Below are 52,729 nucleotides of genomic sequence, written 5' to 3'. Positions count from 1 at the left end.
CTAGCCGCTAGAGCTGGACAATGCTTCCTCTAAATTTCAAGGTAGGAGTATTACTGCCCGTTAATGCGGGGTAGTATTATGCACCAGCTATTGCAGTAGCTGGTGTTTTATATATATAAATACAAATTGAAAAACTGGCATAAAATCATTCTTTTTAGGTGGGAAGAGAGCGTCCGGCTATGGATAGAAGCGGTCAGTGCCTTTTTTGGCCCCATGCCTAACGAGAACAAAAGGAGAAAGTGAGTGGAGATCTTCTTTTGTTTTGATAGCCGCGACTTAGGTGCTTGAAAATCGATATGGATATATAGAGAAAATCAAGTTGATATACACGATAAAAGTTTTGAATTTTCAATCTTTTATGATATACTTATAAGCAAATCTATTTGGAAGAAAGGACGTCTACTACGTATGCCAACATTTACTTTGTAATGGATCAGCAATTGAATAGCATTGCTCTCAAAAAAGCTGCGTGCTTTTTCAAGGGAGTAGTCTGTTCATTTCCCATTACAAAGGAACGTAACACATCTGTAGTATGATGTTGTACGGAGGTTCCTCTTAAGGGAACCTCTTTTTATTTTTGTCTATTTCTCATTTATTCATACTGCAAGACATCCAAATAGCTGTATTACGTTCCTTTACCAAACATATACGAGGTGAAGGAAAATGCAGAAAGTACAACTTTCTTGGAATTTATATGAAAATGAATTTGAAGTGCCAGTTGAAAAACATTGTAAAAATTGTGGTCATATCACCCCTTTTATTGATACAAATATTCGCAGGCATAACGCAAATGGAAAGAACATTTACCGCTTTGCAATTTATAAATGCCCGAAAGGTCATACATGGAATAAAAAACTCCAAATTTATAAATCGTTTTCTGATCATGTAGAAACACTTGATATGATTCAGAATGAACAAGATGAAACAACAACTACTATTTCCATTATGCAATATAAAGAAATTGGCACCACTGAGCTATACATTATATTAGAAACCGTCTTAGGCTCTCACCGTATGGATAAAGCACTAGCTGCATATATTTCAGATTGGAGCCGTACTGCAATTGTAGAACGAATCAAAATCGGACACATTCAACTGAACGGAAAACAGATGAAACCAAATACAACACTTTCAGAAGGCGATCTTATTTCAATTTGCTTGTAAAGGAGACTAGATTATATTTGCCGAGGGGCCATTTACTTTGCAAGGAAAGAGCCTCTCACAATTGGTATAACTGCTACGAAAAAATATTGAAGTAAAAAAATTCCTCTTACATCTGCGTAAGAGGAATTTCTTTTTACTTCTTCACTTTTCGCAATACAAAGTGTGCACAACCAAAGTTGCAGTACTCATATAAGTACTCCGATAATGTGCTAATTTTCGTATCATATGTCGCACGTTGGTTACTATCAGCAAAAAAACCGCGTAATCTAAGTTGATCGTATCCCCAGTCACCAACGATATAATCATATTTATTTAAAATTTCTGCATAGCGCTCTTTAAATGCTTCTTCACGAAAACCGTTACGATAGTCTTTAATTACCTCGTACTGAACATTATTAATGCTCACTGTAGCATGAATCTCCTGCTTTTGCTCCATCACTAACTTCCTTTCTAAGCATTCTTCTTTTTATCGTATCACAAAGCCTAACAACCAACAATTTCAAATACAAAAAATTGAAAAGTAGTAAATGCTATGGAGAAGGAGGTGATACATCGTGAAAAAACAAATGATACTCTCTCTTCTCACCCTTTTTGTGTTTGCAGGTTGTCAAACAGCAAATAAAGCAGAAATGGAACGCGAGGAAGGCAGCCGCGTTCTTGTTTCCAATAAAAACGACATGTACCATACAGAAAATACAAATACAAAGCTTACAAAAGTTGGGTACTCATCTAAACAAAAAGATGAAGTATCTAACAAACAAGTAGGCGCCATTAACCGTGAGAAGGTAGCTGAAATGATTACAAGTATGATCGTCCAGCTCCCTGATGTCACAAATGCCGCTACACTCGTAACTGATGATGAAGTATTTGTTGTATACCGAGCAACAACAAATGATCCAAATCTTGTAACAGAGCAAGTATATAAAACGGCTTTGTCCATCGTTCCTCGCTATTATAAAGCATATGTATCTACAGACCAAAAATTGATTACCCAAATTCAAGGGCTGCAATCTGGTACATTAAATAATAAAGAATATGAACAAACTCTTGATATGCTAAAACACGAAATGGGTAAAAATCCACATTTAAATAATAGCCAAAATGCTACGCTAAATGACATGATTAAAAAATAGAAGATGGAGCTGTCTACTTGAGACAGCCCCATCTTTTTATTTTTTATGGTTATCTGCGTACACTGCCATTGCATCACACATAAATCTAGCCAATCCTTCTCCAAACTGATCAATATTTTTTGTAAAGCGTTCATCATCGACATACATTTGTCCTAATCCTTTAAATGCCTCTAATGAATATTGACCAAAGTTTTGCAAGTACTCATACCATACTTGGATCGCGTATTGCGCCTCTTTAGAATGAGGTTCACTGTGCCGAAGCGTAGCAAGCTTTCTATAAATATTATTAAACTCTTCTTGCTTTTCCTTAGTCATACCAGCTGCTGCCTTATTCGCTTTATCAACAGCTTCATCTCCCCATCGCGTACGCGCCTCTTCTTCATATGGGTTATGACTAAAATCAAATCCTTCAAACTTTTCTTTATTCGTCATTTCAATCTCTCCTTTTGTATGCTGAATTGTCTTATCAATTGTCGCAATCACTTTATCTAGTCGAGCGCGCTTCTCAAGCAGCATTTTCCGGTGCAGCGTAAGCGCCTCGTCTCGGTCAAACGAAGGACTCATGATAATTTCTTTAATCTTCTTTAAAGGGAAGCCAAGCTCTTTAAAAAATAAAATTTGCTGCAGCGTCTCTAAGTTTTCATTGGAATACAGACGATAACCAGACTCCGTCATCTCGTCTGGAGTTAAAAGTCCAATTTCATCATAATGATGCAGTGTGCGCACACTAATACCAACTAAATCGGCTACTTCTTTTACCCTCATTGTCATTATTTCGCCTCCCTCAATACATACATTAAAGTATCACGCAACGTAAGGGTCAACAGAAAAAATTCTTTTTTTAACCTATATTTTAGTTAAGGTAAACGATTCCTGTAATTCCCTGTATAATAGATAAAGTGAAACTTTAATCAGCTCTCATCGATTGGGCTGTTATGGGAAGTTGATGCAGGGTAAATCCACGGCATCTAAGTCGGTTATGAAGAAAAAGTTTCTGACGCTAACTGCTTCTATGCCCAAATGGACTCTCCCTTCCCTTTAAATATTGGGAGCTTCCATCGTTTTAAGCTTTAAATTTACATAATGGTACATACATTAGAAAGTGGTGAAAAATATGATTTCAAATGCTGTCATTACTAGTATGATTTTGCAACTGGCAATCTCGGTTCTCTTTCCCATTATCGTGCTTATTTATTTTCGAAAAAAATATAAGATAAACTGGAAAGTTGTCGGTATCGGTGTTCTTATCTTTATCGGATTTGCGCAAATTCTTGAAACACCTTTTCACGTATTTATGCTTGGGAACGAGGCGACATCTGAATTATTAAAAAATCCATTCCTTTATGCCCTATATGGTGCACTCACTGCCGCTATCTTTGAAGAAGCAGGACGATTCATTGCTTTCTTCTATTTACTGAAGAAATTTCGGGAATATAAAGACGGTTTAGCATATGGAATTGGACACGGAGGAATTGAATCTATTTCAATTGGAGCTCTAGCTAGTCTGCAAACCCTATACTTTGCTATTTCAATTAACAATGGAAGTTTTGCACAACTTATTGAAAAGGCCCCTCAACTCAGTCAAGTGCAAGATTTATTACTTAGTACTTCTCCCTCTCTCTACCTACTTGGTGGCGTAGAAAGAATCTTAGCTCTTGTTTTACAAATCGCCTTTTCAATGCTTGTGTTATATGGCGTCAAGCATAAGAAATATATTTTTGTTATATATGCCGGCTTATTCCATGCATTTATAGACTTCTTTGCAGCTCTTTATCAAAAACAAGTTATCAATATATTTGTTGCAGAAGGAATTACTTTTATTTGTGCAGTTGGCGCCTTCATTCTCATTCGTAAAATGAAAGACAAACTGACGATTAAACCAGAAAAAAACTAAGCTCGCTTGAGCTTAGTTTTTTTGTATAGAGGATTTTTTTTCCTTTTTGTCGAAGTATGTATCGTCAACTTGAACAAATGAGGGATGAATTTTGAAAAAGCTTATTGTTGTACGACACTGTTCAGCTACTGGACAAGAGCGAAACGCACCGCTAACAAGGACAGGCGAAAAACAGGCACACTTTCTTGCTGATGTTCTTATGGAGAAGAACTTGCAAATAGAGTCCATTATTTCAAGTCCTTTTACCCGAGCGCTTCAATCCATTACACCATTTGCATTGCGCGCGAATTTACCAATTAAAGAAGACGAGAGATTAACAGAGCGCATATTAAGCAATGCACCATTAGAAGATTGGTTACCAAAACTAGAATATACGTTTACAAATATAGATATTGCCTTTTCAGGCGGAGAGTCAACAAAGCAGGCGATGAACCGCGCAACATCGCTTATTCAAGCTATTTTACAACAAGAACAACAAGTAACATTACTTGTTACACATGGAAACTTATTAACACTTATTTTAAAGTACTTTGATGATCAGATTGGTTTTAAGGAATGGCAGAACTTAAGCAACCCTGATGTTTACGAAATTACAATTGATGAACAAACGACAATCCACAGATTGTGGGGAGAAACTGTTGAAAATCGTTACACGAGATAATATTGAACAGGAACATATTTGCTGTGCAATATCAGACAAAAAAGTGAAACGTGGTGTCGAGCTAAAAAAAGAATGGTTAAAAGAGCGATTTGAAGAAGGACTTGTATTTAAAAAGCTAGATGTGAAAGGAAAAGTGTTCATTGAGTATCTTCCAGCTGAATATGCATGGGTACCTATCTCTGCACCAAGATACACATATATCAATTGCTTTTGGGTATCAGGACGCTTTAAAGGACAAGGATACGGAGCAGAGCTCTTAGAAGAATGTATTCAAGATTCTAAAGCAAAGGGGAAGCATGGTATCGTTGTTATTTCAAGTAAGAAGAAACGCCCATATTTATCAGATGGCATCTACTTAAAGAAAAAAGGATTTCAAGTATGTGATACAGCACCGCCTTATTTTGAATTACTTGTATACAAGTTCGATTCAAATGCTCTTTCACCACATTTTACAGCAAGCGCCAAGGATATGCAGATTCCAAATCAAAACGGCTTAGTTGTCTATTATACAAATCAGTGTCCTTATACTGATTATTACATTCATCAAGAATTAGCTAATATCACGCAGCAATATCACATCCCTTTTGAATGTATTCAATTGACATCGCGAGAAGATGCCAAGCGGGCTCCTTGTGCCTTCACAACATACGGGGCTTTTTATAACGGGAAATTTTTAACACACGAAATTTTAAGTGCAAAAAAATTTGAAAAAACAATGCTGAATATGCAGCAAATATAGAAAGGGGTATTATTAAAATATGTACGAAGAAGTAATCTCTTTATTACATAAAACAAATGCTTCCTATGAAAAATTCGAACACGAACCAGTTCTTGATTATGAAACAGATCAAGTCGTTCGAGAACGTCTCGGCTTACACGGTGTTCCTAGTAAAAGTTTATTTTTAAAATCAAAATCTGGCTCCTATTACGTTTTCTTCACAGTAGAGGGAACTCGTCTCGAGAGGAACGAAATGAGGGAAATCACTGGTGAGCACTTATCAATTTGCTCACCTAATGAACTAAGAGAACAAACAGGTTGTATTCCTGGATGCGTGGCGCCTTTCGGTTATTCACAGGATGTAACAATTATTGTGGATCGTGCCATCTACACCTATGATAAAATTTTAATTACACCAGGTGTTCCAGAATTTACAATTGAATTATCCACAGAAGAATTAAAAAAGATTTTATCCACATGTCAAAATACTGTTTTAGAATATAGAAAAATAAATTGAAAAATCCAGGTAAAACATTTCTTTTAGGTGGGAGAGAGCGTCCTGCCATGGATAGATGCGGTCAGGACCTTTTTTCGCCCCATGCCATGTGAAAACAAAAGGAATTAACAAGTGGAGATTCCTCTTTTATTTTCATAGCCACCGCTTGTGTGTCAGCAAATCCATATGAATTTATATCGAAAAGAGAGCTAATTTAGCTCTCTTTTTAGTGAGAACCAGATCCCGACATATTCAGTACGATAACCCCACCTATAATAAGAGCAATTCCAAGAGCAGTTTGCCACGTGAAGACATCTTTCCAAATAAGTACACCAATCAGTGCCGTTAACGCCGTCCCTACTCCTGACCAAATGGCATAAGCCGTACTCAGTTGGATGTGTTGCAGCGATTTTGACAGAAAGAAAAATGCTGAGGCAAAACCTAATACTACTCCTACGCTTGGAAGCACTTTTGTAAAACCATTTGATACCTTTAACATCGTTGTTCCAAATACTTCACTTACAATCGCGATCGCTAAAAATAAAAAAGCCTTCATAAGATTCCCCCTAAAAAAAATCCTTCTTAGCATTCTTACTAAGAAGGATTTTTTACAATTATTTTGCTGCTGCTGTATTTTCTTTCGCAGAACGTACTTGCTCATCTGCATGATAAGAAGAACGAACAAGCGGACCAGCTTCACAGTGGCTAAACCCTTTGCTAAGTGCAATTTCTTTTAGCTCTGCAAATTCTGCTGGTGTGTAGTATTTAATAACTGGTAAATGCTTTTTAGATGGTTGTAAGTATTGTCCAAGCGTCAAAATATCCACATTGTTCGCACGTAAGTCGTCCATTGCTTCAATTAAATCTTCTCTTGTTTCACCTAGACCCACCATAATGCTAGATTTAGTTGGAATATCTGGTTGCATTTCTTTTGCACGACGTAAAAATTCTAATGAACGAGGGTATTTTGCTCTAGCGCGAACTCGGTCAGATAATCGACTTACTGTTTCAATGTTATGGTTCAAAATATCTGGTTTTGCATCCATTAACATTTTTAAGTTTTCTTCTACCCCGCCCATATCAGATGGTAACACTTCAATCGACGTGAATGGATTTTTACGACGAACAGCGCGTACTGTTTCAGCAAAAACAGCTGCTCCACCATCTTTTAAATCATCACGTGCAACCGCTGTTATAACAACGTGTTTTAAGCCCATGTGTACTACAGAATCTGCTACGCGTTCTGGCTCTTGTAAATCAAGCTCTGTTGGTAAGCCTGTTTTAACCGCACAAAAACGACAAGCACGTGTACAAACCGCACCTAAAATCATAAATGTTGCTGTTTTTCTTACTGCCCAACATTCGTGAATGTTCGGGCATTTTGCCTCTTCACAAACGGTATGAAGCTGCTTAGAACGCATCATTTTCTTTAAGCCTGTATAGTTTTCATTTGTATTTAACTTAATTTTCAACCATTCGGGCTTGCGCTTATATTCTGTTTGTTTTGTCATGTTATCAACTCCGCACAATATGAAATAGTTTACCGTGTTCGCTTCTTTCAATGTAACATATCTATTCTAACGTATGAAAGCGATTTGCTCAAATGAAGATTCCAAGAATTTTTACCAATGATTTACTATAATGAAATATCTCGTATATCCCACACTAAAAAGAGTGATGTTGTGAAAGGAGTTTATTTTCATGCTTCGAAAGATTGCCCTATTTCTTTCTATTTACATGTTTCTTGGGCAAGGTATTGCCTATGGTGAACTAGACCAAAATCAAATATACGAAAAGCGCATGGCACTCTACAAAGAAACTGAAAAAGATACTAATATTCCATGGTATTATGTAGCCGCAATTGATCAATATGAACGCAATATTCGGAGCGTAAGAAGAGATATTCCGAAAAAGCCCAATGCCATCGTATCCATTTACTTTAAACCAGAAATGTGGGCTGGACCTGCCAATTCCGTGTACAACGACACATTACCCCACACAATTTCTCTCTTTGGCGGGATTGGTTTAGATGGCGATAAAGACGGACTGGCAGATGCAAATAACGACCGAGATCTTTTGCACACAATGGCAACTATTCTGAAACAACAAGGGACTTCAGAAGATCGTATTAAAATTATGCTGTGGGAATATTATAGACGTGCGAAAACAGTTGAATTAATTACCGAATACGCTCGTATCTATAAGCACTATGGCCGCATTAACTTAGAAGGGTATGCTTTTCCTCTACCTGTCCATAGCGATAATAGCTACCGTAGTACCTTTGGTGCTGGACGGAGCTTTGGCGGAAGACGTATTCATGAAGGAACCGATATTTTTGCAGGATATGGCGTACCAGTAAGATCTACCTGCTACGGCATTATTGAAACAAAGGGCTGGAATCGCCTTGGCGGCTGGCGCATTGGTATTCGCGATTTATATAACAATTATCATTATTACGCACATTTAGGTGGTTTTTCGAAAGAAATACAACTCGGACAAATTGTTGAACCAGGAAAAGTCATCGGCTTTGTTGGTAGCACAGGCTACGGTCCTCCTGGTACAGCAGGTAAATTCCCGCCACACTTGCACTTTGGATTATATAAAGACAACGGCTATACAGAATGGGCCTTTGATCCGTATATGCATTTAAGTTTATGGGAGCGAAAAGAACGTGCAAATTTAAAAAACAACCGTAGCTAATTGCTATGGTTGTTTCCTTTTAGATTCTATCACGTCTTTTCAAACTTAATCATCCTCTTTCTTCTCTTTACTATCCGGAACAACAACGCCACCGTTTCCATAATATGACGGCACCTCACCTTGCACAATTCGCGTCGCAATTGGGATGTTTTGTTTTACTGTAATTTCTTTTGTACGAAACGGAATAATTACCTGCAGCGTTACATCGACTTCCATCACAACTTCAATCGCTGTATTGTTAATACCATGAGGTTTTACATTTTGCTTAATGTCCGTATTCACATGACCGATCGTTGTAAAATCAATTGGAATATCCGGTCCTAAATTACCAAGGAGTGCATTATCCGTTATGCGTCCAAGAGGAACAGACATCGATACTCCAGTCTCTTCTGGAAGGCCGAGCGCCTCCATATCCCCTTTCTCAACTTGATGCAAATACTTCTCTATGTATGCAGTAGTCGATGTTAAAATCTCATTTACTTGCTTTGTATTTAAATCGATTGTGGATACTTTTCCATTCTTATCGTTTTGTACTTTCATTAATGAATCCACATCAAATCCTTCCTTAAGTCGATCCTTTACTGCTTTCGTCATAACAACCGTTGCCATTTTATGTGTCTGCACTTCCCCATACTTGATTAATGTCGGTTGAATGCTTTTATTCACAATCCAAAATCCTTGCAAAGTTAACAATAAAAAAATGATAAACGAAATAAGTAGTACATGCCGAAAAGGAAGCGGTCCTTTTCGAAACCGCGAAGCTTTTGGACGAAATGTACGCATAAGAAAACCCTCCTTCTATTATCATTTCTATGCAAGAAAGAGGGACGATATATGCTTATATCATTTTTAATAACGCATCTTTTCCAAGTGTGCCTGCCAAAATACCTAAAGATTCGGCACCGGTCGTTACCGATTCAAGTGGTGCTTCAAGAAGCTGCTCAATCGTTCTCACGCCAACTGCACGGCCTGCAATAATTCCTCTGTCTCCCAATTTCTCATTTAAGAGACCAACATCTAAAGCACCACACATAATATATCCTTTATCGCTCATAACAGCCAGCAAGTTTGTTTTTGGGAGCTTTACGCTAACAGCTATAAACGTATAGTTATCAATAATAATTGGCTCAACATTTACCATCATTCACACACTCCTCTCTTTCTTATCTTTATGAAAAGAGAAAAATGGGTGTTACAAGTTAACTAGCCTATAATTTAATTGAAGATGTGTAAGTTATCAACATCTTCGCTAACACATCTCTTAATAACTCTGGCATAAAATACTGCTTGTCAGAAAGTGTGGATAGTTCTGGGTATAAGTATCCAAATGTAAACATGTCGATTGTTCCGACAGTATATATACGCTCTAATTCTAAAGACTCCCCATTAATCAGCACGTCTTGAAGTAAAATTTTATTTCCAGGAATCGTATCTGGAATTACTTCTATACCATCATAAATCATTTTCCCCATCACTTTCCCGCGAAAACCAAGCCCTTTTACTTCAAGACTTTCCATATTAGGACGACGTGCTTTCAAAATAATTTCTCGCAATGTTTTTCCTTTTACTTTTAATGCACATGGATTAATAGGATGTGGACAAATACGGTGGATATCTCTTCGCGTAACAATCCCTTCGTTTAATCCTTCTAGCAACACACCCGCATTCACCATACCAATCTCAGCATTACACCATTCTTTTAATGCTCTAGCTAACATACTTGAAAAAGGGGTTTCTTTAAACCAATCAATTGGCAGGGGTTCCTTAAGCTCAATAACGGGTTCTCCCATAATGCATGTACTTTCTTCCTCGAGGACCTCAATAGTCGGTAACGGTTCACTAGAAACTTTCAGTTCTTTTGTACAAAGCGCTCTTCCGTCTTTTTTAACAACTTGCTTCGTCTCTTTATTTACTGTTAACTGAACGTGCCCAACATAGCGTCCCCACTTTTCCGCACAACAAAGAAGAGTCTTATTTACAAGAACGCCATGCTCAAACAAATGATGCGTATGCGCTCCTAAAATAACATCAATATCATAATGCTCTGCCATATACTCATCTTCATTCTTTCCAAGATGGGAAAGAACAACAGTAACATCCGCTTTTTCTTTCACTTCTTCTAAAATCAATTTCAAATGTGCAATCGGATCTTCAATATGCCAATCCAGCATTTCATAAAAATCTGGATAAGCTACCGTTAAACCAATAAAAGCGATCGTAATCCCATCTGTAGTTGTATGCAGTTTGTACGGTTTTCCCCAAGTAGGACGCGTTCCATCTCTTTCAAATAAATTAGCTACAAGCACCTCAAAATTTGCTTCATCATATAAATGCTCAAGATGTTCCTTCGCTAATGTAATTCCTTCGTTATTTCCAATTGTTACATAATCATATAACGCTTCGTTTAATAATTTCGTATTCCCCTGCCCATTCGTCGCTTCTGTTATGTGATGAAAACGATCTACGTGATCGCCAATATCTAAAGTGAAAACAGACTCTCCTGCCTTCTGTCTACGCTTTTTCTCTTCTTGCACAAATCGAGAAATCTGCGGCCAGTTTTCAAAATGACTATGTATATCGTTTGTATGATAAAGGTGAATAATTGTTTCTTTATTTATATCCAGAGAAAAAACCTCCTCTCAGTTCCTTACTGCCTTTTACGCTACGCGCGTGCAATAATCCTGTAAATACTTTTCGTCTTTTCTTGCTATTTTACATTGTACTCTCATTAGATGAAAAAGCAAAAAATTCTCCCTTTCATACTGAACTTCCCCTCTTTAAATATCTAACTTATTTTTAGGAAAGAAATACAATTTTCTTTCCTAAAAATATAATTCTCACCACTGATTATTATCCTTCACCAATTGAGCCTTTACGGATAATTAATCCGCTACCCATCTTCTGAGCTTTGAGATGGAAATCTTACTGGTCGTGAATGCGGGAGCAATTTGAATATACTCACATGAATTTTTTATATAAAAATTCTGAAAATATGTTGCATTTTCTACACAAAATATATATATTGTATATAAAGTATATATACAATATAAAGACTAAGAGGGATTTGCATGCAAATAATTATTTCAAATAGTTCTAAGGAGCCAATTTACGAACAAATTACAAATCAAATAAAATCACTAATTTTAACCGGTGATTTACAAGAGGGCTCTCCACTTCCATCAATGCGCCAGCTCGCAAAGGACTTACAGATTAGTGTTATTACAACAAAGCGCGCGTATGAGGAGTTAGAAAAAGCAGGCTTTATTTATTCAATTGTAGGCAGGGGCTCTTTTGTTGCTGAGCAAAATTTAGATGTAGTACGTGAGAAGAAATTAAAAGTGATTGAAGAACAGTTATTATCTGTCATTGCTAATAGTAAAGAAATTGGATTACCCTTAACGGAATTGCGAGAATTATTAACTATTTTATACGAGGAGTAAACTGTATGGAAAATATAGTAGAGCTACACAACGTCAGTAAAGCTTTTCAAGGTTTTTCAATAGAGCAATTAAATTTACAAATCAAAAAAGGATTTGTAACAGGCTTCATTGGCGCAAATGGTGCTGGGAAGTCGACAACCATTAAACTGATGATGAACTTATTAAAGCCAGATGCAGGTGAGATTAAAATTTTTGATCTAGACTACGCATCGCACGAAAAGGAAATTAAAGAGCGTATCGGTTTTGTTTTTGATAGTAACGTATTTTATGAGGGCTTAAATCTAAAGGATATTAAACGGATGGTCGCACCCGCTTACAAAAATTGGGACGAGGCGATATTTAAGCAGTATGTAGAGCAATTTGAACTGCCGATGAATAAAGCGATTAAAACTTTTTCAAAAGGGATGCAGATGAAGGCTTCATTAGCGCTTGCGCTATCACATCATGCTGAGTTGATTATTATGGATGAGCCAACGGCAGGCTTAGACCCAATATTTAGACGTGAGTTACTCAACTTACTGCATGAATTAATGCTCGATGGTAATCGCACAATTTTCTTCTCTACACATATTACGACGGATTTAGATCGCATCGCTGATTTTATTGCCTTTTTAAAAAAGGGAAATTTAATCTTTAATCAGTCGATTCATGAGGTGGAAGAAAACTATGCCTTAGTAAAAGGCAGTACAGATTTATTAGATCGCGATACAGAAAAAGCCTTTATGCATATTCATCGTGCACCAACTGGCTTTGAAGCATTAACGAATAATGTAGCTGAGGTTAAACAAATTTTTGGCAATGAAGTTATGATTGAACGCGCCTCATTAGAAGACATTATGTATTATTCGAAAGGAGTAGGGCATCATGCTTAACTTAATCAAGCGCGACTTAATTTTACAGAAGAAGCAATTGCTCGTTTATTTAGGCTGTATTATCTTTTTTATTGTGATGAACAAACACCCTATTTTAATATTTACGGTTGCAAGTATTTTTATTCCTTTTAATACGCGTAGCTATGACGAAAAAGCAGAAACAAATGTTTTATTAAATTCTTTACCATATACACGTAAGGAAATTGTTTCTTCACGTTATATTGGAACAATTTTTTACATGCTGTTAGCGATTGCTGTAACAAGCGCAATGCTAATCATCTTCCAAAAGTCATTTACTGTAGAGCATATTATCATGGGAAATGCATTATTTTTGCTATTTGCAGCCATTTCATTTCCACTATTTTATCAATTTAAGCAAAATCATATGTCTTTAATTGTTTTAGTTTCATTTTTAGTATTAACCGCTTTTGGTCCAGGAGCGGTACAATCTCTTGCAACAAAGTTTAGTACCGTTACCGATGCTATTTTCAGTCTATCTATACCAACACTGTACGCTATAGCTACGATTATTATCTTATGCGCTTATCTCGTTTCATGGGGCGTATCATTATTCATTTATCAACGTAAAGCATTTTAATTTAAAATGTTACTTATTATAAAATACACTCTCCTTTTTAAAAGAGAAAAATCCGATGAGATTTCATCGGATTTTCTTTATTTCTGGAAAGTGATTTCAAATATCTTTTCAACCTTATTTTTTGTATAACATATTATCATAAATGATTTGTTAAATCCAAATGAATATATGACTGAAATTCAAATGCGGTTATAAAAAAATATATACTGTCTAAACACCACTTGTCTTTTATTGTAGAGTAATTCATATATTTGCTTACACAATACACCTTGTAACACGACATATGTCGTGTTACAATCTATCCACAAGGTGGTGACCATAAAATGGATAAAGAGATATTAAAAGGAAGTATTGATATTTTACTCCTTTCTATCATTCGACAACATGACACATATGGCTATGAAATCATTCAAAAGTTAAAAGAAAACAGCAATGATTTATACAATATGAGCCAAGGTACACTCTACCCAGCCCTAAAACGCTTGGAGCAAAAAGAACTGATTAGCTCCTATTGGGGAGAGTCTGAAACTGGTATGAAACGAAAGTTTTACAGCATTACTGCAAATGGAAAAAAGGTGTTAGAAGAAAAACTCACAGCATGGGACTCTGTAACAGCTCTAATTAAAGTTTGTGGGAAGGGGGCTTTAAACTGATGACGCTTGAGGAATACATAAAGCGGATTGTTCAAAAAGCAAATGTGTCACAGCAAGATAAGGAAGACCTCTACTTTGAGATTCATGACCATCTAACAAGTTTGAAGCAAGAATTTATAGAACAAGGAAAGTCTGAACAAGCAGCTACTCAATTAGCCATTCAAAATTTTGGAGAAGCTTCTACTTTAGGAATTGAAATTGATAAGGCTATGCAGCCTCCTTCTCAGAAGTATGTACGGTGGTTAGGCTGGGCGTTATTTGTACCGTATTCATTTGTTTTATTTTTTAAATTATTGTTGGGGAGATATCCGTATTATTTTGACAGTATTACATTATTTTTGGAAACGGGTAACTGGCGTGACTTAAATGGTCTATTCAATCTTACTCCCTTCACAACCTTACTCATGTATATGACAGACTTTGATCACTACAATTTAGATATTATACTTACGAATACAATAGGAAACATTGTTATCTTCATTCCCCTTGGATTCCTTATTCCTCTACTATTTAGACGAATAAATAACGTAAAATTAGCATGTAAAGTTTTTATTAAATGCATTTTCTTAATTGAATTACTACAGCTGCTTACATTCACCGGTGTATTTGATATTGATGACATCATACTAAATACACTCGGCGCCCTAATTGGTTACAGTACATATGCTGGCATGAAGCATATATGGTACCGAATTAAATCGGTGGATAAGATAGATACAATTTAGTCTAGGGGTATTTGCAGTCACCCTCCATGTCTCAATTTGTCGATAAGTCGATATATCATGTCGAATCGCCGATATATTTGAAAAATCGCTGATATATTTAATTAAATACCCATCAGGATATATCTGCCACCGCGCGAGTTACACATACAACATAAAGAAGCGCCCTGCTTAGCAGGGCGCTTCAAATGTATACATCATCTTTAATTATAACTAATATTAGAGGTTGGATATAATGTCGTTCCACCAATCCAGATGTTTATTTCATTTGTTAATGGAACATTTTGTTCATTAATAACTGTTCTCCACCATTCCCATGCAAGACCTGTACATTCTCTCGCTACGACTTTTATATTTTTTGAATTCGGTGGAAGTGGTATGACTGTAGAGAAATGAGCTGTTTTGTCTCTGCCGCTTCCTTCCCAAATTTTATGTGTTAGTACTTCTTTTCCATTTTGATCATATGAGAATTCATCCCAAGATACATCAAATTGAGCAACATATGCGCCGTAATGATCAAGTGTCATTTTAGCACTAGAATATTCTGTAGTTGTAGTCTCAATATAATCTGTATTGTTATGAACAGCAGCAGTTGCGTTATCTTTTAAGAAAGTGCTTGTATATGAAATTGGGTATGCTGGATTTTTAGGACTTAATTCTGCATTATCTTTAATGATATTTCGTATTTCATTAAAATCTTTTGTAACAACCTTGTTATGCTCTTTCGCATCTCCGCCTAATACTACAGCGGTAAAAGTACTGTCTTCAAAAATATCTTTGTACTGTCCACTCGTTTCGACGCTATTATTCTTAAGTAAGGCTTTAAAGGCAGCTTGTACATCTTTGCTCTTAGATGTTGTTTCTAATTTCACATAAATTGTTCTACCGTAAGCTACATTTGACACCATAACAGGCGGAGCCGTATTACTTACCCCTTTACGAGTTAACTCTGCAAAAGTAACACTATTATCAAAAAGATCTGATGGATTGTTAGGTAACTCTGCACTTACGGTATAAAAAATTTGCTTATATGCCGCAACCATCACTTTTTTCTCTCCATTTGCAATCGCATTAAAGTCAATGTTCAGCCCATTATCAAGATATTTAGCATTAACATTAAGAGCACTTGCTATTTGAGATTTACTATAAACCATAGATTCTGTATACTGCATTCTTGCAGGTAAGGTATGTGTTGTTGAATACTTTTCATTCCAAGTAGATACTAAATCATCTACTGCTCCAGACACATTACTATATGTTGGATTTTGGACAGTTACTGTATTTTCTTTTCTCATGCCAGGTAAGTCTATACTAATATTCAAAGGTTTTCTCTTAGCCACTAATAAACTAGGTTGATTATCTGCAAAAGCTTTATTTGCAAGTTGTACTGCTCCTGGATAAGTACGATTAGCCACAGAATCAATAATTGAAATATCAACTGGTGAAGTTGTAAGTGATTTTTTCTCACGTTCAACTACTACAAATTTACCATTTGAATTTATGCTTTCTTTCGGAACAAAACTCTCTACTTTATCACCATTTACTGCTAAAACCTCTTGATTATTATACTTTAGATTTGCTATGCCAGTATCAATGTCACTAGCATTTTTTGTTGCATCAGCTGAATTACCTGTTTTTGTTTCAGCGAAGGAAATAAATGAATAATTAATAGTGCAAAAACTAATTAGTAAACATGCTAGGAATTTTATTCCTCTATTATTTTTTATAATTTTCAAAAAAATCAACTCCTTTTTTAGAATAATTTTGTTATACCAGCTAAATTACTTGTTTATGTTTCAGCGAAGGAAATAAACGAATAATTAATAGTGCATAAACTAACTAATAAACATACTAGAAATCTTATTCCTTCAACATAGTTTAGAACTTTCGAAATACTCACCTCCTTTTCCGAAAAATTATATCATATAATTTCGATTTTTGTATATTGATAAAATTTTTATTATTTATTTAAAATAGACAGTTTACAGTGGCTTACACATTTATTTTTTAATATATTCAAACCTATTTCGTATCAAAACGCCGTTATTTCACAAATAACGGCGATATATCGGGGGAAACGGTTGATATATTTGCTTCCAATTAAAAAAGCGCCCTGTAAACAAGGCGCTTCTACTTTTCTTTCATTATCCAGTTCCGGTGGCTAGAACATTCGGTCGTTTCGCTTCTTCCTGCGAGGCAGAAGCTCCAACGTCCTGCTGTTCTAAACAGTCGGCTCCGCATTTCTATTATCCAGTTCCAGCGGCTAGAATATTCGGTGGCTTCGCTTCTTCCTGCGAGGCAAAGAACGCCTCTACGTCAGAAGCTCCATCCCCCTCATATTCTAAACGAGCCGCTTCCACTTTAAATATTAACCAATAGAACCTTCCATTTCAAACTTGATTAGGCGGTTCATTTCTACTGCGTATTCCATTGGAAGTTCGCGAGTAAATGGCTCGATGAAGCCCATTACGATCATTTCTGTAGCTTCTTGCTCAGAAATACCGCGGCTCATTAGGTAGAATAATTGTTCTTCTGATACTTTAGATACTTTCGCTTCGTGCTCAAGTGAAACGTAATCGTTTTTGATTTCGTTGTAAGGAATTGTATCAGATGTAGATTGGTTATCCATGATTAACGTGTCACACTCGATGTTAGAGCGAGAGTTTTTCGCTTTTGGTCCGAAGTGTACGATACCACGGTAAGTTACTTTACCACCATGTTTTGCAATCGATTTAGAAACGATTGTTGAAGATGTGTTTGGTGCTAAGTGAATCATTTTCGCACCAGCATCTTGGTGTTGGCCTTTACCAGCAATCGCGATAGATAATGTTAAACCACGAGCGCCTTCGCCTTTTAAGATAACTGCTGGGTATTTCATCGTTAATTTAGATCCGATGTTACCGTCAATCCATTCCATCGTTGCGTTTTCTTCACAAACCGCACGTTTTGTAACTAGGTTGTATACGTTGTTCGCCCAGTTTTGGATTGTAGTGTAACGGCAATATGCATCTTTCTTAATGATGATTTCTACTACCGCACTGTGAAGTGAGTTAGTCGTGTAAACTGGTGCTGTACAACCTTCTACGTAGTGTACGTGTGCGCCTTCGTCTACGATAATAAGCGTACGCTCGAATTGTCCCATATTTTCAGAGTTAATACGGAAATACGCTTGAAGTGGTGTATCAACTTTAACACCTTTTGGAACGTAGATGAATGATCCACCAGACCAAACTGCAGAGTTTAATGCAGAGAATTTGTTGTCTGTTGGTGGGATTACTTTTCCGAAATGCTCACGGAAAATGTCTTCGTTCTCTTTTAATGCGCTATCTGTATCTTTAAATACGATTCCTAGAGCTTCTAGGTCTTCTTTCATGTTGTGGTATACAACTTCAGATTCGTACTGTGCAGATACACCAGCTAAATATTTTTGCTCAGCTTCTGGAATACCTAATTTATCAAATGTAGCTTTAATTTCATCAGGTACTTCATCCCAAGACTTCTCAGATTTCTCAGATGGTTTTACGTAGTACGTAATTTCATCGAAATCTAAGTCATTTAAGTCGCCGCCCCATTGTGGCATTGGCATTTCATAGAACTTATCCAGTGATTTTAAACGGAAGTCTAACATCCACTGTGGTTCTTCTTTCATACGTGAAATCTCTTCAACGATTTCTTTTGTTAAGCCGCGTCCAGCACGGAAAATCGAAACGTCTTTGTCCTTGAAACCATATTTGTAATCGCCGATATCTGGCAGTTGCTTCGCCATGTTGGTGTGTCCCTCCTTAGATAACCTTGTTTTTAGGAACCTGTAACATTACTTATCTTCGTTTAAGCCCTTTTCTAACGCTTTCCACGCTAATGTTGCACATTTAATACGTGCTGGGAACTTGCATACGCCTTGTAATGCTTCAATATCTCCTAAATCAACGCTGTCATCATACTCTTTTCCTAGCATCATGTCAGAGAAAATTTTAGAAAGCTGAAGTGCTTCTTCAATTTTCTTTCCTTTTACTGCTTGTGTCATCATTGAAGCTGAAGACATTGAGATTGAACATCCTTCGCCTTCAAACTTCGCCTCTTTTACAATACCCTCTTCTACTTTCATCGTAAGTTGAATACGATCGCCGCAAGTTGGATTGTTCAAGTTAACAGTAACACTATCTTCTAACACGCCATGGTTACGAGGATTTTTGTAATGATCCATAATAACTTGACGATATAACGTATCTAAATTATTAAATGACATTTGTGAAATACTCCTTTGTCTTGATTAGCGATTCAACAAATGTATCAATTTCTTCTTTTGTATTATATAAATAGAAGCTCGCACGTGCTGTTGAAGAAGCTTTTAGCCACTTCATAAGCGGTTGTGCACAGTGATGTCCTGCGCGAACCGCAATACCTTCTACATCTAATACCGTTGCTACATCGTGAGGATGTACGTCTTCGATATTAAATGTAACAAGACCAGCGCGATGCTTTGGACCATAAATTGTAACGCCATCTACTTCTGATAGTCTTTCTAAAGCGTATTGCGCTAATTCATGCTCATGCTTTTCAATATTATCAAGACCGATTTCTTCTAGGAAATCAATTGCCGCACCAAGTCCGATTGCATTACCGATAATCGGTGTACCTGCTTCAAACTTCCACGGAAGCTCTTTCCAAGTAGATTCTTGTAAATCTACGAAATCAATCATTTCACCACCAAATTCAATTGGCTCCATATTGTTCAGCAATTCTTTCTTACCATATAATACGCCGACACCTGTAGGTCCACACATCTTATGAGCAGATAATGCGTAGAAATCACAGTTTAAATCTTGTACATCTACTTTCATATGAGGTGTACTTTGCGCACCATCAACGACCATGATTGCACCGTTTTGGTGTGCGATTGCTCCGATTTCTTTTACAGGGTTAATCGTTCCAAGTACGTTAGACACATACATGATAGAAACGATTTTTGTATTCGGTGTAATTGTTTGACGAGCATCTTCTATTGAAATTGTCCCATCTGGTTGAAGTGGAAGATATTTTAAAGTTGCGCCAGTTTTCTTTGCAACTTGCTGCCACGGAATGATGTTACTATGGTGCTCCATGTAAGAAATAACGATTTCATCGCCTTCTTTTACATTTTCAAGACCATAGCTAGCCGCTACTGTATTTAATGCAGTTGTCGTTCCGCGCGTGAAAATAATCTCTTCCATTGATTTCGCATTGATAAACTTGCGAACTTTCTCACGTGCACCTTCATACGCGTCGGTAGCTTTCGTACCGAGCGTATGAACACCGCGATGCACGTTAGAATTATATTCTTTATAGTAACGTTCTAACGTTTCAATGACTTGAATTGGTTTTTGAGAAGTTGCTGCACTATCGAAATAAACAAGTTGTTTGCCGTTCACTTTTTGATCAAGAATTGGAAACTGTTTGCGTATTTCATGAATATTCATTAGCGAACTTTCCTTTCAATTACCTCAACAAGCTGTGCTTTTACTCCTTCAATTGGAAGCTCATTTACTACAGGTGCTAAGAATCCATGGATGACTAAACGTTCTGCTTCGCGTTTTGGAATACCACGGCTCATCAAGTAGTATAGTTGTACTGGATCTACGCGACCTACTGAAGCTGCGTGACCTGCCATTACATCATCTTCATCGATTAAAAGAATTGGGTTCGCATCACCGCGAGCTTTCTCATCTAACATAAGAACGCGAGAAGATTGTTGTGCATTTGATTTAGATGCACCATGTTCAATCTTACCAATTCCGTTAAAGATAGATGTTGCACTATCTTTTTGTACACCGTGTTTTAAGATCCAACCTTCAGAATGTTTACCGAAGTGAACAACTTTCGTTGTAAAGTTTTGTGTTTGGTTACCACGGCCAATTGTTACTGTTTTCGTATCAGCATATGAACCGTCGCCCATTAAGTTCGTAACGTTCTCTGAAATTGTGTTTCCGTCATTCATAAGGCCTAGAGCCCAATCAATGCGGCCGTCGCGTCCTACGATGCCGCGGCGGTTAACGTAAGTTGTTACGTCTTTTGCTAATAGATCAACCGCACCGAATTTCACTTGTGCACCTTGTTCCACGATTACTTCTGCTACGATATTTGCAATACCTTTAGCATTTTCATTTGCAACATAGTTTTCTACATAAGTCGCAGTACTGTTCGCATCAGCTACGAATAATACGTGGTTATATACGTTAGCTTCTTCGCCGTCTACTAAGAATACAGCTTGAAGTGGAGTTTCAAGAACAACGTTTTTCGGAACATATACAAATGCACCGCCGTTGATTAATGCAGCATGAAGTGCAGTTAAACGATGTTCGTCTACTTTCACGCCGTCTTTCATTAAGTACTTTTGTAATAGTTCAGCATGCTCAGTTGCAGCTGTTACGATGTCTGTAAAGATAACACCTTTTTCTTTTGCTTCGTCTGCTAAAGAAACGAATGCAGTAGTACCAGTGCGTTGTACTAATACGCTGTTATTTTCATCGATTAAGTTTTTCACTGCTTCTGGAAGCTCTGTTAAAGAACTTACAGGCTCTTGCTTAGCAGCGTCGCCTTTTCCGATAAAGTCCCATTTTTCAATTTTCGTTTTATCAGGCGTTGGCATTGGAAGTTCAGTTGCTTGTGCAAGAGCTTGTAAGCGGAACTCAGTCAACCAAGCAGCTTCGTTTACTTCGCTTGCGCGTTGACGGATTGTTTCTTGATCGAAAGGTAATGTACCGATTGTCATGTTTATGCTCCTCTCTTACGCTTCTTGCTCTGTTGTTTCGTCTTCAATACCTAATTCTTTTTTAATCCAGTCGTAACCTTCAGCTTCTAGACGTTGTGCAAGCTCAGGGCCACCAGATTTAACGATACGACCGTTCATCATAACGTGAACGAAGTCTGGAGTGATGTAGTTTAATAAACGTTGGTAATGCGTAATCATTAGGCAACCGAACTCTTCGCCGCGCATTTCGTTAATACCTTTAGATACAACTTTTAATGCATCGATATCAAGACCAGAATCGATTTCGTCTAAGATTGCGATTTTTGGCTCGATCATCATTAATTGAAGAATCTCATTACGTTTTTTCTCACCGCCAGAGAAACCTTCGTTTAAGTAACGTTGTGCCATTTCTGGATCCATTTCTAGGAATTCCATGTTTTTATCTAATGTACGGATAAATTTCATAAGAGAAATTTCATCGCCTTCCTCGCGTCGTGCGTTAATTGCAGAACGTAAGAAGTCAGCGTTTGTAACTCCGCTAATTTCACTTGGATATTGCATTGCTAGGAATAGACCCGCTTGTGCGCGCTCATCTACTTCCATTTCTAATACATCTTCACCGTCGATGATGATGCTACCTTCTGTTACTTCATATTTTGGGTGACCCATAATTGCAGAAGATAAAGTTGATTTACCTGTTCCGTTAGGTCCCATAATTGCGTGGATTTCTCCACCTTTTACTTCAAGGTTTACACCTTTTAAAATTTCTTTACCGTCGATTGATACGTGTAAGTCTTTAACCGTTAATGTAGAACCAGCCATCTCAATACCTCCATTAATCCTATATATACATTTTAAAAATTCCTAAAACGTTCATATTCTCATTTTATTCTCATTCTAATTTTATATCAAATAAAATGATATCGCAAACGCTGAGAAAATGTAACAATTTTTTCACAAATGTATATAAGTATTTCCCTCACATCCTACTATGATACACCTTTCTTCTTATTTATATAAAGTGAAACTTCCATCAGTGAGGGATGTTTTTCCCCTCTACTGATGGTTAGTTGAACCAATCGGGATTTTACGGTCATTTTATCCCACACCTTCCTTTTTTTACCTTCACCAAACCTTAAGGTGTGGGATTTTACTGCCCGTTAATGCGGGGTAAAGAAAAAAGGGCTGGAAATTTCCTAGCCCCTTTCAAGCAATTATTCTTTTACAGGAACAACTGCACCTTTATATTCTTTTTCAATAAAATCTTGAATTTCTTTAGAATGTAGCACTTCTACAAGAGCTTTAATTTCTTTCTTGTCTTTATCCCCTTTACGAACTGCAACTACGTTTGCATATGGAGAATCATTTGCTTCGATTGCAATCGCATCTTTCGCTGGGTCTAACTTTGCATCAATTGCATAGTTTGAATTAATTAAAACTGCATCGCCTTCTTTATTGTTATACACTTGTGGTAATAACCCAGGCTCAATATCTGTTTTAAATTTCAAGTTTTTCGGATTTTCTGCAATATCTTTTGGCGTTGCTTTAACAGGATCGACACCATCTTTAATTTTCAAAACGCCTTCCTTTTGCAAGATTGCTAAACCGCGGCCATGGTCAGCAACGGAGTTACTCATAATAATTGTTGCTCCATCTGGAAGCTCTTTTAAGCTTTTATATTTTTGGGAATATACACCAATTGGCTCTAAATGTATTTTACCTGCTACTTCAAATTTATAACCTTTGTCTTTAATCTCTTTGTCTAAGTACGGAATATGTTGGAAGTAATTGGCATCTAATTCTTTATCTGCTAAAGATTTATTCGGCAGTACGTAATCTTGGAATGGTTTGATGTCTAATTCAATCCCTTTTTTCTCAAGTAACGGTTTTGCTTTCTCTAAAATCTCAGCGTGCGGTACGTTAGAAGCTCCAACAACCAGTTTTTTTTCATCTTTATCTTTCCCACCACAAGCAGCTAGCCCAAAAATTGACGTTGTAATAAGTGCTGTAAGTAATAATTTTTTCATGTTATAAACACCCTTCCCTTTTTTCTATCGTTTATCAATTCGAGTTGTAACAGCATCACCAATCCATTGAATCAAGAAAACAACGAGTAATACACAAATTGTCGCAACGATCGTTACATCGTTATGTCCACGCTGAAATCCATCTAAATAAGCGAGCGTCCCAAGTCCACCAGCACCAACAGCACCAGCCATTGCTGTGTAGCCTACAAGTGCAATTGTCGTTACTGTAATACCAGAAGTTAACGCTGGTAATGATTCTGGAATCAATACTTTCCAAATAATTGTGCTCGTTTTTGCTCCCATTGCTTTTGAAGCTTCAATAACCCCTTTATCAATCTCACGAAGTGCCATTTCAACCATTCTTGCATAAAATGGTGCTGCCCCAATAATTAAAGCCGGAAGTGCTGCACTTGCTCCAAGAATTGTTCCAAGAAGAATCTTCGTAAATGGAATTAATAAAATAATTAAAATGATAAATGGAATGGAACGAAAGATATTTACAAACGCTCCAATCACGGTATGAATCGCTTTGTTTTCCCACAAGTTATCTTTAGATGTCATAAAGAGTAATAATCCTAAAATAAGACCAAAAACAAATGTGGCAAGTGCTGCGATTGCCGTCATGTATAATGTTTCACCTGTCGCCTCTAGCATTTTACTCCAATCAACGTTCGCTAATAACTTATCCATGTGCAATCACCTCCAGCTCTACTTGCTCTTGATGGATTCCCGCTATCGCTTGCTGGATTGCTGCTTCTGTACCATTTAAGTGAACGACTAAATTCCCGTAAGATCCATTGTTTGTTTGTGCAATATTACCTTGCAGCACACTCACTTCAAGATCATCTCGCCTCATTAATCTTTGAAGCACTGGGCGTTCTACAGAATCGCCAATAAACTGTAGACGAATGACTTTTCCATCTGGATATTTTTCCAATAAGCTCTCAATCGTTTCATTTGTATCTTCAGAATCTGTAAGCTGTTGTACAAATCGCTTCGTAATATCCTGCTGTGGGTTACGGAAGACATCCAGTACAAGACCACTTTCCACAATTTTTCCTTTTTCCATTACCGCAACGCGATTACAAATTTTACGAATCACATGCATTTCATGTGTAATGAGTACAATTGTTAAGCCAAGGCGTTTATTAATATCTAACAGTAAATCTAAAATTTGGTCTGTCGTTTCAGGATCAAGCGCTGACGTTGCTTCGTCACACAACAGTACTTTCGGATCATTTGCTAATGCCCTAGCAATTCCAACGCGCTGCTTTTGCCCACCACTTAATTGCGATGGATAAGCATCTCCTCTTCCTTCTAATCCAACAAGACGGATTAATTCATCCACACGCTTTTTCCGCTGCGCTTTCTCTACCCCTGCAATCTCTAGTGGAAAAGCGATATTTTCGCGCACCGTTCGTGACCAAAGTAGATTAAAGTGCTGAAAAATCATTCCGATTTCTTGTCTTGCCTTTCGAAGCTCATTCCCAGTAATTGCTGAAATAACACGATTCGCTATCGTAATCTGCCCCGAAGTTGGTTTCTCTAATTGATTAAATAATCTAATTAACGAACTTTTACCAGCACCACTATATCCAATAACACCAAAGATTTCGCCTTTCTCTATTGCTAAATTAGCGTTATCTACAGCAGTGACATCACCGCTTTTTGATTTATATATTTTCTTTACATTCTCTAATAAAATCATGGTGTATCCCCCCTTTTTTGTTTAAAAAGCATAAGCGGCTCGTTTAGAATGTGAGGGGGATGGAGCTTCTGACGTAGAGGCGCTTTTGCCTCACAGGAAGAAGCGAAACCACCGAACATTCTAGCCGCTGAAGCTGGATTACATAAAAAGCGCAAGCGGCTCGTTTAGCTCTGACCGGCTAAGGTTCTCTCGCACAAAAGGTGTTTTTTACCTTTTCATGCGGGAGGTTCTTAGACGCGAAGAGCTAGCCGCTGGAGCTAGATTACATAAAAAGCTCCCCTTATTATTCGAATGTCCTCCTCATTCAAACAATAAAAAAACCTCTCCGCTTTTAGATAAGCAGAAAGGTTTATATGCATATATCAACATGACCCCTTTCTCTCATCTCTCAAAGCATTTGCTTTGCAGGAATTGGCACCATTTCAACATAAAAGTTGACGGTTGCCGGGTTTCACAGGGCTCAGTCCCTCCACCTCTCTTGATAAGAGAAATCAGATTAAATTTTCGTCTGATTTGAAATTTATGAAATTGTCTATATTTTATGAATTGAATTGTATCAACATACGGCCACTATGTCAATAAAAAAATTCTAAAAAAAAGAACGTTCAGAATATTAAGCACCTACTGGCATCGGCTTACATATATGAAATACGGATTCTAACAATAACATCGTGCGATATGTTCCGTTATATTGAGCGCGGCCACTGTGTAATAGTGTTTGCAACTGAATATTTCCAGTAACTAGTCTTTGCAAATCTTCTTCTTTATAGCAAATCAGTTGTTCTGTTCCCCATTGTCCTTTCAAAAGCTGTATATACTCTCTTGAAATTTGAAGGGAGCAACACTCATCTCCAAAACGAAAATGAATTGTTTTTTCTCCTTGCCGAAGAAGCGGTTCTAAATGATACTGGTTATTAGCATACGTTACAAATGATTGAAGCAACGAATATAATCCCATTCTAGTCACATCCTTCATCTCACATTCTACTAATACCATTCCATTTTTCAAACAGCAATCCTGTTACTTTCTCTCGACAAATAATGTACCACTTTTCTCCCTCGACATATTTCCCAGAAAATATGTCGAGGCGGCAAAAACTTTGCCGCCTACTGTAATTCTTTATATAAATATTCAACTGAATGAAATGCATATATTTTCTTCATAAGTGTGCCACGCTCAAATACAAGTAAGCAAGGTACACTTTCTACCTCATACTCTCGCGCTAAATGCGGGGCATAGTTTAAATCTAACATACCTACTTCCAATTCAGATATAGTCGCTTCTACCACCGTTAACATCTTCTTTGCTAATTGGCAAGTTCCACACATCGGTGTATATACATATAACACTGTTTTTTCTTGGTCTGCTATTAGAGCTGTAGCTTCAGCACCTGTCCATTCAATCACTTCTATCATTCCTTACCGTAAATATTCTGTATAAACGTCAATGTCAGCTCCCCATAATACGTTCGCTAAATGATTCGAAGGAGCGGTTGCCACTTCACGATACGAACGGTCAATGTAAATGTGCTCGGCTTGTGGGAATTCTTTTCGAAATTGTTTTCTAAGTTTTTCTCCAGCAGCATCAGCATCCACTAATACATACACTTCTTTATCAAAAAACTGATCAATGAGTTCATCCATTTTCGACAAACCAATTGTACCATTTGTACAAACAATTTCCACTGGTTCGCGAATAATAGATTCAATCTTTCTTCTATCTGATTTTCCTTCGACAATAATGACTTTCTCTACATAGACCATATGTCATCACCCGATCACCATGTACTATAAAACAACCTTACTTTAGTATATAGTATATTCGATATTTTCATGTTGTTTCCTGTTTATTTTTACAAAGAAAAGCGGAGCCGACTGTTCAGCCCCATTGGCTAAGGTTCTTTCGCACAGAAGACGCTTTTTGTCTTCTCGTGCGGAAGGTTCTTAGACATGAGGGGCTAGGAGGCGGAGCTAGACAAAGAAAAGCGCAGGCGGCTCGTTCAGAACAGGAGGGCGTTGGAGCTTCTGACGTAGAGGCGCTTTTTCATTCACTTCAGCCAAAACAAAAAGGACAGCACAAAGGCTGTCCTTTTTCCGACTTAAATTAGTCTTGGTTTGTCATTTCTGCATATTTCTCTGCAGACAATAACTTTTCTAGTTGGCTTTCATCAGAAAGTTCAACTTTAACCATCCATGCACCTTCGTACGGAGATTCGTTAACAAGTTCTGGTTGATCACTTAACTCTTCGTTTGCTGCTACAACTTTACCGCTTACAGGTGCGTATAATTCAGAAACTGTTTTAACAGATTCTACGCTTCCGAATGGCTCGCCAGCTTCAATTGTTGCACCTACTTCAGGAAGTTCAACGAATACGATATCGCCTAACTCACTTTGTGCGAAATGAGTGATACCGATAACAACTTGGTTCCCTTCAGTTTTTACCCATTCGTGTTCTTCAGAGTAACGTAAATGATTTGGAATGCTCATGACTGTACCTCCAGTGAATGTATTAATTATGTAAAAATACCTTATTGGTACTTTTTCCACACGCTTTCAAACTGCTCTTCGTTAAAGCCAAGTGTTACATTCGTTCCATCTGTTACGATTGGACGTTTAATCAACATGCCATCAGATGCTAAAAGCTCGAACATTTCGTCCTCACTTGCTTCCTTTAACTTATCTTTTAAGCCAAGTTCACGGTAACGCATTCCACTTGTATTAAAGAATTTTTTTAATGGCAATTCACTTTTTGCATGTAAATTACGTAAATCTTCTTTTGACGGTGGATTTTCAACAATATGAATCATTTCATATGCTACATCGTTTGCCTCAAACCATTTCTTCGCTTTTTGACATGTGCCACACTTTGGATATGAATAAAATGTTACTGTCATAAATTCACCTACTTTTTTTGCTAACCTTTATCTTTATCATATAGAAAACGTTTTATTATTTCAAACGATTCTTTTCTAAACTTTGACTTATTTCGTCACAATTTTCGTTTATCCTGCAAATTTTCCCTATTTTCCGCCATTTCTATCTATAAAATTTTTTCTTCCTAGTTCGTTTTCATATCAAACCCGAACATATACATTAAACAAACGTTTATTTAATTTCATATTTTCCACATCAGCCCTTGAAAAATATAGATCTATACCTACCAAACATACCTCTTAATCAAACGTTTGTTTAAAAAATAAGAAGCCTCCCCACGAAGGCTCCTCATTATCTATTCAAATAATCTGCAATTGTTTGAAACACATATATATACATATTATGAATGCTTTGCTCCGAAGTCTTATCATTGTATAAATCTGTACCCCAAATTTGTCCTTCTCCACTTCCTATATTTACAAATCCTTGTGTATACATCATCGCTCTATCTCTCGGTGCATTATTATAATCCAAATCTTTTTCAGTAAAAATCAAATATGGATGATCCTTTAAGCCAATGAAAAACACTGGTTTTTTCAATTCTAAAAATAGATCCGTATATTGCTCTTTGGATGCCTCTTCAAAATATTCCTTCATAACGAGAAATCCATCTACATGTTTAGATTGCTCCTTCATTTCGCTCAACTTTACATTCTTAAACTTTATATTTCGAAACGTATCCTTTGGTGCTTCACCAACAACGCCAATAGTCAATGCTCTTCCACTGTACTCTTGAACAGGCGGTATATCCTTATCCTTTGCACATCCAGCACCGACTAAACATAACAATATAAAAACGAAAAAATAAAAGAAACGCTTCATTTAGCACCCTCCCACTCTTAAGTCAAGTGACAAAAATGTAAGGTAAATTCAAGAAAATGTAAGTAAAATCGATAGCTCATTTAGAGTTTCTATATTATAATCAACTGGGTTTACTTACATTACTAAATACTAGGAGATACTCATGAAAAAATATAAATTTTCATCTTTTATTCCATTAAGTTATATACTTCTACTCGTACTCGTAAGTCCCCTGTACGATGTATTAAATAAATCTACTGTTCACGCTGTAAACGTTACAACTGTAGTAGATGATTGGATTCCATTTGCAAAAGCATTTATTATTCCTTATTTACTGTGGTTTCCATACTTATACGGTGCACTTATTTATTACTGCTTTGCTGATCGAAAGCAATATTATGTCACTTTAAGTAGTGTAATTCTTGGAAAGCTTGCTTGTTTTTCTATTTATTACTTTTGGCAAACGACTGTCCCTCGTCCAACCGTCGTTGGAACAGACATGTTTTCTGAACTCGTTCGCTATATTTATAGTATTGATCAACCTGTAAACTGTTTCCCGAGCATTCATGTGCTTACGACATTTGTCATTATGTTAGCTGCCTTTAAACGACGAGAACAACATGCTTTTGAATATTATATTCTTACTTTCTTTGGTACACTCATCATTTTATCAACGCTATTTACGAAGCAGCATGCATTCGTAGATGCCATTTCTGGAATGGCGCTAGCAAGTATACTATATTTTGGTATTCAACTCGTATTAGTAAAAGATACGGTGACAGTACCTGTGAAACAAAATCATAAAATGTAAACAAAAAAGCAGACTGTGGCTTCTTCAGTCTGCTTTTATCTATTTATAAAGGAGATTTTCAAGTGCAATACGTTGTTTGGCAATTAAGATTGTGGCACAGTCATATCGCCTGAATGAATACGACCTGCTTTTTTTAGTGAGATGTAAATGATATAAGAAACAGCTACCGGAATTACGATGTAAGTGATCACCATCGCTGGGACAACTTCCCACCCTTGGCTGGAAATTAAATTAATTGGTGCAATCAGAGAACTTAATCCAAGACCTGCGATTTCTTTACCTGCTTCTAGATGGAAGATAAGGGCAGATACAGGGCCCACAATGGCACTGGCGACGACAGTTGGGACGAGAATCATTGGATTTTTAGTAATATTCGGCAACTGTACTTTTGGAGTACAAAGCGCCTGAGCTAATATGCCACCTAAATTATTTTCTTTCGCTGAAATAACTGAGAATCCGATAAATTGAGCAACACATCCTGCAAGTGCTGCGCCACCTGCAACGCCATCTAAGCTAAGTGCAATCGCTAACGCAGCTGATGAAGCTGGAGAGATGAGTAATAGCCCCCAAACTACCGCAATCACGATAGAAGCAATAAATGGGCTACCAGCTGAGCTATCTTTAATAAATGCTCCAACCGCATTTAAAACTGGACTAATATTTTGAGCTAACCAAATGCCGACTATACCAGAACCGAGTATTGCTGCAAATGGAACGAGCATCATGTCTAAAGCAGTTTTTCCACTTAGTCGTTTACCGATATAAACTGCTAAAGTTGCAGTTAAAAGTGCACCGATTGGTTCACCAGTTTTAATGATGAGACCAGCTTCAGTAATCGAGATGGATCCTGCTCCAATCGCTCCGGCAACCATCGCTGAGAAAATAACAAGTCCATTTGCTCCAAGCATAAAAGCAATCCCTGCTCCAATGGCTGGTGCCATCAATGATTTTGCGACAACTCCGATTGTGATTAGCATCGGAATATCAACAATTCTTCCTATATTTTCGATAAGTAAACCAATTCCAAGGGATACGAAAATACCTTGTGCAATTCCGGCAGAACCTTTAAAGACACGAGACATGATATATTCCTTCATCTGTTTCACCTTCTCCTAGTTTAGTAACCGATTGTTTTCATATAGTCACGTAAAATATCATTTGATTGTGCAAATCGGTTTTCTTCAGCTTCTGATAAGTTTAGTTCAACGACCTCTTTCACACCATCTCTTGTAATAATTGCTGGTACACCTGTGCAAATATTATATTCACCATACTCACCATCTAAAATGGCTGAAACAGCAATTACACGATGATCATCATTAAAGATAGAGCTTGCGATATAAGCTAATGAGTTCCCAATACCGTAATAAGTAGTTCCTTTACGTTTATAAATTTCCCAACCAGCTTTCGCAGTTTTTTCTACAATTTCATCTAAATTGATTTCGCCGAAACGCTCTTTTTGTTCATCTAAAATTTGCAAGAACGGTTTACCACCGACTGTAACATGAGACCAAGCAACCATTTGTGAATCGCCATGTTCTCCTAATGAGTAACCATGAATACTACGAGGGTCCACCTCAAGCATTTCAGATAAAATTGTTTTTAGTCGAGAAGAATCTAATGATGTTCCAGTACCAATCACACGATTCCTTGGTAATCCAGACAATTTCCAAACTTGATACGTAATAATATCAACCGGGTTTGATGCAAGTAAGAAAATGCCATCAAATCCACTTGCCATTACACCTTCTACAACACTTTCCATAATTTTCGCGCTTGCTCCTAAAGTATCCAAACGACTTTGCCCTGGCTTTGGAGCAGGACCTGCTGTAATAATTACAATGTCCATATCTTTGCAGTCTTCATAAGTACCTGCATATACTTTTGTTCTTGTATTTGTAAAGTTAATGCAGTGCGACAAATCCATCGCCTCTCCAACTGCACGCTCATGATTTATATCAATTAACGCTAGTTCCTCGCAAATGCCTTGGTTCACAATGGAATACGCACAGCTTGATCCAACTAAGCCAGTACCAATAATTGCAATTTTTCTTGTGTTTCTATTCATAAGAACCTCTCCTAAGTCGTTATGTAATATTTGTTCTTTACACTCTTTATTATAGAGATTCTCACTATAGAAACCATGGATACTTTGTGAATAGTTGAACAAACTTTTTGTACGTTTTGTGACATACCTTACGAACTTTTCGTCATATTTGTTACAACTAGAAAAATATATATTATGTATTTATTGACATATATAAAAATAAAAAAACGAGCGACTACATGCACTCGTTTTTTCATCTTATTACTCTGCACTTAACTGACTTTTCAACTGCTGAACAACCATTGGATTTGCAGGTGCTGCTGGTTTGTAATAATTTTTTTGCTTCGCATATTCATACATATTGCGTTGACGCATTTCATCTTGATTTCGAATTTGAATTAGCGTCTGATGTAACTGCTCATTATCTGATTGTGCTATGTAATTTGCATAGCTTGTTAAACTTGCATTCAATCCTGCCAAATAATCATTTACCATATCTTTTTCATTCATACTAGATTCACCCCTATCCTAAAAAAGTCATTAATTGTTGCTTCGTATTTCTTGCATCCTGTACATCTTTTTGCAGTATTTGTTTCAGCTGTGGATCGGTACATGCCTGTTCGTATTGCTCTAATTTGTTAATAATCGTCGCATGTCCCCCAATTAAGTGGCGTAAATTCTCCACTTCAAGCTCAGTTAAATTATGCATAAAGCTGTCCCTACCTTTCATTGTTCATTCATCATTTAGTATTTATTTCTTTTGGAATTGTATACAGTAAAAAACCTTAGAATCACTTCTAAGGTTTTTAATATCTTTTTCTCAAAACTAAAATAGATAGTGAGTAGGAGCATAATACTCCTGCCAATAAACATGCATTTGCTAATTTATACTGTTCACTCGTTAATGAATATAAGTTACCGATTAGAAAAATAATTAAATACGAAAGTAAGAATACAAACAACGATATTTTCGCAGCACTCCCTGTAATATGATCCCCTCTCTCATCACTTCCTTCTCTCTTTTCAAAACGCATGGAATATAACACCCCGATTAACCCTGCAATTGATGCAATGATACCTATTACAATAATCATTTCAATTCCCCCTCTACCGTATACTGAAAAACTTCATGAAACTCTCTACCAAGAACATAAGCAATTTCAAAAGCTAAAATAAGAGATGGATTATATCGATTTGCTTCAATAGAAGCTATCGTTTGTCTACTAACGCCTACTCGGTTTGCTAATTCCGTTTGTGACCAACGTTTCTCTGCTCGAAGTACAATCAGATTATTTCGTAACGTTCCCCTCTGATTCATAGGACCTCCACTTTTACATTATTTTCTATATCTTTATTGTAATTTATTTTTAACATGATGTAAATTATTTTTAACAATCTTGCGAAAAATCATTAATTAAAATAATGGGACTGTAGTACAATGGAACTAATAGGTAATTATATCCAAATACATAAAGTAGGTGCTATATGAGTTGGAATACAATCAAGACAAAAGAAGATATTGATAACCTTCTTCGCTTATTTGGAGGCTTTCACGATAGTTGCTTGAAAGAGTTGTATTTATGGACAGATAGCTGTGTAGATGAGAATTTATCTATGAGGATATCACCTAGTACAAACGTAAGAATACTTTTTCAAAGGCAGTATGAGAACCCCTCCGCAATAGAATTACTATTCGAAGGTGTCACACAATTCCGTGTAACTCCTAAAAAACATGATCCAATCATTTACGATGCATCTCTTATATTCCAAAACAATTTATTTTATTGGGCCGATGACAGTAGCTGGAAACCTGATCAGGTTACAGAATATGAAGTAAGCTGGATTTCTGCGAAAAGTGTAAAATGGAGAGATGTCAGTTCGTGGATGGGAGATACAATGAGATACGGAGTAATTAACGAAGATTAGTTTAACAAAACTAATCAAAAAACCAGTAGCCACAAACGTGACTACTGGTTTTCTTACTTAATTAAACTGTATAGCGCTCATCCTCTAACACTTTCGCAGCAATTTCACGCTTCTTCGGAATTACGTTAAGCGGCGTATGGCGAGTGAACTTGCGAAGCGCTGATAACATCATGCGCAGCATATCACCGTTTTCAACTGCGATAATTGTTTCTTTTGCATCTGCTTCGATTTGGTTGAATGCTTCTTGGCAGAACACTTCTGTGTATAATACTTTTTGTTTATTCTTTTCAAGACCAGTTGTTTTGATTGCTTTTTCTGTACGAAGAACAGCTGATTCCATTGCGTATAAGTTGCTTACGATATCAGCGATGTTAACAAGAACTTCTTGTTCTTTATCTAATGCTTTACCGTATTTTTGAACCGCTAATCCAGCTACCATTAAGCCGATTTTCTTTGCATTACTTACTAAGTGTTTTTGAAGTGCTAATGGCTCATCGCCTACTTCTTCAGGCATCATCATCATTAATTCTTCTTGTAATTTTTGTGCTTTTTGAAGAAGTGGTAATTCACCTTTCATTGCTTTACGTAAGAACGTACCTGGTACGATTAAACGGTTAATTTCGTTCGTTCCTTCGAAAATACGGTTAATACGAGAGTCACGGTACATTCTTTCAATCTCGTACTCTGCCATAAATCCGTAACCACCATGGATTTGGACACCTTCATCTACTACATAGTCTAATACTTCAGAACCGAATACTTTATTTAAAGAGCACTCAATTGCATATTCAGCAATAGAAGCTGCTACAGCTTTACCATCTTTTACTTGCTCTTCTGTTAATGTGCTCATATGGCTTTCAAATAAACCAACTGTACGGTATACAGAGCTTTCAGCTGCATAAATTTTCGCTGCCATATTTGCAAGTTTTTCTTGAATTAATGGGAAGCGAGCGATTGGTTGTTTAAACTGTTGACGCTGGTTTGCATATTGTGCTGAAATTTCTAGCGCACGTTTAGAAGAACCAACTGTACCAACACCTAATTTATAACGACCGATATTTAAAATGTTGAACGCAATCACATGACCTTTTCCAATTTCGCCAAGTACATTTTCTTTCGGAACTAGTGCATCTTCTAAAATTAATGTACGAGTAGAAGAACATTTAATCCCCATTTTCTTTTCTTCAGGGCCTGTAGATACGCCTGGATATTCTTTCTCTACGATAAACGCTGTGAAGTGCTCGCCATCTACTTTTGCGTATACAACGAATACATCAGCGAAAGCTGAGTTTGTAATCCATTGTTTTTCACCGTTTAGCACATAATGCGTGCCTTCTGCATTTAAACGAGCAGTCGTTCTTGCACCTAATGCATCAGATCCAGATCCTGGCTCAGTTAATGCGTATGCCGCTAATTTTTCACCTGTTGCTAAAGCTGGTAAATATTGTTTCTTTTGCTCTTCGTTACCGAATAAAACGATTGGTAATGATCCAATACCAACGTGAGCACCATGTGTGATTGCAAATCCGCCAGCGCGAGAGAATTTCTCTGCGATTAATGCTGAACTGATTTTATCAAGACCGATTCCACCGTACTCTTCTGGTACGTCAGCACCTAATAAACCTAGCTCGCCAGCTTCTTTTAATAAGCGAACAGAGCGATCAAACTCATGCTGTTCTAAATATTCAAGCTCTGGGAGAACTTCATTTACGATAAAATCCTCTGTCGTTTTCGCTATCATTTTATGCTCATCGCTATAATCCTCTGGTGTAAATACTTGATCAATCGTAATATCATCAACTAAAAAGCTACCGCCTTTAACTGCATTTCCTACTATTTTCTCCATGAAAATTTCCTCCTTCATATTTTCATAAGCCGCTTCTCTCGTCTTCAGAGAAGCTGGCTCTCCCTTTTATTTTTTATACCCTTTTGTTGCTTCCACTCTTTGCTTCAGCGCCCTCACATTCTAAGCGAGCCGCTTCCACTTTTTTTATAATCCAGTTCCGGCGGCTAGAACAGTCGGCCATTTCGCCCCTTCCTCCGAGGCAAAAAGCGCCTCTATGTCAGGAGCTCCAATGTCCTCTTGTTCTGGACGAGCCGCTTCCACTTTTTATCTAATCTAGTTCCGGCGGCTAGAACAGTCGGTCGTTTCACCCCTTCCTGTGAGGCAAAAAGCGCCTCTTCGTCAGGGCTTCCAACGCCCTCCTGTTCTGAGCAAGCCACCTGCACTTTTTTTATAGTAATTCAAACACCCCAGCAGCTCCCATGCCGCCGCCGATACACATTGTTACGATACCGAATTGCTCGTTGCGGCGTTTCATCTCGTGAATAAGAGATAATGTTAATTTTGCTCCTGTACAACCAAGTGGATGTCCAAGTGCAATTGCACCGCCGTTTACGTTTACTTTTTCTTCATCTAAACCAAGCTCACGAATAACTTGGATCGATTGAGAAGCGAATGCTTCATTTAGCTCAAATAAGCCGATATCAGATAGTTCTAATCCTGCTAATTTTAATGCTTTTGGAATTGCTGCAATCGGCCCGATTCCCATTACTTCTGGCGGTACACCAGCTACTGCAAATGAGCGGAATTTTGCAAGTGGCTTCATGCCATCGCTCACTGCTTTTTCACGGTCCATAAGAAGGACAGATGCTGCACCATCACTCATTTGTGAAGAGTTACCAGCAGTTACAGAACCGCGAACGTTAAATGCCGGACGTAATTTCCCTAAGATATCTAGCGTCGTATCCGCTCTTACGCCTTCATCTTGTGAGAATGTAATCATTTCTTCTTGAATTTTATGATTTGCTCCAACAGTTCGAAGCGTTACATCTACAGATACTGTTTCATCAGCAAATTTCCCTTCAGCTAGAGCTTTCGCTGCGCGCTGATGGCTTCTTACTGCAAATGTATCTTGCTCTTCACGAGAAATGCCATATTTCACAGCAACTTGCTCTGCTGTATGTCCCATGCCCATATAGTATTCTGGAGCCGCTTCTACTAAGCGACTATTCGGACGAACGACGTGCCCCATCATTGGAACTAAACTCATCGATTCAGCTCCACCAGATAATACAGCTTCAGAGTGACCAAGCATAATGCGCTCTGCACCGTAAGCAATACTTTGCAATCCAGAAGAACAGTAACGGTTAATTGTGATAGCTGGAACATCATAAGAAAGTCCTGCTAATCCGCCGATATTACGCGCCATATTTAAGCCTTGCTCTGCTTCTGGCATCGCACAACCGAAGATTAAATCATCAATTGGTCCTTCATAGTTATTTGCACGCTTTAACGTTTCTTTTACTACTAACGCCCCTAAATCATCAGGACGAACTGTTTTTAATGACCCTCTCTTTGCCTTACCAATTGGCGTTCTTGCTCCCGCAACAATGACAGCTTCTCTCATGAACGATAATCTCCCCTCGTTATTAGTTACGTAATGGCTTTCCTTTTACAAGCATGTGCTGCATTCTTGCTTGTGATTTCATCTCACTTACTAAGCTAATAAATGCTTCGCGCTCTACATCTAATAAATACTGCTCATCAACTTCTGTTCCGTACGGCACTTTTCCGCCCGCAATGACGTATGCGAGCTTTTTCGCAATGTGTAGATCATACTCGGAAATGTAACCAGATAAGTGCATTGCTTCAGCCCCAAGGACAAGCGTTGCATATCCTGTTTCACCAACAACCGGTATCTTTTTACGAATCGGCGCTTTATAGCCCGCTTCATATAATGCAAGTGCTTTTTGTTTTGCATCGTATAATAAGTGATCCCCATTTACACTAATACCGTCTTTATCGCCTAAGAAGTTATGAGAAACTGCTTCTTGTGCAGATGTAGATACTTTTGCCATCGCAACTGATTCAAACACTTTATTCGCAACTTTTTGTAGGTCAAACTCTACACCGTTTGCCATTTTATTTAAATGTTTAATGTATAACTCCTTGTTACCGCCACCGCCAGGGATTAAACCAACGCCAACTTCTACTAATCCCATGTACGTTTCGCTAGAAGCTTGAATGCTTGCTGCTGGTAAACATACCTCTGTACCACCGCCAAGCGTCATGCCATATGGTGCTGCAACGACTGGCTTAGAGCTGTACTTAATTTTTGTCATCGCATCTTGGAAGTTCTTCACAACCCACTCAATTTCAAAGTAGTTGTCATCTTGCGCTTCCATTAAGATCATCGCAAGGTTTGCACCAACGCAGAAGTTCTTAGACTGGTTTCCGATAACAAGCCCTTTATAATTCTTTTCTACTTCATCAACAGCGTAATTAATCATTTGCGTAATATCCATACCGATTGCATTGCTCTTCGAATGGAATTCTAAGCAAAGAATGCCATCGCCTAAATCGATTAAGCTTGCTCCGCTATTTTTCTTTAATACACCATTTTTCTCTTTTAATTGTTTAAGAGAAATGGCCTTTTTATTGCGTTCAATCAATTTGTATTCGCCGTTATCGTAGTAATAGCTCTCACCGTTATCTTGCTTATAGAAAGTACTAAATCCTTTCTCTAACATGTCTTTTATCCACACTGGAACCGCTTTTCCGCTCTCCTCCATCTTTTGAACGGATTTTTCTACGCCAATTGCATCCCAAATTTCAAACGGTCCTTGCTCCCAGCCAAATCCCCATTTCATCGCCTGGTCAATTGCCACAATATCATCTGCGATTTCTTTATGAAGCTTTGCAGAATATAACAAAGTTGGCGTAATAATGTTCCATAAAAGCTCTCCTGCACGATCTTTCGCGTATACAAGCGCTTTCAATTTATTCGCTAATCCTTTTTCCTGTTTACTTAACTCTACGGAAGCAGCTTTTAATTTTTTACGTGCTTCGTATTCCATCGTTTCAGGATTTAACTCTAAAATTTCTTTTCCTTGTTTTAAGAAGAACCCCTGGCCTGTTTTACTTCCAAGCCATTTTTTATCTAACATGTCATGCATGAAAGCTGGTACTTTAAATACGTCGCGCTCTTCTTCTTGCACATTTTCATATACATTGTTCGCAACATGAACGAATGTATCTAAACCAACAACATCTAACGTGCGGAACGTTGCACTCTTTGGACGACCAATTAATGGGCCTGTTACAGAATCAACTTCCCCAACGCTATAACCGCGCTTAATCATTTCTTGCAATGTTACAAGTAATCCGTACGTACCGATGCGGTTTCCAATAAAGTTAGGTGTATCTTTTGCGATAACAACGCCTTTTCCAAGAACGTCTTCGCCAAATAATTTCATGAAGTTTAACACTTGTGGATCTGTTTCTTTTGTCGGTATAATCTCTAGAAGTTTTAAATAACGTGGTGGGTTAAAAAAGTGTGTTCCTAAGAAATGCTTTTGAAAGTCCTCTGAACGACCTTCTGCCATTTTTTCAACGGAAATACCTGATGTATTTGAGCTCACAATCGAGCCAGGTTTACGAACAGCATCTACTTTTTCAAATAGTTTCTTTTTAATATCTAAGTTTTCAACGACAACCTCAATAATCCAATCTACATCAGCAAGACGCTCAAGGTCATCTTCTAAATTTCCTGCTTCAATTAACGCTAAATTACCTTTCACCGTAAGAGGAGCTGGCTTTTGCTTTACTAATTTTTGCAGTGCCCCGTTACTAAAACGATTTCTCACACTTTTATGTTCTAATGTAAGCCCCTTCGCTTCTTCTTCTTTTGTAAGCGCCTGTGGCACAATATCAAGCAGTAATGTTGGTATACCGATATTGGCTAAATGTGCAGCAATCCCTGAGCCCATTACGCCAGAACCGAGAACAGCAGCCTTTTTAATTTGGAACATTCATTTCTCCCCCTATTCTTGAATGAATGCTCATTCAATTTTTCGACATAAGTCGCAATCAATGAGTGAGCCTCTACTAATAAATATATGATATAGTTTAAATTTTCGCAATATATTTATTGATAAAATTTTCTGAAATAAATACTTTTCTCTTATTCGGTTATCCTATAAATGTGTATTTTCGCGATAAAATACGCTTTTTCCTTTTTTAGAATTTGACGAAAACGGAGGAATCTATATGGCGAAACTTAAGAAAAACCCTTCAAAAGCAGGTGTTAGCGCTGCAAGTGTAACAGGAAATGCAGGACCTACTGATCGCGGCATCGAAAAAGGCCGTCAAGGTAACAACCAGCAATACAAAAAGCATAACATGGGTGAAAAATAACGCTATACGTGCGATAGCTATCTTTACCGGACTTTTTGAACTTCCGCTATATTTTTGGGCAGAGAACGTGGCATAATGAGTATTGGGCTACTTCTCTGCCCAATTTATTTGTATACATAAGTAAAAGAGGGACTAAATAATGAAACGAACAATAGTCATGATTGTGGTAATTGCTACACTTTTTACAAGTATGATCTTCTTCTCCTATGCCAAAAGGCAAAAAGATGTAAGAGTTAATCAACCTGCTATCACGGGAAAATACGCGATTACCATTGATGCAGATACAGGCGAAATTCTATATGGAAAACGTGAACAAGAACGCTCGTATCCTGCAAGTATAGCCAAAATGATGACAACTCTTCTATTATTAGAAAATGTGAAAAAAGATGAGGAAATTACCATTACAGAAAACGCAATAAAAACAGAGAGCCAAAGTAAGAAAATTAAACTTCGCGCTGGCGAAAAATTAAAGAGAGATGAAGCATTAAAACTAATGCTCATCATTAGCGCTGATCCAGTCTCTGAATCCATTGCGGAACATATTGCGGGGTCAAAAGAAGCGTTTATAAAAATGATGAATGCAAGAGCAAAAGAACTTGGAACAAAGCATGCAACGTTTAAAAATGCAAGCGGGGCTGACGCATTAGGAAATAAAGTATCCCCTTACGACATCGCGATTATTACGAAAGAAGCCTTAAAGTATCCCATTGTGCTAGATTATATGAACACAACACGCACAACATTACACACTTCAATGCGGTCACCAAAAATCGCAAACTACGGTCGTGAAGAGCTTTATGATGATCCATATGCAATTGGAAGTAAAAGCGGTTTATCCGCTTTAGGAAACTACACAGTCGTAACAGTTAACGAAATGAATGGTAAACGGGTTATTAACGTTGTACTTTCTTCTACTCGTAATCAGTTATATCCAGATACGCAAAAGATGGCACATTATGCATTCGAGCAACTAAAATAACCAAGGAGTATATTTCTCCTTGGTTATTTTTTAATCATTCCTTTTAAAACGAACGCAACGTTTGCTGGGCGTTCTGCTAGGCGGCGCATGAAATAGCCGTACCAGTCATTTCCATACGGTACGTAAACACGCATTTTGTAGCCTTCTTTTACAAGCTCAAGTTGACGTTCTGTACGAATACCATATAGCATTTGGAATTCAAATTGATCACGTGAAATGTTATGTTCTTCGGCAAGTTTCTTCGTATATTCAATAATTGCCTCATCATGTGAAGCAATAGCAGTATAATTTCCATTTAATAAGTGCATTTTAATAATTTTTTTATAATTATCATCTACATCTTTCTTGTCCGGGAACGCAACTTCTTCTGGTTCTTTATAAGCACCTTTTACAAGACGTAAGTTAGGGCTATATGCATTTAAATCCTCGATATCTTTTTCTGTACGATATAGGTAAGCTTGAATAACGGTACCGATATTATCGTATTCAGACTTTAATTGCTTAAAGATCTCGATTGTTTTTCCGCATCGCGTATAATCTTCCATATCAATCGTAACGAACACACCGTTTTCTTTTGCAGCTTCTAAAATGCGGCGCATGTTATTCATTACGATATCATCTGAGATGTCTAACCCCATAGAAGTCATTTTTAAAGAAAGCTGTGAATTCAGTTTTTCGCGTCCAATTGCACGAATTGCTTCAATCGATTGATTCGCCATTTCGTTTGCTTCTGCTTCATTATCCACAAACTCTCCTAAATAATCGATTGTCACGCAAAGACCTTGCTTGTTTAATTGTTTAATAGCTGCAGAAGCTAAATCAATTGTCTCCCCTGCGACAAAGCGCCCTGCACCAAAGCGTAAACCATATTTCTTAGCTAGTTTTGTTAGCGCTTTATTTTTTGACAAGAAAAGAAACGAATTTCGCATTAATTGTTCCATGTAATTCACCCCTATGACTGTACTTTGTCTGTTTTTTACCCCTCTTCAAAATTATATCACTGTTTAAAATTATTTGATACAAGTAATTATTTAGATAATTTATAAAATACTATAAAAATGTTTAAAAGCCTATCATGTCGCTTTTAAATATTCAAAAAAATTTTTCGACATTTAAAAAGAAACTAGAAAAACAAGCGACTAACTAGGTTCAAAATAAAAATTCGACATGGCTCGTCACACCTTTTACCTTCCCTACAAATTATATAAAGATATTAATATAACTGAAAATAAATACAAATATAGGACCTTGAATGTACTGAATTCCCCTCTATAAAAATTAAGTAGTGGAAAAGGTAAGAGAAGATTTCTGTTGAAATAAGCATAGAAAGAGTGTACAAACATAAGATTCCAGTTTCATTTAAAGGTACTCCCTTGCATAGCACATACAATTTTGTCGGGATGGAAATTTATAATTTGGAGTGTGAAACATGACAGAAAGAATGAGTGCACAACAAGTTCGGATTAACCCTTGGAACGAAGCCAACCTTACTTTACTTCGTCTTATGAATACACCTGAGATGTTAGAATACCTAGGAGGGCCTGAAACCGAAGAACAACTCCTTGCCCGTCACGAACGATACCTTAAGATTAGTAGATTGGGAATCGGACGTATGTTTAGTATCCTCCTACTCCCGCAACTCGAAATTGTTGGTAGTGTTGGCTATTGGGACAACTACTGGCAAGAAGAAACTGTGTATGAAATTGGATGGAGTGTCCTACCATCATTCCAAGGTAGAGGAATTGCAACAAAAGCCATTGAACAAGCTATCGCTCATGCTAAAATGGAACAAAAACACAGATTCATTCATGCCTTTCCCTCCATCAGTAATCCTGCTTCAAACGCTATTTGCCAAAAACTCGGCTTCTTATTTATTAATGAGTGCGATTTTGAATATCCACCAGGAAGTATCATGCGATGCAATGATTGGCGTTTAGAAATAGCTTCTACAACATAAATTAATACCTTTATAGACACGTATTTTGTTGCACGTTATTGACTCATTTAGTGGAATAGTAGTAATAAAATGTAAAGCTTGAGGACTATTTTTCCTCAAGCTTTTTATGCGACAGTTACAAAATGATTTCTAATTCTTATTTGGGATTTCGATGTTCTTCATTCAATCTTTTAATATCACCGATTAAGTTCACCATCTCTTCTTTTGCATCTGGATACGTCTCATTCCAATGCTTTACTAAAGCTGGCATCGTCTTGGCAATATAAGAGTATAGCGCCCACTTTTGTACTTGTTCTTTTCGCTCTTCACTGCTTTCCCCTAACAATAATTCTGTATACTTTTCAAGTAAGCCATCAAACTGCTCGTTAAACTTATCACTCATTCTTACTTCCTCCTTCTCATACTTATAAAAAGTGTATCATGATTGCACACACACTTCCTTATTTATCCACATAAAAAAGCAGCGAAAAAAATCGCTGCTTTTTCTTATAATTTTGATCGAACAGAATTTAGTTTTTTCTCCATTGTGCTTTCTTTGTCACGACGATCATCAATACGAATTGTTGTCGCTACACGCTTCGCACCTTTTGTATACGGTACTTCATGCATTTGTTGAATTACTTCAAGTAATACAGGAAGATCTCCTTCAATTACTGTATTCATCGGTGTTAATTGATACTTCACGCGATCTGCATTTTTCTCTAACACTTTTTGTACTTCTGCTACATATTCACTTACACTTGGATTACCTGTTCCAACTGGAATAATCGATACATCAACAATTGCCATGATCATTTCCCTCCTATATTTGCTTCATTTCTATTGTACAAAACTCTTCCCTACTTTACTAACGATAACGATACTTAAAATTTATTTTTTTAAAATAGCTTGTTCATGATAATCAACACCAATCTATTGTGCATATATTGATGTTATCCTTTTTAGGAATCCATTGCTTTCCCATCTTCTTTGAAAGGAAGTGCATCATGAAAAAATTCTTTCTCACTTTATTAGCTATGTCTTTCCTGTTTGGTGCAACAGCGTGTGACCTATTTCAGAAAGACCCAAAACCAGTAGAAAAAACAGATCCTAAACCTGATCCAAAGCCAGCTCCGCCACCAGCCCCGACCCCAACCCCAGACCCGCCACCTAGCCCAACTCCACCACCTAATCCAACTCCGCCACCTAATCCTGTGGATACAGCTCAAGTCATGCAAAAGTTTGTAAATGCAATCAATGCTACCGGAACCCCAAATGGCATTACCCTTAGCAATATTAAGTTCTTCACTGAATCCTCACAAATCACAACATATAACGGCATCTTTACTACGAAATTCGGTTTCGGTGTTTCCATCTATAAAGCAACCGGTGGTATCGCTGCTGTTGCAATCGCTGGGTCAGGTACATCTAAAGAAGACATTGATGCCTTCTATTCTACAATAAGAACTGTCATTAAAACTCTTGATCCATCTCTAAGCGAGCAAGCTATAAATACAATATTAGAAACACTTGGTTCGAAAGATTATTTTCAAACAAAACAATTCTCAACTCGAGCAATTAACGGCACATTAACTGTTACCGAAAGTAATGGTAGCCTCATGTTCAAAGCGATTCATAGCTAAACACGCTAATAAAGAATAGAGTTCAACTGACTCTATTCTTTGTTTTTTCTTATAAAAAAGTGAAGTACTTGTGTAAATACATATACTTCTTTATTCTTAATGTATAATCTAATTTGTTCGGGAGGCACTATGTTACAAAAATTCGGTTTCTCACAATATGAAAGCCAAGCTTATGAAGTTGTAGTTTCAAGCGATGAGCCGCTAGATGCAACAACAATCGTGAAACATTCAGGTGTTCCAAAAGCTAAAATATATGAAGTATTAACGAGACTCATTGATAAAGGAATGGTCATGGATTCTGTCTCAGAAAAGAAGAAATTATACACCGCCCTGCCACTGGACCTTGCCATTCAAAAGCTAACGACAGAATTTCAATCGAATATTAAAGAACTCCAAACAAACATTTCAAAAAGATCCTTCACAGATGACCGTGTTTGGAGTTTAAAAATGCAATCTTCTATTCAAGTACAAAGTAAGCAGTTAGTAGAAGAGGCAAAACAATCTATCCGTATTTCCGCTTGGAACGATACATTTCTAGAGTACCTTCCTTTACTTGAAGAAAAGGCAAAGCAAGGCCTTACTATTGAAGCACTCGTAGTCGGGAATGTGGAGACAGAATTAAATAACGTTCACTTTCTTATTCCAACAGAAGAACCTAACGCACTAGAACGTTACTTACTTCTAATTGTGGATGATCGAGAAATTTTATTCGCTGGAGTAGAACAAGAATCTTGGCAAGCGATGAAAACGATGTCTCAGCCGTTCGTAAAATTCTTTACCGAGTTCTTTTATCACGATGTAGCACTCGCAAAAATCACGCAGAAACATCACGACCTCTTTATGAATGATGAGGAAATACGAAGCATTTTAATGAAATTACGATATTAAAAATAGCAAAGGCTCTTCCTTTGCTATTTTTCATTTTTCTCCTTTATCTCCTCTAACAATCTAATTATCTTTTCATTTTGTTTCAGCTGTTCTTCAGAATTCAAATACATGAGCCGAATCCACCTAAAAACGAATACAACGAGCAGTACGGGAATTAATGCAAAAAACATCCCCACAATATTATATTCCACCATCAAACCCCCCCTTTATCTTTTCATTACAATATTCCTCTTTTTATATAACAATACCTTCCTTATTTACAAGCAAAAAAGAACCTATCAAACGATAGATTCCTTCTTTGCCACATGAGTAGATTGTCCGCGCGTAATTGAGAAGATTGCACAAAGTAATGCTAAAATCACAAAACATCCGCCTACCCAAGCGTTATATATAACAGACGATTGTTCAATAACAGCTCCGCCCACTGTTGAACCAAGTGCAATACCTAAGTGAAGCGCTGAGTTATTTAAACTTTGCTGAATACCAGCTGATTCCGGTGCAATTTCAATTAAATAATTTTGCTGAGCTGGTGAAATTGCCCAGCTTAACATGCTCCAAAGTCCCATCATAATGATGAATAGCGGGAATGAGAATGTCATCATCGGTAAGATAAAGATAGCACATGCAAAAACGATAATAATAGAGATAATACTTTTCTTAGATCCCCACTTGTCTGCAAGCCAACCACCAAATCCTCCGCCGATTACTGCTGCAATACCGAAAATAAAGTAAAATACACTAATCCAGTTTGCCTCCACATGCATCACATCTTTTAAAAAAGGTGTTAAATATGCATATAGCGTTAAATGCCCTGTTAAAAATAAGAATGATGTTAACTGTGCACTCACGATCTTTTTATCCTTCAAAGTAGCAATTTGTTCTCTAATCGATAATATAGCTACCGGTGGAACTTTTGTTAAGAATAAAGAAATACTAGCAATTGCGATAACTGTTAATACCGAAATTAAAACAAATGGTGCACGCCATCCGTATGCATTTCCAAGTACAAGACCTAATGGTACACCAAGTACGAGTGACCCACTAATCCCCATAAAAATAATTCCGATTGCACGCGCACGGAAATGCGGCTCTACAACACTAGAAGCTAATGTCACCGACAATGCAATAATTAAAGATCCACTTGCTGCACAAATGACCCTTGAGAACATAAGCATCCCATAATTCAAACTGAATGCTGAAATGATATTACCAATTAAGAAAATAGATAATGCCCCGATATATAATGTTTTCCGCTCAATTTTCCCTGTCACCGCTAATAAAATTGGCCCTGAAAGAGCAAATACAACCGAGAATATTGTAATCAATTGACCCGCTGCACTAATAGATACACCTAAATCATTCGCAACTAAATCGAGCGTTCCTCCAATAATTAGCTCAACCGTCCCCACTACGAATGCTGCAATCGCTAAAATATATACACGAAAATTCACGTTTTTCCCCACACTTTCTCTCGTTCACTTTTGGTTACTACAACAATAGTAACCAAAATAACATTTGTAATCAAGTGTAAATTCTCCTGCATGCGACTAGAAATTTTTTACAACAAAAAAGCAGGCATACTATATGCCTGCTCCTTTCATTATCCCTATTCTTTACACTTTAGCGTCTTTTTTCTTATTTAAATACCAATAAACAGGAAGACCTGTAAATACGATTCCAATTGATAAGAAGCAACTTAATGGATCATTCATAATCGCACTTCCAATTACGAATAATGACCCTAAAATCGCTAAAATTGGTACGAGTGGGAATAACGGTACACTGTATGCACGTTCTTTCCCTTCATTGCGTTTTCGTAAAATAAAGACACCGATAAATGTCATTACATAGAAAATATAAATGATAAATACGGAAATCTCAGATAGCTTATTTGGATCACTAATAATCATTAAAATAATCCCTAATATAATCTCAAACGTGATAGCATTCGCAGGTGTTTTAAACTTCTCATGCGCTTTTGCAATAAACTTAGAAAATGGAAGTTGTCCTCTTTCCGCCATTGACATTGGAATACGTGGGAATGTTAAAATCTTTCCGTTTAAGCATCCAAAAATAGAAATGATAATACCGATACTAATGATTTTCCCGCCATGTTCTCCAAGGAGCATACCTGCCGCTGTCGCTGTCGCATTTTCCCCAAGAGCTACAATCTTAGTTGCTGGTAACACGTTTAATAATGCCAAATTAATTAATACGTAAGCAGCTGTTACAATTAAAATCCCTACCGTCATTGCCTTCGGTAATAACTTCGTTGGATTTTTCATTTCACCGCCGATAGAAGCAAGTAAAATCCAGCCATCATACGCAAATAACGTTGCTAAAATTGCCATCCCAATACTTTGATTTTCCGATATTGGTACAACTACATTAAAGATATCACTATTCCCTTTCCAAAAACCTAACACAACAATTAATACGATTGGAATCATCTTTCCAACTGTCGTAACGGTTTGGACAATACCACCATATTTCGTTCCAATGCTGTTTACAACACCAAGAAATACAACTGTTCCAATGGCAATCGGTAAATTCCATGATTTATCTAAATAGAAAAAGTTAATTACTAAAGAACTAAAATATAAACCTAATGTTCCAATAATAGCTGGGCCATACACAATTGTTTGCATCCAGCCAGATAAATATCCCCAAAAGCTTCCATAGATCTCCTCTAAATACGTATACAAGCCACCATTTTTCGGAATTTGCGCTCCAATTTCAGCTACCGTTAAACCACTAGCTAAAGTTAACAATCCCCCTATTACCCATGCAAGGATTGCCATATTAGAACTCCCTGAGTAATCTAATACGCTCCCTGGCTTCATAAATACACCAGATCCAATAATAGTCCCTACAACGATAGATAGCGCTACAGTTAAACCAATTTTGTTTTTCTCATCATGATGCATGCTATGTATCCTCCTTCCAATTCTAGTGTGATGCAAAAATGAAATAAAAAAACACTCCTCCCTAAAAAAGGGACGAGTGTTATATTCGTGGTTCCACCCTTGTTTAATTGATAAAATAAAACACACTTCACCAATTTCTCAAGTCTAGATAACGGTGTTTGCCGGCAAGCAATTACTTGTTGCTCTTTCACTGCTGCAGTTCAGAGGTGGTAATCTATCTTTCCGTATTAGGAAGCTCACAGCCAAAGGCTTCCCTCTCTGAGAATCGTAAAAAATTGATCGTGTCCTCATCATCACTTCTTGATGTCGAATTTTGTAGTTATTGTTCATTATATTGAATTTTTAGAAATAATCAACATATATTTTTATATAACATATAAAAAATATATCCTCTTATATTATAACAGAACCTCATACATTTCGAAAACATGTAATGCACCTCATACATGTGATAGAAAGCTTCAGCGGAGGAATTTATATCACATAGTGAATGAAATTTTATCGGCGATTCGACAAAGGATATCGACCAACCGACAAATAAAGACAAAAAACAGGAACCTCCTAGCTCCTGTTTCCCAATAAGATGAAAAAGGCCGCTCCTCAATTAGAGCGGCTTCCTACTATCTATGCATTTTGCAATTGTACTTCTTTACGTTCCATTACTTTTCTAAGTACAATCATTTGCGTCATTGTAAATAGATTACCTGTAACCCAGTACAACACAAGTCCTGATGGTGCGGCAAATCCCATAAATAAAATCATCGCCGGCATCATAATCTGCTGTATTTTGAGCATTTGGACTTGCTCTCCTGCCGATGTATTTGACTGCATAATTTTCATTTGAATAAACGTAGTTAACGCTGCAAGAATCGGTAAAATATGATATGGATCTGCATGTCCTAAGTTTACCCATAAAAATGAAGATGTACGAATCTCTTCTGTTCGGCTAATTGCATAATACAATGCCGAAAAAATGGGCATTTGTATTAAAAGTGGCAAGCAACCCGCTAATGGATTCCAACCGCCTGCTTTCATTAGTTCTGACATTTCTTTTTGGTATTGTTTTTGTTTTTCAATATCTTTTCTTACATCACCATGTTTTTCTTTCAGCTTCTGCAATTCAGGCTGCATTTTTTTCATTTTCATTTGACTACGATATTGCGAGATAGCTAATGGGATCATTGCTGATCGAACAATAAGCGTAATGATAATGATCGCAATCCCAAAACTAGCGCCCGGTACATGATGAGCAACAAATTGAATCATAAATGAAATTGGATATACAAAATAATGATCCCAAATTCCAGTACTATTCGCATCAATTGGGCCTGCATTACTACACCCAGATAAAACAAAAACAAATACTAATGATAAACTAACGAGCACAGCTCGGTATGATTTTAACATGTTCATTCCTCCAATGTTTCGTAATTAATTAGCGAAACATTGGTGTATACGGACCGACCTCGTCACTCTCTCCGCTCGATTCTTGTCTACGAACCGACCGGACCATTCCATATTTATAAAAGATGGAAAAAAGCGGAGTATTTCCTATATGCTCTTCACATGTATCAACTAATGCAAAAGCTCTTTGTCTACCGTTTGATGTTTGCTGGCGTACAAAGCGAGAAACATTAGCGAGAAAAAAGACTTCTAATAAACAAAGCGCTGTCGTTACAAACGTTATATATAGAATTGCATCTTGCAATAAAAATTCCATCGCTTCACATCCTTAATACGTTCATTCTAGCACATTCTCCAGACGTTCTCTATTTCCTTTTATTTTCAAAAAAGAATTTTTTATATTCTCTCACAAAAACAATACAGAAAATCATTGTATTCGCTTTCTTTAGTATATTCACGCATATAATTGAATAGCCTTAATTTGTTAGAAATTTATAAAATTTTTGCATTATAATAAAACTATTGCCAGTTTTTGAAAAAAGCATTATTCTCTTCTTGTAATCAAAAATGAATATGGAGATGAAACATACTATGGGTCAATTAGGAGACGCCGATTACGTTCCCGACACCGCCTTTTTATCCTTCCCAGCAGCTAGAACATTTCATTTAGAATTTATCATACAATTGATTGTTATTTTTATAGCTTCCCTTTTGTACGCTATTTCAATGAATATGTTTTTTATCCCGCATAATATGATTAGCGGTGGGTTTGCTGGCGTGGGGATGATTATCGGTTATTTAATGCATTATAATATCGGTGCACTTATCTTTTTACTAAACCTCCCGCTTCTTATTTTAAGTCACTTTTACTTAGGTAAGAAGACAACCTTTTTAACTGCTTATTTCGTGGCTGTATCATCACTTGCCATGAACATCATCCCAGTGCATCAAGTATCAGATGATATTTTACTTTCCTCTGTATTTGGTGGCGTTATCTGCGGTGCAGCATCAGGAATTATATTCCGTTTCGCTTCTTCAACTGGTGGATTTGATGTTGTTGGATTGATTGTAGCGAAATATAAAGACATTTCGATTGGTGCCATTATTTTTGGCTTCAACCTAGTCTTACTTGTTGTCGCTGGCTTTATTTTCGGATGGGATATTACACTGTACACATTAATTAGCCGTTTTGTAGTCAGCAAAGTAATCGATGCTGTGCATACAAAACACATTAAATTAACAATCATGACAATTACAGAAAAAGGCGAGGAAATTAAAAGCGCCCTACTACATCACGGCATACGTGGCGTGACAATGGTAGACGCTGTCGGCGGCTATACCAACCATAAGAAAAAAATGATTTACACCGTCGTAACCCGTTACGAATTAGGAGAAATGAAACGCATTATTCGTCAAGTAGACAATCATGCATTTATGAATATTACAGAAACCGTTGAAATCGTTGGACGTTTCAAACGAATATAAGAAGACGCAAGGAACTACAATTCCTTGCGTCTTTATTTATCCCGATTGGTGAGGGCCGATAATCAGTGGGGGATGAAGCCCCCCCACTGATTAAAGTTTCACTTTATCTAATGCCAAAGGAAACTATACTAGCTAATTTACGACGTATATGTATTGGCTCTCCTCAATAGTCTTTGATTGTAATTATGAGCAGCAATCGCTCCCCATACCATACAAATGAAATGCGTAACAAACAGTCCAATACCAAATGTTACAATGCCGACAATTAACTCAATAATAATCATAATAATTGCACCAATAATTGTTGAATACAACATTCCAAAAGAACCAAACAAAAACGTTAATATTAAAGAAATCCCTACACTTTTCGTAGGTGTAACAATAATATGCTGCTTTTGTGTCCCCATCTCATGTCCACCCCTTTTTTAATTAACTAAAAATTCAGTCAAAATAATTGTACAACAAAATGGAATATTAATCCATGAAATATCCCTTTTAAATTTTTTTACACTTATTACAAAATCAGATAATTCTATTATTATTAAGCTAAATATGTTATAATACAGTAAGACTTACAAAAAAATGTATAGACTTGAGGGTTTCTCTTACTTTTATAAGCAAAAAGAAACGAGAAGTCAGGTATATTTCAGGTGCAAGTTTACGTAATAACTAATTGCTATCACATCGTATAAGGGCTGGTTCAAAGTGACCAACTAACTTAGTTATTTTTCTACTAACATTAACTTCTATTTACTATACCTATCCTTTTGACTTCCAAATCCTCTTATTACATAAGGAGATGAACATATGAATCAAAATATACGCTATATAGTAGCTGCACTGTTTGCCGTCATTGGTGGCATGATTTGCTTCTGGACAAACATTCAGCTTGGAGAACATATCGTTTTTAATGGAATCGAATCACTTGTAAGCGCTTCAATATTAGGTGGATATATTTATTTTCTTGTGAATCCAGAAGAAAATGCGCAAAAAACAATGCTATTAACAATGATCGGAATCGTCGGAGGATGTATTTCCTACTCCATGACAAACTATACATTACCACTTCAATTAAGCTCAGCTTTCTTCCACGGCCTTTGGACTTGGTTTATTGCATTTTGCCTAGCAGATGTATTTAACCTATTGCAAGATCCTGAAGAAGATACTGGACGAGGAGTCGAGAGTAATTCGTAATAAAAAGAGGCTGGAAGATAAATCTTCCAGCCTCTTTTTAT

Annotated in this window: 61 protein-coding genes, 1 riboswitch and 1 other annotated feature; of the genes, 21 read left to right on the top strand and 40 right to left on the bottom strand. The window is 37.0% G+C overall.

The window, feature by feature from the left end:
- Positions 1-663 precede the first annotated feature (663 nt).
- Positions 664-1,164, top strand: coding sequence for an RNA-binding S4 domain-containing protein (locus CN373_RS06380; protein ID WP_098358971.1), 501 nt, complete (start codon positions 664-666; stop codon positions 1,162-1,164).
- A gap of 133 nt (positions 1,165-1,297) precedes the next feature.
- Here the strand turns inward: CN373_RS06380 and CN373_RS06375 are convergent, their stop codons facing one another.
- Positions 1,298-1,600, bottom strand: coding sequence for a YutD family protein (locus tag CN373_RS06375; protein ID WP_000435939.1), 303 nt, complete (start codon positions 1,598-1,600; stop codon positions 1,298-1,300).
- Between the two features lie 118 nt (positions 1,601-1,718).
- Here CN373_RS06375 and CN373_RS06370 point away from each other — a divergent pair, with 118 nt between their 5' ends.
- Complete coding sequence (locus CN373_RS06370) at positions 1,719-2,297, top strand: YhcN/YlaJ family sporulation lipoprotein (protein ID WP_000744503.1); 579 nt, start codon at positions 1,719-1,721, stop codon at positions 2,295-2,297.
- Positions 2,298-2,333: 36 nt separating this feature from the next.
- Here CN373_RS06370 and CN373_RS06365 read toward each other — a convergent pair whose 3' ends face one another.
- Positions 2,334-3,068, bottom strand: coding sequence for a MerR family transcriptional regulator (locus tag CN373_RS06365; protein WP_098358970.1), 735 nt, complete (start codon positions 3,066-3,068; stop codon positions 2,334-2,336).
- Positions 3,069-3,411: 343 nt separating this feature from the next.
- Here CN373_RS06365 and CN373_RS06360 point away from each other — a divergent pair, with 343 nt between their 5' ends.
- From CN373_RS06360 to CN373_RS06345, 4 genes are all read left to right on the top strand, one after another.
- A complete protein-coding gene (locus CN373_RS06360) occupies positions 3,412-4,191 on the top strand; it encodes a YhfC family intramembrane metalloprotease (RefSeq protein WP_033664402.1) in 780 nt (259 codons plus the stop codon).
- A gap of 91 nt (positions 4,192-4,282) precedes the next feature.
- On the top strand, positions 4,283-4,852 hold the full coding sequence (locus CN373_RS06355; protein ID WP_000734038.1) for a histidine phosphatase family protein: 570 nt from the start codon (positions 4,283-4,285) through the stop codon (positions 4,850-4,852).
- Positions 4,830-5,591, top strand: coding sequence for a GNAT family N-acetyltransferase (locus tag CN373_RS06350; RefSeq protein WP_000706989.1), 762 nt, complete (start codon positions 4,830-4,832; stop codon positions 5,589-5,591). The genes CN373_RS06355 and CN373_RS06350 overlap by 23 nt, the downstream gene beginning before the upstream one ends.
- Positions 5,592-5,610: 19 nt before the next feature.
- Positions 5,611-6,087: a YbaK/EbsC family protein gene (locus tag CN373_RS06345; RefSeq protein ID WP_098358969.1), complete on the top strand. Its 477-nt coding sequence runs from the start codon at positions 5,611-5,613 to the stop codon at positions 6,085-6,087.
- 205 nt (positions 6,088-6,292) lie between these two features.
- On the opposite strand, the gene CN373_RS06340 is transcribed toward CN373_RS06345, so the two are convergent.
- A complete protein-coding gene (locus CN373_RS06340) occupies positions 6,293-6,622 on the bottom strand; it encodes a DMT family transporter (protein WP_000642963.1) in 330 nt (109 codons plus the stop codon).
- Between the two features lie 58 nt (positions 6,623-6,680).
- Entirely contained in the window at positions 6,681-7,577 is an 897-nt protein-coding gene (gene lipA, locus CN373_RS06335) for a lipoyl synthase (RefSeq protein ID WP_000166377.1), read from the bottom strand.
- Positions 7,578-7,767: 190 nt separating this feature from the next.
- Between lipA and CN373_RS06330 the strand changes: the two genes are divergently transcribed.
- Positions 7,768-8,766, top strand: a complete 999-nt coding sequence (locus tag CN373_RS06330) for a M23 family metallopeptidase (protein ID WP_098358968.1) — start codon at positions 7,768-7,770, stop codon at positions 8,764-8,766.
- A 45-nt stretch (positions 8,767-8,811) separates the two neighbouring features.
- Here CN373_RS06330 and yunB read toward each other — a convergent pair whose 3' ends face one another.
- The 3 genes from yunB to CN373_RS06315 all read right to left on the bottom strand — a co-directional run bounded on the left by yunB (position 8,812) and on the right by CN373_RS06315 (position 11,366).
- On the bottom strand, positions 8,812-9,549 hold the full coding sequence (yunB, locus tag CN373_RS06325; RefSeq protein ID WP_098358967.1) for a sporulation protein YunB: 738 nt from the start codon (positions 9,547-9,549) through the stop codon (positions 8,812-8,814).
- Between the two features lie 55 nt (positions 9,550-9,604).
- Positions 9,605-9,907 carry a YunC family protein gene (locus CN373_RS06320; protein WP_033664833.1) on the bottom strand — a complete coding sequence of 101 codons (303 nt, stop codon included), beginning with the start codon at positions 9,905-9,907 and terminating at the stop codon, positions 9,605-9,607.
- A gap of 67 nt (positions 9,908-9,974) precedes the next feature.
- Positions 9,975-11,366, bottom strand: a complete 1,392-nt coding sequence (locus CN373_RS06315; RefSeq protein ID WP_079999579.1) for a bifunctional metallophosphatase/5'-nucleotidase — start codon at positions 11,364-11,366, stop codon at positions 9,975-9,977.
- Between the two features lie 468 nt (positions 11,367-11,834).
- On the opposite strand from CN373_RS06315, the gene CN373_RS06310 reads away from it, so the two are divergent.
- From CN373_RS06310 to CN373_RS06290, 5 genes are all read left to right on the top strand, one after another.
- Entirely contained in the window at positions 11,835-12,206 is a 372-nt protein-coding gene (locus CN373_RS06310) for a GntR family transcriptional regulator (RefSeq protein ID WP_001165717.1), read from the top strand.
- A gap of 5 nt (positions 12,207-12,211) precedes the next feature.
- Positions 12,212-13,078, top strand: coding sequence for an ABC transporter ATP-binding protein (locus CN373_RS06305; protein WP_000428044.1), 867 nt, complete (start codon positions 12,212-12,214; stop codon positions 13,076-13,078).
- Positions 13,071-13,676 (top strand): ABC-2 transporter permease, encoded by a 606-nt coding sequence (locus CN373_RS06300; protein ID WP_000933350.1) that lies wholly within the window; start codon positions 13,071-13,073, stop codon positions 13,674-13,676. Before CN373_RS06305 ends, CN373_RS06300 begins: the two co-directional genes overlap by 8 nt.
- Positions 13,677-13,999: 323 nt before the next feature.
- On the top strand, positions 14,000-14,329 hold the full coding sequence (locus CN373_RS06295) for a PadR family transcriptional regulator (RefSeq protein ID WP_000356638.1): 330 nt from the start codon (positions 14,000-14,002) through the stop codon (positions 14,327-14,329).
- A complete protein-coding gene (locus tag CN373_RS06290; RefSeq protein ID WP_000171317.1) occupies positions 14,329-15,054 on the top strand; it encodes a VanZ family protein in 726 nt (241 codons plus the stop codon). The genes CN373_RS06295 and CN373_RS06290 overlap by 1 nt, the downstream gene beginning before the upstream one ends.
- 200 nt (positions 15,055-15,254) lie before the next feature.
- On the opposite strand, the gene CN373_RS06285 is transcribed toward CN373_RS06290, so the two are convergent.
- From CN373_RS06285 to CN373_RS06200, 15 genes are all read right to left on the bottom strand, one after another.
- The gene (locus tag CN373_RS06285; RefSeq protein WP_033664339.1) at positions 15,255-16,796 is read right to left on the bottom strand and encodes a thiol-activated cytolysin family protein; all 1,542 of its coding nucleotides are present in this window, start codon (positions 16,794-16,796) and stop codon (positions 15,255-15,257) included.
- Positions 16,797-17,419: 623 nt separating this feature from the next.
- Complete coding sequence (sufB, locus tag CN373_RS06275) at positions 17,420-18,817, bottom strand: Fe-S cluster assembly protein SufB (RefSeq protein ID WP_001118827.1); 1,398 nt, start codon at positions 18,815-18,817, stop codon at positions 17,420-17,422.
- A 48-nt stretch (positions 18,818-18,865) separates the two neighbouring features.
- Positions 18,866-19,297, bottom strand: a complete 432-nt coding sequence (sufU, locus tag CN373_RS06270) for a Fe-S cluster assembly sulfur transfer protein SufU (protein ID WP_000009522.1) — start codon at positions 19,295-19,297, stop codon at positions 18,866-18,868.
- A complete protein-coding gene (sufS, locus tag CN373_RS06265) occupies positions 19,287-20,507 on the bottom strand; it encodes a cysteine desulfurase SufS (RefSeq protein WP_001020764.1) in 1,221 nt (406 codons plus the stop codon). The genes sufU and sufS overlap by 11 nt, the downstream gene beginning before the upstream one ends.
- Positions 20,507-21,799 (bottom strand): Fe-S cluster assembly protein SufD, encoded by a 1,293-nt coding sequence (sufD, locus tag CN373_RS06260; protein WP_000152175.1) that lies wholly within the window; start codon positions 21,797-21,799, stop codon positions 20,507-20,509. The genes sufS and sufD overlap by 1 nt, the downstream gene beginning before the upstream one ends.
- Positions 21,800-21,814: 15 nt before the next feature.
- Entirely contained in the window at positions 21,815-22,600 is a 786-nt protein-coding gene (sufC, locus tag CN373_RS06255) for a Fe-S cluster assembly ATPase SufC (RefSeq protein WP_000929160.1), read from the bottom strand.
- A 392-nt stretch (positions 22,601-22,992) separates the two neighbouring features.
- Positions 22,993-23,805 carry a methionine ABC transporter substrate-binding lipoprotein MetQ gene (gene metQ / locus CN373_RS06250; protein ID WP_000735117.1) on the bottom strand — a complete coding sequence of 271 codons (813 nt, stop codon included), beginning with the start codon at positions 23,803-23,805 and terminating at the stop codon, positions 22,993-22,995.
- A 24-nt stretch (positions 23,806-23,829) separates the two neighbouring features.
- Positions 23,830-24,495 carry a methionine ABC transporter permease gene (locus CN373_RS06245; protein ID WP_000359404.1) on the bottom strand — a complete coding sequence of 222 codons (666 nt, stop codon included), beginning with the start codon at positions 24,493-24,495 and terminating at the stop codon, positions 23,830-23,832.
- The gene (locus CN373_RS06240) at positions 24,488-25,513 is read right to left on the bottom strand and encodes a methionine ABC transporter ATP-binding protein (RefSeq protein ID WP_000601786.1); all 1,026 of its coding nucleotides are present in this window, start codon (positions 25,511-25,513) and stop codon (positions 24,488-24,490) included. The genes CN373_RS06245 and CN373_RS06240 overlap by 8 nt, the downstream gene beginning before the upstream one ends.
- A gap of 378 nt (positions 25,514-25,891) precedes the next feature.
- Positions 25,892-26,001, bottom strand: a riboswitch (SAM riboswitch).
- Between the two features lie 125 nt (positions 26,002-26,126).
- The gene (locus tag CN373_RS06230; RefSeq protein WP_000525035.1) at positions 26,127-26,471 is read right to left on the bottom strand and encodes a hypothetical protein; all 345 of its coding nucleotides are present in this window, start codon (positions 26,469-26,471) and stop codon (positions 26,127-26,129) included.
- A 149-nt stretch (positions 26,472-26,620) separates the two neighbouring features.
- Positions 26,621-26,929 (bottom strand): thioredoxin family protein, encoded by a 309-nt coding sequence (locus tag CN373_RS06225; protein WP_002058311.1) that lies wholly within the window; start codon positions 26,927-26,929, stop codon positions 26,621-26,623.
- A 3-nt stretch (positions 26,930-26,932) separates the two neighbouring features.
- Positions 26,933-27,277, bottom strand: coding sequence for a toprim domain-containing protein (locus tag CN373_RS06220; RefSeq protein WP_000263236.1), 345 nt, complete (start codon positions 27,275-27,277; stop codon positions 26,933-26,935).
- A gap of 340 nt (positions 27,278-27,617) precedes the next feature.
- Positions 27,618-28,001, bottom strand: a complete 384-nt coding sequence (gcvH, locus tag CN373_RS06210) for a glycine cleavage system protein GcvH (protein ID WP_000026884.1) — start codon at positions 27,999-28,001, stop codon at positions 27,618-27,620.
- 41 nt (positions 28,002-28,042) lie between these two features.
- The gene (locus tag CN373_RS06205) at positions 28,043-28,408 is read right to left on the bottom strand and encodes an arsenate reductase family protein (RefSeq protein WP_000218966.1); all 366 of its coding nucleotides are present in this window, start codon (positions 28,406-28,408) and stop codon (positions 28,043-28,045) included.
- A 331-nt stretch (positions 28,409-28,739) separates the two neighbouring features.
- Positions 28,740-29,270, bottom strand: a complete 531-nt coding sequence (locus CN373_RS06200; RefSeq protein ID WP_098358966.1) for a hypothetical protein — start codon at positions 29,268-29,270, stop codon at positions 28,740-28,742.
- A 142-nt stretch (positions 29,271-29,412) separates the two neighbouring features.
- Between CN373_RS06200 and CN373_RS06195 the strand changes: the two genes are divergently transcribed.
- The gene (locus CN373_RS06195; RefSeq protein WP_000760095.1) at positions 29,413-30,060 is read left to right on the top strand and encodes a phosphatase PAP2 family protein; all 648 of its coding nucleotides are present in this window, start codon (positions 29,413-29,415) and stop codon (positions 30,058-30,060) included.
- Positions 30,061-30,143: 83 nt separating this feature from the next.
- Here CN373_RS06195 and CN373_RS06190 read toward each other — a convergent pair whose 3' ends face one another.
- The 6 genes from CN373_RS06190 to CN373_RS06160 all read right to left on the bottom strand — a co-directional run bounded on the left by CN373_RS06190 (position 30,144) and on the right by CN373_RS06160 (position 33,425).
- Complete coding sequence (locus CN373_RS06190) at positions 30,144-31,157, bottom strand: PTS transporter subunit IIC (RefSeq protein WP_000666186.1); 1,014 nt, start codon at positions 31,155-31,157, stop codon at positions 30,144-30,146.
- 20 nt (positions 31,158-31,177) lie between these two features.
- Complete coding sequence (locus tag CN373_RS06185; protein ID WP_002058350.1) at positions 31,178-32,128, bottom strand: L-lactate dehydrogenase; 951 nt, start codon at positions 32,126-32,128, stop codon at positions 31,178-31,180.
- 240 nt (positions 32,129-32,368) lie between these two features.
- Positions 32,369-32,617 carry a spore coat protein gene (locus CN373_RS06175; RefSeq protein WP_001002984.1) on the bottom strand — a complete coding sequence of 83 codons (249 nt, stop codon included), beginning with the start codon at positions 32,615-32,617 and terminating at the stop codon, positions 32,369-32,371.
- Positions 32,618-32,630: 13 nt separating this feature from the next.
- The gene (locus tag CN373_RS06170) at positions 32,631-32,816 is read right to left on the bottom strand and encodes a hypothetical protein (RefSeq protein ID WP_000551756.1); all 186 of its coding nucleotides are present in this window, start codon (positions 32,814-32,816) and stop codon (positions 32,631-32,633) included.
- 97 nt (positions 32,817-32,913) lie between these two features.
- Positions 32,914-33,201, bottom strand: coding sequence for a hypothetical protein (locus CN373_RS06165; protein WP_000587672.1), 288 nt, complete (start codon positions 33,199-33,201; stop codon positions 32,914-32,916).
- The gene (locus tag CN373_RS06160) at positions 33,198-33,425 is read right to left on the bottom strand and encodes a helix-turn-helix transcriptional regulator (RefSeq protein WP_001076109.1); all 228 of its coding nucleotides are present in this window, start codon (positions 33,423-33,425) and stop codon (positions 33,198-33,200) included. The genes CN373_RS06165 and CN373_RS06160 overlap by 4 nt, the downstream gene beginning before the upstream one ends.
- 167 nt (positions 33,426-33,592) lie before the next feature.
- Between CN373_RS06160 and CN373_RS06155 the strand changes: the two genes are divergently transcribed.
- Positions 33,593-34,033 (top strand): hypothetical protein, encoded by a 441-nt coding sequence (locus CN373_RS06155; RefSeq protein ID WP_000118773.1) that lies wholly within the window; start codon positions 33,593-33,595, stop codon positions 34,031-34,033.
- A gap of 61 nt (positions 34,034-34,094) precedes the next feature.
- Here the strand turns inward: CN373_RS06155 and CN373_RS06150 are convergent, their stop codons facing one another.
- The 3 genes from CN373_RS06150 to CN373_RS06140 form a co-directional block, all read right to left on the bottom strand.
- Entirely contained in the window at positions 34,095-35,879 is a 1,785-nt protein-coding gene (locus CN373_RS06150) for an acyl-CoA dehydrogenase family protein (protein WP_000411846.1), read from the bottom strand.
- Positions 35,880-36,267: 388 nt separating this feature from the next.
- Positions 36,268-37,443 (bottom strand): acetyl-CoA C-acetyltransferase, encoded by a 1,176-nt coding sequence (locus tag CN373_RS06145; protein ID WP_098358965.1) that lies wholly within the window; start codon positions 37,441-37,443, stop codon positions 36,268-36,270.
- Between the two features lie 22 nt (positions 37,444-37,465).
- Complete coding sequence (locus tag CN373_RS06140) at positions 37,466-39,847, bottom strand: 3-hydroxyacyl-CoA dehydrogenase/enoyl-CoA hydratase family protein (RefSeq protein ID WP_000486398.1); 2,382 nt, start codon at positions 39,845-39,847, stop codon at positions 37,466-37,468.
- 238 nt (positions 39,848-40,085) lie between these two features.
- Here CN373_RS06140 and CN373_RS06135 point away from each other — a divergent pair, with 238 nt between their 5' ends.
- Positions 40,086-40,232, top strand: a complete 147-nt coding sequence (locus tag CN373_RS06135; protein WP_001096350.1) for a YuzL family protein — start codon at positions 40,086-40,088, stop codon at positions 40,230-40,232.
- 139 nt (positions 40,233-40,371) lie between these two features.
- A complete protein-coding gene (locus tag CN373_RS06130; RefSeq protein WP_098358964.1) occupies positions 40,372-41,211 on the top strand; it encodes a D-alanyl-D-alanine carboxypeptidase family protein in 840 nt (279 codons plus the stop codon).
- Positions 41,212-41,234: 23 nt separating this feature from the next.
- Here CN373_RS06130 and CN373_RS06125 read toward each other — a convergent pair whose 3' ends face one another.
- The gene (locus CN373_RS06125; protein WP_000436764.1) at positions 41,235-42,152 is read right to left on the bottom strand and encodes a proline dehydrogenase family protein; all 918 of its coding nucleotides are present in this window, start codon (positions 42,150-42,152) and stop codon (positions 41,235-41,237) included.
- Positions 42,153-42,640: 488 nt separating this feature from the next.
- On the opposite strand from CN373_RS06125, the gene CN373_RS06120 reads away from it, so the two are divergent.
- On the top strand, positions 42,641-43,168 hold the full coding sequence (locus tag CN373_RS06120; RefSeq protein ID WP_000140152.1) for a GNAT family N-acetyltransferase: 528 nt from the start codon (positions 42,641-42,643) through the stop codon (positions 43,166-43,168).
- 136 nt (positions 43,169-43,304) lie between these two features.
- On the opposite strand, the gene CN373_RS06115 is transcribed toward CN373_RS06120, so the two are convergent.
- Both CN373_RS06115 and CN373_RS06110 read right to left on the bottom strand, forming a co-directional pair.
- A complete protein-coding gene (locus tag CN373_RS06115; RefSeq protein WP_001280685.1) occupies positions 43,305-43,550 on the bottom strand; it encodes a YusU family protein in 246 nt (81 codons plus the stop codon).
- Between the two features lie 104 nt (positions 43,551-43,654).
- A complete protein-coding gene (locus CN373_RS06110) occupies positions 43,655-43,957 on the bottom strand; it encodes an MTH1187 family thiamine-binding protein (protein ID WP_001018864.1) in 303 nt (100 codons plus the stop codon).
- A 197-nt stretch (positions 43,958-44,154) separates the two neighbouring features.
- Here CN373_RS06110 and CN373_RS06105 point away from each other — a divergent pair, with 197 nt between their 5' ends.
- Together CN373_RS06105 and CN373_RS06100 are read left to right on the top strand one after the other, a co-directional pair.
- On the top strand, positions 44,155-44,790 hold the full coding sequence (locus CN373_RS06105; RefSeq protein ID WP_098358963.1) for an adhesin: 636 nt from the start codon (positions 44,155-44,157) through the stop codon (positions 44,788-44,790).
- Between the two features lie 129 nt (positions 44,791-44,919).
- Complete coding sequence (locus tag CN373_RS06100) at positions 44,920-45,678, top strand: TrmB family transcriptional regulator (protein ID WP_000939465.1); 759 nt, start codon at positions 44,920-44,922, stop codon at positions 45,676-45,678.
- 23 nt (positions 45,679-45,701) lie between these two features.
- Here the strand turns inward: CN373_RS06100 and CN373_RS25490 are convergent, their stop codons facing one another.
- The 5 genes from CN373_RS25490 to CN373_RS06075 all read right to left on the bottom strand — a co-directional run bounded on the left by CN373_RS25490 (position 45,702) and on the right by CN373_RS06075 (position 50,325).
- Positions 45,702-45,872 (bottom strand): hypothetical protein, encoded by a 171-nt coding sequence (locus CN373_RS25490; RefSeq protein WP_165770722.1) that lies wholly within the window; start codon positions 45,870-45,872, stop codon positions 45,702-45,704.
- Positions 45,873-45,956: 84 nt separating this feature from the next.
- On the bottom strand, positions 45,957-47,129 hold the full coding sequence (locus tag CN373_RS06090; protein WP_001011522.1) for an MFS transporter: 1,173 nt from the start codon (positions 47,127-47,129) through the stop codon (positions 45,957-45,959).
- 162 nt (positions 47,130-47,291) lie between these two features.
- Positions 47,292-48,605 (bottom strand): APC family permease, encoded by a 1,314-nt coding sequence (locus CN373_RS06085; RefSeq protein ID WP_000546335.1) that lies wholly within the window; start codon positions 48,603-48,605, stop codon positions 47,292-47,294.
- Positions 48,606-48,670: 65 nt separating this feature from the next.
- Positions 48,671-48,908, bottom strand: a binding site (T-box leader).
- Positions 48,909-49,229: 321 nt separating this feature from the next.
- Positions 49,230-50,012, bottom strand: coding sequence for a membrane protein insertase YidC (locus CN373_RS06080; protein WP_000920547.1), 783 nt, complete (start codon positions 50,010-50,012; stop codon positions 49,230-49,232).
- Between the two features lie 28 nt (positions 50,013-50,040).
- Positions 50,041-50,325: a hypothetical protein gene (locus CN373_RS06075; protein WP_000394941.1), complete on the bottom strand. Its 285-nt coding sequence runs from the start codon at positions 50,323-50,325 to the stop codon at positions 50,041-50,043.
- A gap of 275 nt (positions 50,326-50,600) precedes the next feature.
- Between CN373_RS06075 and CN373_RS06065 the strand changes: the two genes are divergently transcribed.
- Positions 50,601-51,494, top strand: a complete 894-nt coding sequence (locus CN373_RS06065) for a YitT family protein (protein WP_000530047.1) — start codon at positions 50,601-50,603, stop codon at positions 51,492-51,494.
- A gap of 137 nt (positions 51,495-51,631) precedes the next feature.
- On the opposite strand, the gene CN373_RS06060 is transcribed toward CN373_RS06065, so the two are convergent.
- Entirely contained in the window at positions 51,632-51,901 is a 270-nt protein-coding gene (locus CN373_RS06060) for a hypothetical protein (protein ID WP_000537209.1), read from the bottom strand.
- 400 nt (positions 51,902-52,301) lie between these two features.
- On the opposite strand from CN373_RS06060, the gene CN373_RS06055 reads away from it, so the two are divergent.
- A complete protein-coding gene (locus tag CN373_RS06055) occupies positions 52,302-52,688 on the top strand; it encodes a DUF3938 domain-containing protein (protein WP_001073095.1) in 387 nt (128 codons plus the stop codon).
- Positions 52,689-52,729: the final 41 nt, after the last annotated feature.

This window comes from Bacillus cereus, from assembly GCF_002561295.1.
GTDB lineage: Bacteria > Bacillota > Bacilli > Bacillales > Bacillaceae_G > Bacillus_A > Bacillus_A cereus_S.
The sequence above is the reverse complement of the archived record's forward strand: the minus strand, read 5'-3'. Positions and strand labels throughout refer to the sequence as shown.

Bases quoted from the DNA above. Each gene is read 5' to 3' on its own strand.
- CN373_RS06125 (WP_000436764.1), bottom strand. From the start codon at position 42,152: ATGGAACAATTAATGCGAAATTCGTTTCTTTTCTTGTCAAAAAATAAA.
- CN373_RS06205 (WP_000218966.1), bottom strand. From the start codon at position 28,408: ATGACAGTAACATTTTATTCATATCCAAAGTGTGGCACATGTCAAAAA.
- CN373_RS06225 (WP_002058311.1), bottom strand. From the start codon at position 26,929: ATGATAGAAGTGATTGAATGGACAGGTGCTGAAGCTACAGCTCTAATA.
- CN373_RS06305 (WP_000428044.1), top strand. From the start codon at position 12,212: ATGGAAAATATAGTAGAGCTACACAACGTCAGTAAAGCTTTTCAAGGT.
- sufB (WP_001118827.1), bottom strand. From the start codon at position 18,817: ATGGCGAAGCAACTGCCAGATATCGGCGATTACAAATATGGTTTCAAG.
- sufS (WP_001020764.1), bottom strand. From the start codon at position 20,507: ATGAATATTCATGAAATACGCAAACAGTTTCCAATTCTTGATCAAAAA.
- CN373_RS06330 (WP_098358968.1), top strand. From the start codon at position 7,768: ATGCTTCGAAAGATTGCCCTATTTCTTTCTATTTACATGTTTCTTGGG.
- CN373_RS06135 (WP_001096350.1), top strand. From the start codon at position 40,086: ATGGCGAAACTTAAGAAAAACCCTTCAAAAGCAGGTGTTAGCGCTGCA.
- CN373_RS06160 (WP_001076109.1), bottom strand. From the start codon at position 33,425: ATGAATCAGAGGGGAACGTTACGAAATAATCTGATTGTACTTCGAGCA.
- lipA (WP_000166377.1), bottom strand. From the start codon at position 7,577: ATGACAAAACAAACAGAATATAAGCGCAAGCCCGAATGGTTGAAAATT.
- CN373_RS06115 (WP_001280685.1), bottom strand. From the start codon at position 43,550: ATGAGTGATAAGTTTAACGAGCAGTTTGATGGCTTACTTGAAAAGTAT.
- CN373_RS06060 (WP_000537209.1), bottom strand. From the start codon at position 51,901: ATGGGGACACAAAAGCAGCATATTATTGTTACACCTACGAAAAGTGTA.
- CN373_RS06310 (WP_001165717.1), top strand. From the start codon at position 11,835: ATGCAAATAATTATTTCAAATAGTTCTAAGGAGCCAATTTACGAACAA.
- CN373_RS06220 (WP_000263236.1), bottom strand. From the start codon at position 27,277: ATGGTCTATGTAGAGAAAGTCATTATTGTCGAAGGAAAATCAGATAGA.
- sufU (WP_000009522.1), bottom strand. From the start codon at position 19,297: ATGTCATTTAATAATTTAGATACGTTATATCGTCAAGTTATTATGGAT.
- CN373_RS06185 (WP_002058350.1), bottom strand. From the start codon at position 32,128: ATGAATAGAAACACAAGAAAAATTGCAATTATTGGTACTGGCTTAGTT.
- CN373_RS06230 (WP_000525035.1), bottom strand. From the start codon at position 26,471: ATGGGATTATATTCGTTGCTTCAATCATTTGTAACGTATGCTAATAAC.
- CN373_RS06345 (WP_098358969.1), top strand. From the start codon at position 5,611: ATGTACGAAGAAGTAATCTCTTTATTACATAAAACAAATGCTTCCTAT.
- sufD (WP_000152175.1), bottom strand. From the start codon at position 21,799: ATGACAATCGGTACATTACCTTTCGATCAAGAAACAATCCGTCAACGC.
- yunB (WP_098358967.1), bottom strand. From the start codon at position 9,549: ATGCGTACATTTCGTCCAAAAGCTTCGCGGTTTCGAAAAGGACCGCTT.
- CN373_RS06110 (WP_001018864.1), bottom strand. From the start codon at position 43,957: ATGGCAATTGTTGATGTATCGATTATTCCAGTTGGAACAGGTAATCCA.
- CN373_RS06155 (WP_000118773.1), top strand. From the start codon at position 33,593: ATGAGTTGGAATACAATCAAGACAAAAGAAGATATTGATAACCTTCTT.
- CN373_RS06175 (WP_001002984.1), bottom strand. From the start codon at position 32,617: ATGAATGAAAAAGATATGGTAAATGATTATTTGGCAGGATTGAATGCA.
- CN373_RS06120 (WP_000140152.1), top strand. From the start codon at position 42,641: ATGACAGAAAGAATGAGTGCACAACAAGTTCGGATTAACCCTTGGAAC.
- CN373_RS06100 (WP_000939465.1), top strand. From the start codon at position 44,920: ATGTTACAAAAATTCGGTTTCTCACAATATGAAAGCCAAGCTTATGAA.
- CN373_RS06300 (WP_000933350.1), top strand. From the start codon at position 13,071: ATGCTTAACTTAATCAAGCGCGACTTAATTTTACAGAAGAAGCAATTG.
- CN373_RS06170 (WP_000551756.1), bottom strand. From the start codon at position 32,816: ATGCATAATTTAACTGAGCTTGAAGTGGAGAATTTACGCCACTTAATT.
- CN373_RS06140 (WP_000486398.1), bottom strand. From the start codon at position 39,847: ATGTTCCAAATTAAAAAGGCTGCTGTTCTCGGTTCTGGCGTAATGGGC.
- CN373_RS06360 (WP_033664402.1), top strand. From the start codon at position 3,412: ATGATTTCAAATGCTGTCATTACTAGTATGATTTTGCAACTGGCAATC.
- CN373_RS06085 (WP_000546335.1), bottom strand. From the start codon at position 48,605: ATGCATCATGATGAGAAAAACAAAATTGGTTTAACTGTAGCGCTATCT.
- CN373_RS06075 (WP_000394941.1), bottom strand. From the start codon at position 50,325: ATGGAATTTTTATTGCAAGATGCAATTCTATATATAACGTTTGTAACG.
- CN373_RS06055 (WP_001073095.1), top strand. From the start codon at position 52,302: ATGAATCAAAATATACGCTATATAGTAGCTGCACTGTTTGCCGTCATT.
- CN373_RS06105 (WP_098358963.1), top strand. From the start codon at position 44,155: ATGAAAAAATTCTTTCTCACTTTATTAGCTATGTCTTTCCTGTTTGGT.
- CN373_RS06065 (WP_000530047.1), top strand. From the start codon at position 50,601: ATGGGTCAATTAGGAGACGCCGATTACGTTCCCGACACCGCCTTTTTA.
- CN373_RS06195 (WP_000760095.1), top strand. From the start codon at position 29,413: ATGAAAAAATATAAATTTTCATCTTTTATTCCATTAAGTTATATACTT.
- CN373_RS06080 (WP_000920547.1), bottom strand. From the start codon at position 50,012: ATGTTAAAATCATACCGAGCTGTGCTCGTTAGTTTATCATTAGTATTT.
- CN373_RS06200 (WP_098358966.1), bottom strand. From the start codon at position 29,270: ATGAAGCGTTTCTTTTATTTTTTCGTTTTTATATTGTTATGTTTAGTC.
- CN373_RS06245 (WP_000359404.1), bottom strand. From the start codon at position 24,495: ATGGATAAGTTATTAGCGAACGTTGATTGGAGTAAAATGCTAGAGGCG.
- CN373_RS06240 (WP_000601786.1), bottom strand. From the start codon at position 25,513: ATGATTTTATTAGAGAATGTAAAGAAAATATATAAATCAAAAAGCGGT.
- CN373_RS06380 (WP_098358971.1), top strand. From the start codon at position 664: ATGCAGAAAGTACAACTTTCTTGGAATTTATATGAAAATGAATTTGAA.
- CN373_RS06165 (WP_000587672.1), bottom strand. From the start codon at position 33,201: ATGATTATTGTAATAGGTATCATTGCATCAATTGCAGGGTTAATCGGG.
- CN373_RS06130 (WP_098358964.1), top strand. From the start codon at position 40,372: ATGAAACGAACAATAGTCATGATTGTGGTAATTGCTACACTTTTTACA.
- CN373_RS06365 (WP_098358970.1), bottom strand. From the start codon at position 3,068: ATGACAATGAGGGTAAAAGAAGTAGCCGATTTAGTTGGTATTAGTGTG.
- CN373_RS06290 (WP_000171317.1), top strand. From the start codon at position 14,329: ATGACGCTTGAGGAATACATAAAGCGGATTGTTCAAAAAGCAAATGTG.
- sufC (WP_000929160.1), bottom strand. From the start codon at position 22,600: ATGGCTGGTTCTACATTAACGGTTAAAGACTTACACGTATCAATCGAC.
- CN373_RS06320 (WP_033664833.1), bottom strand. From the start codon at position 9,907: ATGGTAAATGTTGAGCCAATTATTATTGATAACTATACGTTTATAGCT.
- CN373_RS06190 (WP_000666186.1), bottom strand. From the start codon at position 31,157: ATGAAGGAATATATCATGTCTCGTGTCTTTAAAGGTTCTGCCGGAATT.
- gcvH (WP_000026884.1), bottom strand. From the start codon at position 28,001: ATGAGCATTCCAAATCATTTACGTTACTCTGAAGAACACGAATGGGTA.
- CN373_RS06375 (WP_000435939.1), bottom strand. From the start codon at position 1,600: ATGGAGCAAAAGCAGGAGATTCATGCTACAGTGAGCATTAATAATGTT.
- CN373_RS06295 (WP_000356638.1), top strand. From the start codon at position 14,000: ATGGATAAAGAGATATTAAAAGGAAGTATTGATATTTTACTCCTTTCT.
- CN373_RS06150 (WP_000411846.1), bottom strand. From the start codon at position 35,879: ATGGAGAAAATAGTAGGAAATGCAGTTAAAGGCGGTAGCTTTTTAGTT.
- CN373_RS06145 (WP_098358965.1), bottom strand. From the start codon at position 37,443: ATGAGAGAAGCTGTCATTGTTGCGGGAGCAAGAACGCCAATTGGTAAG.
- CN373_RS06340 (WP_000642963.1), bottom strand. From the start codon at position 6,622: ATGAAGGCTTTTTTATTTTTAGCGATCGCGATTGTAAGTGAAGTATTT.
- CN373_RS25490 (WP_165770722.1), bottom strand. From the start codon at position 45,872: ATGGTGGAATATAATATTGTGGGGATGTTTTTTGCATTAATTCCCGTA.
- metQ (WP_000735117.1), bottom strand. From the start codon at position 23,805: ATGAAAAAATTATTACTTACAGCACTTATTACAACGTCAATTTTTGGG.